This window comes from Novosphingobium sp. CF614, assembly GCF_900113255.1.
Taxonomy (GTDB): domain Bacteria; phylum Pseudomonadota; class Alphaproteobacteria; order Sphingomonadales; family Sphingomonadaceae; genus Novosphingobium.
In genome coordinates, this window is record NZ_FOOR01000004.1 from 112765 (window position 1) to 169364 (window position 56600).

At 66.1% G+C, this 56600-nt stretch carries 53 protein-coding genes (2 of these 53 only partly in view); 18 read left to right on the forward strand and 35 right to left on the reverse strand.

The genetic code is table 11. From position 1 onward, the window contains the following. From tssC to BM052_RS06650, 3 genes are all read right to left on the reverse strand, one after another. On the reverse strand, positions 1–940 hold the 5' portion of the coding sequence (gene tssC / locus BM052_RS06640) for a type VI secretion system contractile sheath large subunit (RefSeq protein WP_091144732.1). 557 nt of this gene lie to the left of the window's left edge; 940 of the gene's 1497 nt are visible here — the first part of the coding sequence; the start codon lies at positions 938–940; its stop codon lies off the left edge, out of view. A 6-nt stretch (positions 941–946) separates the two neighbouring features. Beyond that, positions 947–1456, reverse strand: a complete 510-nt coding sequence (gene tssB, locus BM052_RS06645; RefSeq protein ID WP_091144734.1) for a type VI secretion system contractile sheath small subunit — start codon at positions 1454–1456, stop codon at positions 947–949. A 141-nt stretch (positions 1457–1597) separates the two neighbouring features. Next, positions 1598–2749, reverse strand: a complete 1152-nt coding sequence (locus BM052_RS06650) for a type VI secretion system protein TssA (RefSeq protein ID WP_177198360.1) — start codon at positions 2747–2749, stop codon at positions 1598–1600. 173 nt (positions 2750–2922) lie between these two features. Between BM052_RS06650 and BM052_RS06655 the strand changes: the two genes are divergently transcribed. Continuing rightward, positions 2923–3186, forward strand: a complete 264-nt coding sequence (locus BM052_RS06655) for a PAAR domain-containing protein (protein WP_218151525.1) — start codon at positions 2923–2925, stop codon at positions 3184–3186. Between the two features lie 199 nt (positions 3187–3385). Here BM052_RS06655 and BM052_RS06660 read toward each other — a convergent pair whose 3' ends face one another. Both BM052_RS06660 and BM052_RS06665 read right to left on the reverse strand, forming a co-directional pair. Further along, positions 3386–3778 carry a type II toxin-antitoxin system death-on-curing family toxin gene (locus BM052_RS06660; RefSeq protein WP_091144738.1) on the reverse strand — a complete coding sequence of 131 codons (393 nt, stop codon included), beginning with the start codon at positions 3776–3778 and terminating at the stop codon, positions 3386–3388. Continuing rightward, a complete protein-coding gene (locus BM052_RS06665; protein WP_091144740.1) occupies positions 3775–4005 on the reverse strand; it encodes a hypothetical protein in 231 nt (76 codons plus the stop codon). The genes BM052_RS06660 and BM052_RS06665 overlap by 4 nt, the downstream gene beginning before the upstream one ends. 208 nt (positions 4006–4213) lie before the next feature. Here BM052_RS06665 and rpiB point away from each other — a divergent pair, with 208 nt between their 5' ends. The 8 genes from rpiB (at position 4214) to BM052_RS06705 (ending at position 9719) form a co-directional block, all read left to right on the forward strand. After that, positions 4214–4651 (forward strand): ribose 5-phosphate isomerase B, encoded by a 438-nt coding sequence (gene rpiB / locus BM052_RS06670; RefSeq protein ID WP_091144742.1) that lies wholly within the window; start codon positions 4214–4216, stop codon positions 4649–4651. 22 nt (positions 4652–4673) lie between these two features. Next, a complete protein-coding gene (glyA, locus tag BM052_RS06675) occupies positions 4674–5972 on the forward strand; it encodes a serine hydroxymethyltransferase (protein WP_091144743.1) in 1299 nt (432 codons plus the stop codon). A 3-nt stretch (positions 5973–5975) separates the two neighbouring features. Then, positions 5976–6218: a hypothetical protein gene (locus BM052_RS06680; protein ID WP_091144745.1), complete on the forward strand. Its 243-nt coding sequence runs from the start codon at positions 5976–5978 to the stop codon at positions 6216–6218. Positions 6219–6232: 14 nt separating this feature from the next. Further along, positions 6233–6709: a transcriptional regulator NrdR gene (gene nrdR, locus BM052_RS06685; protein WP_091144746.1), complete on the forward strand. Its 477-nt coding sequence runs from the start codon at positions 6233–6235 to the stop codon at positions 6707–6709. Between the two features lie 53 nt (positions 6710–6762). Continuing rightward, positions 6763–7905, forward strand: coding sequence for a TrmJ/YjtD family RNA methyltransferase (locus BM052_RS06690; RefSeq protein WP_091144748.1), 1143 nt, complete (start codon positions 6763–6765; stop codon positions 7903–7905). A gap of 231 nt (positions 7906–8136) precedes the next feature. Beyond that, positions 8137–8751, forward strand: a complete 615-nt coding sequence (rpsD, locus tag BM052_RS06695) for a 30S ribosomal protein S4 (protein ID WP_091144749.1) — start codon at positions 8137–8139, stop codon at positions 8749–8751. 123 nt (positions 8752–8874) lie between these two features. After that, a complete protein-coding gene (locus BM052_RS06700; protein WP_091145030.1) occupies positions 8875–9423 on the forward strand; it encodes a TlpA family protein disulfide reductase in 549 nt (182 codons plus the stop codon). Between the two features lie 98 nt (positions 9424–9521). Continuing rightward, positions 9522–9719, forward strand: a complete 198-nt coding sequence (locus tag BM052_RS06705; protein WP_091144751.1) for a hypothetical protein — start codon at positions 9522–9524, stop codon at positions 9717–9719. 41 nt (positions 9720–9760) lie between these two features. Here the strand turns inward: BM052_RS06705 and BM052_RS06710 are convergent, their stop codons facing one another. From BM052_RS06710 to BM052_RS06760, 11 genes are all read right to left on the reverse strand, one after another. Beyond that, positions 9761–10396, reverse strand: coding sequence for a ParA family protein (locus tag BM052_RS06710; RefSeq protein ID WP_091145032.1), 636 nt, complete (start codon positions 10394–10396; stop codon positions 9761–9763). Positions 10397–10529: 133 nt separating this feature from the next. Beyond that, positions 10530–11642 carry an adenosine deaminase gene (add, locus tag BM052_RS06715; protein WP_255406000.1) on the reverse strand — a complete coding sequence of 371 codons (1113 nt, stop codon included), beginning with the start codon at positions 11640–11642 and terminating at the stop codon, positions 10530–10532. A gap of 147 nt (positions 11643–11789) precedes the next feature. Then, the gene (tgt, locus tag BM052_RS06720; protein WP_091144752.1) at positions 11790–12917 is read right to left on the reverse strand and encodes a tRNA guanosine(34) transglycosylase Tgt; all 1128 of its coding nucleotides are present in this window, start codon (positions 12915–12917) and stop codon (positions 11790–11792) included. Positions 12918–12936: 19 nt separating this feature from the next. Then, positions 12937–13875, reverse strand: coding sequence for a DUF481 domain-containing protein (locus BM052_RS06725; RefSeq protein ID WP_255406001.1), 939 nt, complete (start codon positions 13873–13875; stop codon positions 12937–12939). A 101-nt stretch (positions 13876–13976) separates the two neighbouring features. Then, positions 13977–14750: an ABC transporter permease gene (locus BM052_RS06730; protein WP_091144755.1), complete on the reverse strand. Its 774-nt coding sequence runs from the start codon at positions 14748–14750 to the stop codon at positions 13977–13979. Continuing rightward, on the reverse strand, positions 14747–15688 hold the full coding sequence (locus BM052_RS06735; protein WP_091144757.1) for an ABC transporter ATP-binding protein: 942 nt from the start codon (positions 15686–15688) through the stop codon (positions 14747–14749). Before BM052_RS06735 ends, BM052_RS06730 begins: the two co-directional genes overlap by 4 nt. A 124-nt stretch (positions 15689–15812) precedes the next feature. Beyond that, positions 15813–16841, reverse strand: a complete 1029-nt coding sequence (gene queA / locus BM052_RS06740; protein ID WP_091144758.1) for a tRNA preQ1(34) S-adenosylmethionine ribosyltransferase-isomerase QueA — start codon at positions 16839–16841, stop codon at positions 15813–15815. A gap of 129 nt (positions 16842–16970) precedes the next feature. Further along, the gene (locus BM052_RS06745; RefSeq protein ID WP_091144760.1) at positions 16971–17645 is read right to left on the reverse strand and encodes a peptidylprolyl isomerase; all 675 of its coding nucleotides are present in this window, start codon (positions 17643–17645) and stop codon (positions 16971–16973) included. Positions 17646–17772: 127 nt separating this feature from the next. Beyond that, complete coding sequence (gene coaD, locus BM052_RS06750; protein ID WP_091144761.1) at positions 17773–18291, reverse strand: pantetheine-phosphate adenylyltransferase; 519 nt, start codon at positions 18289–18291, stop codon at positions 17773–17775. Next, positions 18291–19199 carry a polyprenyl synthetase family protein gene (locus BM052_RS06755; protein WP_091144763.1) on the reverse strand — a complete coding sequence of 303 codons (909 nt, stop codon included), beginning with the start codon at positions 19197–19199 and terminating at the stop codon, positions 18291–18293. Before BM052_RS06755 ends, coaD begins: the two co-directional genes overlap by 1 nt. A 3-nt stretch (positions 19200–19202) precedes the next feature. Then, positions 19203–19457: an exodeoxyribonuclease VII small subunit gene (locus tag BM052_RS06760; RefSeq protein ID WP_091144764.1), complete on the reverse strand. Its 255-nt coding sequence runs from the start codon at positions 19455–19457 to the stop codon at positions 19203–19205. A 122-nt stretch (positions 19458–19579) separates the two neighbouring features. Between BM052_RS06760 and purL the strand changes: the two genes are divergently transcribed. Beyond that, the gene (purL, locus tag BM052_RS06765; protein WP_091144766.1) at positions 19580–21754 is read left to right on the forward strand and encodes a phosphoribosylformylglycinamidine synthase subunit PurL; all 2175 of its coding nucleotides are present in this window, start codon (positions 19580–19582) and stop codon (positions 21752–21754) included. A gap of 127 nt (positions 21755–21881) precedes the next feature. Here purL and BM052_RS06770 read toward each other — a convergent pair whose 3' ends face one another. Beyond that, positions 21882–22232, reverse strand: coding sequence for an endonuclease domain-containing protein (locus BM052_RS06770; protein ID WP_091144768.1), 351 nt, complete (start codon positions 22230–22232; stop codon positions 21882–21884). Positions 22233–22519: 287 nt separating this feature from the next. Here BM052_RS06770 and BM052_RS06775 point away from each other — a divergent pair, with 287 nt between their 5' ends. Beyond that, the gene (locus BM052_RS06775) at positions 22520–22924 is read left to right on the forward strand and encodes a DUF3052 family protein (RefSeq protein WP_218151526.1); all 405 of its coding nucleotides are present in this window, start codon (positions 22520–22522) and stop codon (positions 22922–22924) included. Positions 22925–23087: 163 nt separating this feature from the next. On the opposite strand, the gene BM052_RS06780 is transcribed toward BM052_RS06775, so the two are convergent. The 7 genes from BM052_RS06780 to BM052_RS06810 form a co-directional block, all read right to left on the reverse strand. Continuing rightward, positions 23088–24914 (reverse strand): M2 family metallopeptidase, encoded by a 1827-nt coding sequence (locus BM052_RS06780; RefSeq protein WP_091144772.1) that lies wholly within the window; start codon positions 24912–24914, stop codon positions 23088–23090. A gap of 104 nt (positions 24915–25018) precedes the next feature. After that, positions 25019–25774 (reverse strand): alpha/beta fold hydrolase, encoded by a 756-nt coding sequence (locus tag BM052_RS06785; RefSeq protein ID WP_091144773.1) that lies wholly within the window; start codon positions 25772–25774, stop codon positions 25019–25021. Continuing rightward, on the reverse strand, positions 25771–26217 hold the full coding sequence (locus BM052_RS06790; RefSeq protein ID WP_091144775.1) for a GFA family protein: 447 nt from the start codon (positions 26215–26217) through the stop codon (positions 25771–25773). Before BM052_RS06790 ends, BM052_RS06785 begins: the two co-directional genes overlap by 4 nt. Before the next feature lie 57 nt (positions 26218–26274). After that, positions 26275–26844, reverse strand: coding sequence for a hypothetical protein (locus BM052_RS06795; protein ID WP_143084761.1), 570 nt, complete (start codon positions 26842–26844; stop codon positions 26275–26277). Positions 26845–27068: 224 nt separating this feature from the next. Beyond that, positions 27069–28094 (reverse strand): aspartate-semialdehyde dehydrogenase, encoded by a 1026-nt coding sequence (locus BM052_RS06800; RefSeq protein WP_091144778.1) that lies wholly within the window; start codon positions 28092–28094, stop codon positions 27069–27071. A 197-nt stretch (positions 28095–28291) separates the two neighbouring features. Beyond that, entirely contained in the window at positions 28292–30700 is a 2409-nt protein-coding gene (lon, locus tag BM052_RS06805; protein WP_091144780.1) for an endopeptidase La, read from the reverse strand. 271 nt (positions 30701–30971) lie between these two features. Then, a complete protein-coding gene (locus tag BM052_RS06810) occupies positions 30972–33248 on the reverse strand; it encodes a ComEC/Rec2 family competence protein (RefSeq protein ID WP_091145036.1) in 2277 nt (758 codons plus the stop codon). Between the two features lie 29 nt (positions 33249–33277). On the opposite strand from BM052_RS06810, the gene gltX reads away from it, so the two are divergent. Both gltX and BM052_RS06820 read left to right on the forward strand, forming a co-directional pair. Further along, positions 33278–34735 (forward strand): glutamate--tRNA ligase, encoded by a 1458-nt coding sequence (gene gltX, locus BM052_RS06815; protein ID WP_091144781.1) that lies wholly within the window; start codon positions 33278–33280, stop codon positions 34733–34735. Between the two features lie 13 nt (positions 34736–34748). Next, positions 34749–36032, forward strand: coding sequence for a citrate synthase (locus BM052_RS06820; RefSeq protein WP_091144783.1), 1284 nt, complete (start codon positions 34749–34751; stop codon positions 36030–36032). An 89-nt stretch (positions 36033–36121) separates the two neighbouring features. Here BM052_RS06820 and glgX read toward each other — a convergent pair whose 3' ends face one another. The 7 genes from glgX to BM052_RS06855 all read right to left on the reverse strand — a co-directional run bounded on the left by glgX (position 36122) and on the right by BM052_RS06855 (position 46823). After that, entirely contained in the window at positions 36122–37966 is a 1845-nt protein-coding gene (glgX, locus tag BM052_RS06825; RefSeq protein WP_091144785.1) for a glycogen debranching protein GlgX, read from the reverse strand. After that, a complete protein-coding gene (glgA, locus tag BM052_RS06830) occupies positions 37963–39438 on the reverse strand; it encodes a glycogen synthase GlgA (protein WP_091145039.1) in 1476 nt (491 codons plus the stop codon). The genes glgX and glgA overlap by 4 nt, the downstream gene beginning before the upstream one ends. Before the next feature lie 49 nt (positions 39439–39487). After that, positions 39488–40747: a glucose-1-phosphate adenylyltransferase gene (gene glgC / locus BM052_RS06835; RefSeq protein WP_091144788.1), complete on the reverse strand. Its 1260-nt coding sequence runs from the start codon at positions 40745–40747 to the stop codon at positions 39488–39490. 135 nt (positions 40748–40882) lie between these two features. Continuing rightward, entirely contained in the window at positions 40883–43063 is a 2181-nt protein-coding gene (gene glgB, locus BM052_RS06840) for a 1,4-alpha-glucan branching protein GlgB (RefSeq protein WP_091144789.1), read from the reverse strand. Beyond that, positions 43060–45489 (reverse strand): glycogen/starch/alpha-glucan phosphorylase, encoded by a 2430-nt coding sequence (locus BM052_RS06845; protein ID WP_091144792.1) that lies wholly within the window; start codon positions 45487–45489, stop codon positions 43060–43062. Before BM052_RS06845 ends, glgB begins: the two co-directional genes overlap by 4 nt. 223 nt (positions 45490–45712) lie before the next feature. Continuing rightward, positions 45713–46342 (reverse strand): cation efflux transmembrane domain-containing protein, encoded by a 630-nt coding sequence (locus BM052_RS06850; RefSeq protein WP_091144795.1) that lies wholly within the window; start codon positions 46340–46342, stop codon positions 45713–45715. A gap of 61 nt (positions 46343–46403) precedes the next feature. Continuing rightward, a complete protein-coding gene (locus tag BM052_RS06855) occupies positions 46404–46823 on the reverse strand; it encodes a GlcG/HbpS family heme-binding protein (RefSeq protein ID WP_091144798.1) in 420 nt (139 codons plus the stop codon). Positions 46824–47039: 216 nt separating this feature from the next. Here BM052_RS06855 and BM052_RS06860 point away from each other — a divergent pair, with 216 nt between their 5' ends. Continuing rightward, the gene (locus BM052_RS06860) at positions 47040–48326 is read left to right on the forward strand and encodes an HD-GYP domain-containing protein (protein ID WP_091144799.1); all 1287 of its coding nucleotides are present in this window, start codon (positions 47040–47042) and stop codon (positions 48324–48326) included. A gap of 22 nt (positions 48327–48348) precedes the next feature. Here BM052_RS06860 and BM052_RS06865 read toward each other — a convergent pair whose 3' ends face one another. After that, a complete protein-coding gene (locus BM052_RS06865; RefSeq protein ID WP_091144802.1) occupies positions 48349–49914 on the reverse strand; it encodes a carbon-nitrogen hydrolase family protein in 1566 nt (521 codons plus the stop codon). A 188-nt stretch (positions 49915–50102) separates the two neighbouring features. Here BM052_RS06865 and BM052_RS06870 point away from each other — a divergent pair, with 188 nt between their 5' ends. After that, on the forward strand, positions 50103–50375 hold the full coding sequence (locus BM052_RS06870; protein ID WP_091144804.1) for a hypothetical protein: 273 nt from the start codon (positions 50103–50105) through the stop codon (positions 50373–50375). A 4-nt stretch (positions 50376–50379) separates the two neighbouring features. On the opposite strand, the gene queF is transcribed toward BM052_RS06870, so the two are convergent. After that, positions 50380–50841 carry a preQ(1) synthase gene (gene queF, locus BM052_RS06875; protein ID WP_091145041.1) on the reverse strand — a complete coding sequence of 154 codons (462 nt, stop codon included), beginning with the start codon at positions 50839–50841 and terminating at the stop codon, positions 50380–50382. A 116-nt stretch (positions 50842–50957) separates the two neighbouring features. Here queF and BM052_RS06880 point away from each other — a divergent pair, with 116 nt between their 5' ends. The 3 genes from BM052_RS06880 (at position 50958) to BM052_RS06890 (ending at position 54609) form a co-directional block, all read left to right on the forward strand. After that, on the forward strand, positions 50958–52271 hold the full coding sequence (locus BM052_RS06880) for a hypothetical protein (RefSeq protein WP_143084762.1): 1314 nt from the start codon (positions 50958–50960) through the stop codon (positions 52269–52271). A 65-nt stretch (positions 52272–52336) separates the two neighbouring features. Further along, on the forward strand, positions 52337–53557 hold the full coding sequence (gene metC, locus BM052_RS06885; RefSeq protein ID WP_369821503.1) for a cystathionine beta-lyase: 1221 nt from the start codon (positions 52337–52339) through the stop codon (positions 53555–53557). Next, the gene (locus BM052_RS06890) at positions 53554–54609 is read left to right on the forward strand and encodes a mechanosensitive ion channel family protein (protein ID WP_091144810.1); all 1056 of its coding nucleotides are present in this window, start codon (positions 53554–53556) and stop codon (positions 54607–54609) included. Before metC ends, BM052_RS06890 begins: the two co-directional genes overlap by 4 nt. Before the next feature lie 230 nt (positions 54610–54839). Here the strand turns inward: BM052_RS06890 and BM052_RS06895 are convergent, their stop codons facing one another. Both BM052_RS06895 and BM052_RS06900 read right to left on the reverse strand, forming a co-directional pair. Then, complete coding sequence (locus tag BM052_RS06895) at positions 54840–55736, reverse strand: GGDEF domain-containing protein (protein WP_255406004.1); 897 nt, start codon at positions 55734–55736, stop codon at positions 54840–54842. 480 nt (positions 55737–56216) lie between these two features. Further along, positions 56217–56600 carry the 3' portion of a helix-turn-helix domain-containing protein gene (locus tag BM052_RS06900; protein ID WP_091144813.1) on the reverse strand. 297 nt of this gene lie beyond the right edge of the window, so the window shows 384 of its 681 coding nt (coding positions 298–681); its start codon lies beyond the right edge, outside the window; it ends in the stop codon at positions 56217–56219.

Here is a 56600-nt window from a genome sequence, read left to right on the forward strand (position 1 = left end):
TGCCACCGCCCTCGGCCCCCCGGATCGCGGTGCACCAGCCGTATTGCGCGAAAGCATCGGTCATGCGCGCGGCGAGCGCATAGGCCGCGTTCATCCAGCAATAGTCGTCATGCTCCATCGACTTGGGCGCGCCGTTCGCGTCGAACGGCGCTTCCTCGTAGGCGAAAGCCTCGACCGGCTTGGTTTCCTTGCCATAGGGCAGGCGGGCCAGCACGCGCGGCATCGTCAGCGTGACGAAGCGCGAATCCTCGGACTGCCGGAACGAATTCCACTTGGTGTAGTCGGCGGTCTCGAACAGCTGCTTGAGGTCCATCGGCTTGGACAGTTCCTTGTAGGAGTCCATGCCGAAGACGTTGGAATCGGCGGCCGAAAGGAACGGAGTGAACCCCGCCGCCGCCACGCTCGAGATATTGGTCAGCAGTTCGACGTCGTCGGGATGCTTGGTGAAGTAGTAGTCCCCCACCAGGGCGCCGAACGGCTTGCCGCCGGCGGTGCCGAACTGCTCCTCGTAGACCTTCTTGTAGAGCGTCGACTGGTCGAAGTCGGTCGCCTTGGCGAGGTCGTTGGCGATTTCCTTCTTGGTCGCGTTGAACATCTGGATCTTCAGCGTGGTGCTGACCTCGCTGTTCTTCACCAGGTAGTGCAGGCCGCGCCAGGTGCCTTCGAGCTTCCTGAACTTTTCGGCGTGCATGATCGCCGCGAGCTGTTCGGAAATCTGCTCGTCAAGCCGGGCGATCGCCTTGCGCAGGGTGACCGTCATGTTCTTGTCGAACTGCACGGTCCCGCTGGTCGCCTCCTGGGCGAGCGTGCGCATCAGTTCCTCGACGCGGCTGGGTTCGGTCTGCTTGGTGACGCTGATCGCCGCGTCGAGCAGGCTGAGCGGAGCGTCTACGGTTTCGGTCTGGACCGCGCCGGCGCCCTGGGTTTCGGTATCTGCCATTGTCTCTTACTCCGAGGGTTCGCCGCTGCCGAGCTGCGCGGAAAGCTGGTTCAGCTTCTCCTGGTCGCCCAGGATCTGCTCGAGCAGGCTTTCGAGCTCTTCCGAGCTGTCGGCCTTGGCCATCAGGTCGCGCAGGCGGTTGCGGGTCTCCATCAGCTTGCGAAGCGGCTCCACCTGCTCGACGATCTTTTCGGGTTCGAAATCGTCCATCGAGGAGAACTTGAGGTTCACCTCGAACTCCTTGCCGTTCTTCTCGAGGGTGTTTTCGACCTTCATCTTCACCGCCGGCTCGACGCGGGCCATGACCTGGTCGAACTTGTCCTTCTTCAGGTCGATGAACTTGCGTTCCTTGAGGCTCTTCTTGGGAACCGCCGAATCGCCCGAGAAATCACCCATCACGCCGACGACGAAGGGCAGTTCCTTGATTTCCTGCGCCCCTTCCGTCTCGACGTCGTAAGTGATGTGGACGCGCGGCTTGCGCACCCTCTTCAGCTTGTCGTGTACCGAGTCCGCCATTTCGTTCTCCCTCGATTGCGCCCCTTGACGGCAAGCTTGGCGAAACGCCCGATCATGCCTGACTTACAAGGGCCTCGATTTCCTCGATTGCAAAGGACCCGGCCTGTCCGGGATCCCCCCGTGGTCCCCGAAGGGGCCGTGTTAATAACCGCCGTTGTTGTTATCGTCTTCCGCGGGCGGCTTGATACCCGAACGCCAGTAGAAGTCCCGACGAGCCGAATCGTCTGGAATAAGCTCGCTAAGCAAATCATGAAGACTCATTCGCGCCCTGCGGTCAACCTCGCGCAGCGTTACACCAAGCGGCGAGAGCGGTTCATTGAGCTGAAAATAATCGGCCGCGGCGCCAATTGCCTTGAGCGCGTCCTCGCGCCGCGTGATCTTGCCCGCCACGAAGCCGCCGCCGGCCGCCGCCGGCGCGGCGGCACCCGGCTCGCCCGGCGATGCCAGCTCGTCCCCGGGGGCCTCGGCGGCAGCCGCGACGGTCGGCGCCATTCCTTCGAGCCACTCGCGCATCGCGCGCAGCTCGTCGGTCAGGCGCGAGGCGCCGGGGAACTGCGGCTTGGTCCGTTCGGAAATGAAGCCGATCGCCCGGCGCCAGCCTTGTTCGGCCGCGCCGGCCAGCGCCGCGGCCCGGGTCAGCACTTCGCCCGGGAGGTGCCGCGCATGCGCCTCGATCTCGCGGTAGAGTTCGCTCGCTTCCTCGATCCGGGCGGATTTCTGATCGCCCGACAGCCCCTGGGAGGCGGTCATCGCGGCATCGGCGCGGATCTTGTCGAGGTGCCGAAGATCGCCCCCGCCGGTCCGCGCGATCACCAGCTTGCGCACCGGCTGGATCAGCGCGCCGTCCTTGTCGGTGCTGCCGCCGCTCAGGCCCGAGAGCGGCTGGAACCGGGTCTCGACGCCGTCCTCGTCCTCGGCCGGATAGAGCCCCTGGTCCCAGTACGCCTCGACCAGGTCGGCCAGCAGCGCCATCGCGGCGGCCAGATCGCCCAGCCCGTCATGGCGCGCGGCAGCCTCGATCAGGACCGTCATCGGCTCAAGGTCCTTGCCGTGATCCGAAAGGTACTCGATCGAATTCTCGGCCAGCGCTTCCCAGTCCCAGGCGCCGTCGGGCAGCACCAGGTCGTCGTCGGTCATCGCCGCGGTCTGCTCCAGCCGGACGATCGCCTTGCGCTGCGAACGGATCTCGCGCAGCAGGTTACCGGCCGCGCCTTCATCCTCGCGCCCGTCTATTCCGACCGAATTGTCAATCGGCGCAAGGATTGCCTGCCGTCGTTCTTCGTCTATCAGCACGCCACGCTTCGCCCCATCATCCCCTCTTAACCAAGTTGAATTTACAGCTTTCCCGCGCCCACTCCACTTTTTTTTTGCGCGACTTGGCCGCGCGCCGTAAGTTACCTCGGCAGATCGATCCAAAGCTAATTCAGAAGGCAACTCTATTGCCCCCCGCATCACGACTTACCGACATGCATACATGCCCGATGGTGACGGGCGTGGTGCCGCATGTCGGCGGGCCGATCCTGGCCCCGGGCGCGCCGACGGTGCTGATCGGTGCGCTCCCGGCGGCGCGGGTTTCCGACCAATGCGTCTGCGTCGGGCCGCCGGACGTGATCGTCAAGGGCAGCGCGACGGTCCTTACCCAGAACATGCCCCAGGCCCGCATCGGCGACATGACCGCCCACGGCGGCGTGATCGTGCTCGGCCTGCCGACGGTGATCGTGGGCGGATAGGGCAAGGCGCTTCCGGTGTTCGCGGGGACGGTGTTCGCAGGGACGGTGTTCGCAGGGACGAGGGGCACGGAACTGATTGCACACTTTTGCCTTGACAAGATTAACCTATTAGGTTATATACCCCATCAGGTTCGGAGCCGTGGCGAAAGGCTTCGCGAATGATAGCTGGGTGAACGACGGCTGGCAGTCTTGAGGCGCCTTATTGTTGGTTGCGCGGTGGAATGAAGGCGGTGTTGTCGCGCAGCCAGGCCGCCAAATGGGTGAATTCAAAGTTTCCGGTTTCGTGGAGACCGATGATGAAGGCATGTGTTTCCTCAGCGCCGGCCGTGACATGCGCGCCGTTGATGGCGAGAAAAGTGTAGGTCACGGCAAAGGCCGTGCGTTTGTTGCCATCGATGAACGGGTGATTTTGCGCCATGCTTTCCCAAAGCGCCGCCGCTTCTTCGATCAGATCGGCGTAATATCCAGTCTGGGGGCGAAACAGGGCGGCCTCCAGCAGACCGGGATCACGCATCCCGTCGGAACCGCCGTAACGACCGATCTGATCCGCGTGAATGGCAAGGACCTCGATCGTCGTCAGATAGTCCGTCACTCAGCAAGCTTCTTGTATAGCCCGCCGAATTTTTCGAGGCTGCCCTGATAGGCCTCCATCACATGCGCACGCGGCTGGCTGCGCCTGCGCTTCTCGATCAGATCGCTCAGCGCTTCGTCGATCAACGCCTGAATCTGCCGCCCCTCGCTCTGGGCAAGGCCGCGAACGGCGGAGAGGATCTTTGCATCGACCTGGGTTGCGAACTTTTCACGAGCCTTGGACGCCATAATGCACCTCCATTCCGTTCCCCGCTTATCATGAAATATCATGAAACTTCAAGAAATCCGGATATCCACTGGCATGCCGTGCTCCCAAAACCGGCGTTTTGACGATTGCGGGCACCTGCGATCGCCCGCGGCACTGGCAATGCGGCGAACTGAAGACTAAGGGGGCGCGTAACGACTCCCCCCGCGAGAAGGACAGGCCCCCTCTCCCATGCGCATCGCGATTGCCTCGGACCATGCCGCCGTCGACCTCAAGGCCGAACTGCGCGAATACCTCATCGGCCTCGGTCACGAAGTCGCCGACCTTGGCCCGGAGACCGCCGACCGGGTCGATTATCCCGACTACGGCTACAAGCTCGCCGCGGTCGTCGCCGACGGCACCGCCGACTACGGCGTGGCGCTGTGCGGATCGGGCATCGGCATCTCGATCGCGGTCAACCGCCATCCGGCGCTGCGCTGCGCGCTGGTGTCAGAGCCGCTTTCGGCGGCGCTCGCCCGCGAGCACAACAACGCGAACTGCATCGCCATGGGCGCGCGCCTGACCGGGGTCGACATGGCCAAGGCCTGTCTCGACGCCTTCCTGGCGACCGCGTTCGGAGGCGGCCGCCATGCCGGCCGCGTCGAAAAGCTTTCCAATCCTTCCTGCTGATCCGCAAAAGGCCCAACGCATCATGACCGTCGAAACCGCCATCCGTTCTCCCGGCTTCTTCACTGAAAGCATCGCGGCCAGCGACCCCGCCGTCGCCCGGGCGATCGGCCAGGAACTCAAGCGCGAGCGCAAGCAGATCGAGCTGATCGCTTCGGAAAACATCGTCTCCAAGGCGGTGCTGGAGGCGCAAGGCTCGGTGCTTACCAACAAGTACGCCGAAGGCTACCCCGGCAAGCGCTACTACCAGGGCTGCGAACCATCGGACGCGGTCGAGACGCTGGCGATCGAACGCGCCAGGCAGCTGTTCGGCTGCCAGTTCGCCAATGTCCAGCCCCACTCGGGCGCGCAGGCGAACGGCGCGGTCCTGCTGGCCACGGTCAAGCCGGGCGATACCGTGATGGGCATGAGCCTGGATGCCGGCGGCCATCTCACGCACGGGGCCAAGGCGGCGATGAGCGGCAAATGGTTCAACGCGGTGCAGTACGGCGTCACCCGGGACACCCACCTGATCGACTACGACCAGGTGGAGGCGCTGGCCAGGGAGCATCAGCCCAAGCTCATCATCGCCGGCGGCTCCGCCTATCCGCGCGTGATCGACTTCGCCCGCATGCGCGCGATCGCCGATAGCGTGGGCGCGCTGTTCCAGGTCGACATGGCCCACTTCGCCGGACTGGTGGCGGCGGGCGTTCACCCCTCGCCCTTCCCACACGCGCACATCGCCACCACCACCACGCACAAGACCCTGCGCGGCCCGCGCGGCGGCATGATCCTCACCAATGACGAGGCGCTGGCCAAGAAGATCAACTCGGCGGTGTTTCCCGGACTCCAGGGCGGCCCGCTGATGCACGTCATCGCCGCCAAGGCGGTGGCCTTCGGCGAAGCGCTGCGCCCCGAGTTCAAGGACTACTGCCGCAAGGTGGTGGAAAACGCCAAGGTCCTTGCCGAGACGCTCAAGTCGCGCGGGGCGGAGATCGTCTCGGGCGGCACCGACACGCACCTGGCGCTCGTCGACCTCTCGCCGCTGGGCGTGACCGGCAAGGACGCCGACGAGGCTCTGGAACGCGCCGGCATCACCTGCAACAAGAACGGCATCCCGTTCGACCCGCTGCCGCCGATGAAGACCAGCGGCATCCGCGTGGGGTCCCCGGCGGGCACCACGCGCGGCTTCGGCGCCGAGGAGTTCCGCGAGATCGGCAATATGATCGCCGACGTGCTCGACGGGCTTGCCAAGTGCGGCGAACAGGGTGACGCCCAGGTGGAGCAGAAAGTGCGCGCGCGCGTCGAAGCCTTGTGCGATCGCTTCCCCATCTACGAGGACTGACCGATGACCGATCCCCGCCGCCCGCACGATCCCGGCACTTTCGTCCGCGACGCGCGCCACGAACTCGCCGGAATGCTGCAGGATGGGCTGGACCATCCTTCGACCAAGCCGGTGCTGGTCTGGGGCGCGATCGGGGCGGTGGCCGGTGCCATGCTGCCGTTCGTTTCGATCGGCCTGGGCCTGGCCGCCGGGGCCGGCTACAAGTTCTACAAGCGGGTCCGTCCTGACCAGGGCGCCCGGGATTGAAAGCCAACGCCTGAATGCGCTGTCCATTCTGCGCCCACGACGATTCCCAGGTCAAGGACAGCCGCCCGACCGAGGACAACACGGCCATCCGCCGCCGCCGCCAGTGCTCGAGCTGCGGCGCGCGCTTCACCACGTTCGAACGCGTCCAGCTGCGCGAGATCACCGTGGTCAAGAGCAACGACAAGGCCGGCGAACCGCGCCGTGAACCGTTCGACCGCTCGAAGATCGAGCAATCGGCCACCCTGGCCTGCCGCAAGCGCGGGATCGAGCGCGAGAAGATCGACCAGCTCGTCTCCGGCGTGCAGCGCCAGGTCGAAACCTCGGGGGAGGCGGAGGTATCCTCGCGCATGATCGGGGAACTGGTGATGGAAGGACTGCGCCAGCTCGACTCGGTCGCCTACATCCGCTTCGCCTCGGTCTACCGCGCCTTCAACGAAGCCAGGGACTTCGAGGAATTCGCGGGCGCCGTGCGCGAAATCAGCAAGGGGTAGTTCTCCACCCCCCGTTCGTCCCGAACGAAGCCGAGGCAAGTTGAGACGCGACAATGGCATTCTGGACATACATCCTCCGCTGCGCCGATGGCAGTTACTACACCGGCCACACGGACGACCTTGAACGCCGCGTTGCGCAGCATCATGACGGCACGTTCGCCGGATACGCACACGGTCGGCGGCCCGTGGAATTGGCCTGGGCGGACGAGTTCCCATCGCGCGTCGAAGCGTTGGAAGCGGAACGCCGGATCAAGGGCTGGTCACGAGCGAAGAAGGAGGCCTTGATCCAGCGGGACTGGGAAGCGGTGCAGCGGCTGGCACGCCGGCGCGGGTCCTTCGAGACGGCCCCTCGGCCTGCGGCTTCGGTCCCTCCTCATGACGAACGAAGTGGGGAAACACGGAGTCCCGCTTCCGTTCGCCCCGAGGAGGGACCGAGTCTTGGCGAAGGCCCGTCTCGAAGGGCCGCGCGCCGCCCGCCCCTTCCCCCCGTCATCGTCCTCGTCCGCCCGCAGCTGGGCGAGAACATCGGCAAGGCCGCGCGCGCGATGCTCAATTTCGGGCTGACCGAGATGCGGCTCGTCACCCCCCGCGACGGCTGGCCCAATCCTTCGGCCGGCCCCGCCGCGGCCGGCGCCGACGTGGTGCTGGAAGGCGCGCGGGTGTTCGAAAACCTGGCCGAGGCGGTGGCCGACTGCGCGAACGTCTATGCCACCACCGTGCGCAAGCGCGGCGTCACCAAGCCGGTCGTCACGCCCGAGCAAGCCGCACGCGAGGTTCACGCGGCGGCGGGGCGCTCCGCCTATGTCTTCGGTCCCGAGCGCTCGGGGCTGGAGACAGAGGACGTCGCGCTCGCCCGCGCGATCCTGACAGTGCCGATCAATCCCGCGTTCGCCTCGCTCAACCTGGCCCAGGCGGTGATCCTGTGCGCCTATGAGTGGTCGAGGAACGCGGGCCTCGAACAGCCCACGGTGGAGGAGCTGCTGCCCCCCGCCCCGCAGGACGAGCTCGAAGGGCTGATCGGCCATTTCGAGCGGCTGCTGGAAGAGAAGAACTACTTCTGGCCAGAGACTCGCGCCGCCGCCAACCGGCTGACCTTGCGCAACCTGCTGACCAAGCCAGGCTGGAACCACCTGGAAGTACGCACCATGCGCGGCGTTCTTTCCAGCCTCGAAAAGCCGCGCCGGCCGCGCGGCTGAGGTTTTGCCGGCGACTGTCCTGCTTTCAGCTTGCGCTTGACTTTCCGGCCCCAGCCCGTAAGGGCCACGCCTTCACATGGCACCTGCCCGTTTCCGGCAGTTCGCCCATTCGGCCCCGCAACCCGGTGAAGCGGCGGCCGCATCCCGCGCAATAGGCGGTGATGGTGCGCCCCGGGGAACGACGGATCGCAGGCCGCGGTGGCCATGCGACAAGCAGAACGGAGACGACTTATGTCGAAGCGCAAGAGCGCCAAGTACAAACTCGACCGCCGCATGGGCGAGAACATCTGGGGCCGCCCCAAGAGCTCGGTCAACCGCCGCAGCTATGGCCCCGGCCAGCACGGCCAGCGCCGCAAGGGCAAGCTCTCGGACTACGGCATCCAGCTGCGCGCCAAGCAGAAGCTCAAGGGCTACTACGGCGACGTGACCGAGAAGCAGTTCAAGGCGACCTACCAGGAAGCCAGCCGCATGAAGGGCGACACCGGCCAGAACCTGATCGGCCTGCTCGAACAGCGCCTGGACATGGTGGTGTACCGCGCCAAGTTTGCGCCGACCATCTTCGCCGCCCGCCAGATCGTTTCGCACGGCCACATCCGCGTGAACGGCGTGAAGTGCAACATCGCCTCGCGCCGCGTCAAGGTGGGTGACATCATCAGCCTGGGCAACAAGGCCAAGGAAATGGCGCTCATCATCGAAGCGCAGAACCTGCCCGAGCGCGATATCCCGGACTACGTCGCGGTCGACGGCACCGACAAGATCACCTTCGTGCGCGTCCCCACGCTCGACGAAGTGCCTTATCCGGTGAAGATGGAACCGAACCTGGTCGTTGAGTTCTACTCGCGCTGATCCGGCTCCATTTGGAACCAAAAAAAGGCGGTGGCGCTGGCCATCGCCTTTTTTCTTGTCCGCCGGCCAAACATCCACGATGCATGGCCACCTGACGGAACGAACGGGATGCTTGCTGTGAACATGTCCAGGCGGATGGCCCCTGCCCTTGCGCTGGCCTTTGCGATGGCCTTTGCGATGACGCTGGGCATGGCGACGCCGCTGCGGGCCAAGGCGCCCCAGATCGGTGAGATCGCCCCCGAGGCGACGCTGAACCTGGTGAACGGTGAAACGGTGAAGCTCTCGGAGCTGCACGGACAGGTGGTGGTGCTCAATTTCTGGGCGACATGGTGCGGGCCCTGCCGCACGGAGCTGCCGACGCTCGATACCTACTACCGTATCCAACGCAAGTTCGGGCTGCGGATATTTTCGGCGACGACCGAGAGTTCGGTCCCGGAACGCTCGCTCCGCAAGCTGTTCGACGTGCTGACGATCGAACCGGTGCGCCGGCTGCGCGGCCCCTATCGGCCCATCGAAGGGGCAGTGCCCACCAACTACATCATCGATCGCGCGGGCCGGATCCGCTATGCCAAGGCCGGCGCCTTCGATCTCGACGACCTGAACCGGGAACTCGTACCGCTGCTTCGTGAACCCGCCCCGGGCAGCGACGCCAGGCGTGCCGGCACGAAATGATTCAACCCGTCTCATTTTATCCGGCGATCGACGAAAACGACGCGATTCGCGATGCTTGTCAGGGAACTGACGCAGTATTCGGGCATTGGGCCAGCATCATGTCACGATATCGCTTCGTCACGCCCCATCGCACCGGAAAATGGTATCCCGACCTCGAAACGGCAAAGCGATTTGCCAGCGAGATCGGCGCGGGATTCATGGACACGCGGACGGGCCGCTTCATCGCCTATGTCGGCACCAAGCTGGAGATCGCTTCCGCGAACGTCGAGCCCGAGACGGCCATCGCCGCCCTGTGACGCCCCAGGCTGATGGTGCCGGCACTCCGCAAACCCGCCGTTCAGGCCGAATCCGCCATCCCGAGCTGTTCGCGGCCCCACCGCCACAGCGCCTCGACCTCACCCGCGGCCTTGCCTTCCGGATCGACTTCCGACGCCACTTCGCCCGCCTTGGAGGATCGATGGAACGCGGCCCGCTCCCCGAACGTGACGGGACATACCTTGAGCCCCAGGCCTTCGACGAAGGCCGCGGTTTCGGCGACAAGGCGCGAGGCCCGTGGCGGAACCCCGTTCAGCAGCACGAACGCCGGCTTGCGCGCATAGGCGACCAGTTCGGCGGTGGCCTCCAGGGCGTGAAGGTCGAAGGCGCGGGCCCGCGTCGGGATCAGCACCAGGTCCGCCGCGCGCACCGCCTCGCGCGAGGCGGTGTCCCCATGGGGCGGCGTGTCGATGACGAGAAGCTCGGCCCCTTCCCTGACCGCCTTCTGGATGGTGCCGAACAGCCGCACCGGCGGGCACGTCAGAACCTTGGGCAGGAAATCCCCGCGCCAGTCCCCCCAGACGGCGGCCGTGGCCTGCGGATCCAGGTCGATGACGCAGGCCTGCTTGCCGGCATAGGCCGCGCAGGTCGCCAGGTGCAGCGCCAGCGTGGTCTTTCCGGAGCCGCCCTTCTGGCTGACAATCGCGACAGTCGGCATTGCTTCGCGCTCCTCGCTTGCCGGCGGCATGCCCCCTTGACGCCCTCGGCATCACGGAAAGTCGATTTTGACATGACTGGCCGCGGGGGGGAATGGCAAACTTGCCCGGGCGGCGGATATTGAAGGCCGGCCCCTAAGCCGCCGAGCGCAGATAGCTCTCCAGCCGCGCGATCAGGGCGGACTTGTCCGCTTCCGGCAGCCACGCCGCCTCGAACCCGTTGCGCGCGATCATCGTCAGTTCGTCGCGGGTCAGGTTGCTCCGATCGACCGCCCGGATCAGGACATCGTTGAGATATTCGCTGCCCATATACGCGGGATCATCAGAAGAGATGGTAACCTTCAACCCCGCATCCAGCATGGCGCGCACGACGTCGACCGGCTCTTTCAACCCGGCGCGCAAGGTGCCTGAAAAGGTGGGGCAGACGGTGAAATAGATGCTGCGCTGACGGGCGATGGCGACCAGTTCCGGCGATTGCACGATGTTGCCGCCGTGATCGATGCGATCCGCCTTCAGGTCCAGCAGCACGGTGCGGATATGGCCCAGGCTATCGACCTGATCCACGTCGCAATGCGCCGTCACATGCAGGCCGTTCACGCGTGCCTTGGCGAAATGAGCGCGGAACTTTTCGGGCGGGTTGTCCTTCTCGTCGGAATCCAGCCCCACGCCGACCAGATCGGCCTTGAACGGCAGAGCCGCATCCAGCGCAGCCATCGCGCTTTCCGCCGAAAGATCGCGCACGAAGCACAGGATCAGTTGCGATCGGATACCCAGCTTGGCCTGTGCATCCCGGCGGGCCCGCGTGATTCCCCCGATTACGGCCGCCATGGGCACGCCGCGCTTCAGGTGTTCCTGAGGATCGAAGAACATTTCGGCGTAGATGACGTTCTGCGAGGCTGCCTTGACCAGATAGGCATAGGCAAGGTCATAGAAATCCTGTTCCTTGAGAAGAACCTTCATGCCGTCGTAGTAGATCTTCAGAAAACTCGGCAGGTCGTGGAAATCATAACTGGCCTTCATCGCCGCCACATCGGCAAAAGGCAATTTCAGGCCATTGCGCCGCGCCAGCGCGAACTTCATGTCGGCTTCCAGCGTGCCCTCAAGGTGCACATGGTATTCGGCCTTGGGCATGCCGGCGATGAATCGTGCCAGTTCGGGATCGGTGATCGGCGCGACGGCACCTGCCTGGCGTGGCACCGCGACAAGAGCGGCCATGCCCGCAATGAAACCCCGCCGATGGATGAGCATTGACATATCCCCTTGCCTGATCGCCGGGCAGGTTGTCGGCGATGCATATGGCGGCGTCAAACGCACTTTCCAGAACAGGGCATTGGCATTTTTAGGTCGGGTGGCGCTGCCGGTATCGGCGAGCCGACCGCCGGCGGGGTGAAGCGCCTAGCCTTTCAGGTAATCGCGCCGGAAGTCGTTCGCGAAAGCCGCGAACCGGCCCGCCGCGATCGCATCGCGCATGGCCTGCATCAGTTGCTGGTAGAACCATAAGTTGTGCTCGGTCAGCAGCATGGCGCCGAGCATCTCGCCCGAACGGATCAGGTGGTGCAGGTAGGCGCGGCCGTAAGTCGCGCAGACCGGGCAGGCGCAGCGCGCGTCGATCGGGTCGGTATCTTCCGCGTGGCGGGCGTTGCGCATGTTGAGCGGGCCGTTCCAGGTGAAGGCCTGGCCGTTGCGGCCCGAGCGCGTCGGCAGCACGCAGTCGAACATGTCGACCCCGCGCTCGACCGCGCCGACCAGATCGTCGGGCTTGCCCACGCCCATCAGGTAGCGCGGGCGATCGGCGGGAAGCTGGCCGGGCGCGAAATCCAGCGTGGCGAACATCGCCTCCTGCCCCTCGCCCACGGCAAGGCCGCCGATGGCATAGCCATCGAAGCCGATGTCGGCCAGGGCATCGGCCGAAGTCTTGCGCAAGGCCTGGTCGAGGGCGCCCTGCTGGATGCCGAACAGCGCCGAGCTTTCCGCATGTTCGCCGCCGGCGTCGAACGCCGCCCGGCTGCGCCGCGCCCAGCGCATCGACATCTCCATGGAACGCGCGATCACTTCGCGCGGCTGGTCGATCCTGGGGCATTCGTCGAAGCACATGACGATGTCCGATCCGAGCAGGCGCTGGATCTCCATCGAGCGTTCGGGCGTGAGCAGGTGGCGCGAACCGTCGAGGTGACTGGCGAAAGTCACGCCGTCCTCGGTGATCTTGCGCAGTTCCGAAAGGCTCATCACCTGATAGCCGCCACTGTCGGTCAGGATCGGGCGATCCCAGTTCATGAACGCGTGCAGGCCGCCCAGCCGCGCCATGCGCTCGGCCCCGGGGCGCAGCATCAGGTGATAGGTATTGCCCAGGATGATGTCGGCGCCGGCGGCACGCACGTCCTGCGGCTTCATCGCCTTCACCGTGGCGGCCGTGCCCACCGGCATGAAGGCCGGCGTGCGTATCTCGCCGCGCCGCATGCTGATGACGCCGGTGCGCGCCTTGCCGTCGGCCGCGTGGACCTTGAATTCGAAGCGGGGTTTCATGCCCCGCCCGTTAGAGAACTCAGAAGCCGTAGACCAGCGAGAAGCGCGAGATCGTGTCCGTCTTGAGCGCGCCTTCGGGAGGCGCGGTCTCATGCTCGATCGAATAGGACAGCCTTGCCTTCACCCCCCGGGCCATGCCCGCCTCGATGCCGGTCTGCGACGTGAAACTGCTGTTTTCGGATTCGACATAGCCGGTCGCATCCTGCGTCAGCTTGACGGCCGGATTGATCTTCCAGTCGAAGTCGAACGAAGTCAGCATCGACCAGGCGGTCTCGGACGGCTCGGTGATGAAGTGCGTGCGGCGCACGGCCGGTCCCACTTCCACCGAGAGCGTCAGGTTGTTCCGCTTGAGCAGGCGATAGCCGAGGCCGCCCGAAAGCGAATAGCGATCGCGGAAACCCTGGATCCTGTCCCTTTCATATTGCAGGCGGCTATAAGTGAAGAGGTCTTCGTTCAGCGTGTACCGGGGCTGGTAGCTGGCGCCGTACTGCTCGCGGGTGATGGTGCCCGAATCCTGCTGGTAATCGGCGCTGACCTGGACGGTGTGCTGCCAGTCGATGCCCTTGCGGTCTAGCTTGAGCGCGCCGGTGAAGCCGAAGTTGCTGGTATTGCCGGTCGATCGGAAGGCACCAAGCTCGATCTGGCCCTTCCACAAGTCGAGCACGCCCGAATTGCGGATGCGCTCCGTCTCTTCCCTGGTCCTGGCCGCCATGGTCATGGCCTTGCGATCGAGGTAGGCGCGTTGCATGGCGCGGATCTCCTCGGCATCATAGGGCCGGGTCGCCATCGCGACTTTCACCACCGCCGCCACGGCCGCCGAATCGTCGCTGCGGATCGCCTCCTCGATCATGGCCTTGACCGCATCGGGCAGGCGCGGCGGCCCGGCGGCGATGAAAGGCACCGGATCGACGAAAGGCGGCACTTCCACGCGCAGGGGCCCGGCGGGCAGGACCGTCATCGGCTCATCCGCCGGTTGTGCATGCGCCGGCGTGGTAAACGGCAGAAGGGAAAGGATGGCGAAAACGGGGGGACGCGTCGTCATCGCGCCCGATTAGCGGGTCATGTCCGCAAACGCCACCCGGTATGGAATATCCACGCGATGAACGCCGTGCAAATCGCGAGGAATGCCAGCGTCAGGCCGAGCGACAACAGGATCGGGAAATCCGAATGCCCATAGAAGGTCCAGCGCAGGCCGTTGACGAGATAGACCACCGGATTGACCATCGCCACCGAACGCCAGGGTTCGGGCAAGGACTGGATCGAATAGAACGTGCCGCCCAGGAACGTCAGCGGCATCAGGATCAGCATCGGCACCACCGCGAGTTTCTCGAAACTGTCGGCCCAGATGCCCAGGATGAAGCCGAACAGCGAAAAGCTCGCCGAAACCAGCAGGATATAGCCGAAGGCATAGACCGGATGGGCGATCGAATAATCCACGAAGAAACTCGCGGTCACCAGGATGATCGCGGCGAGAATCAGCGATTTGGTCGCCGCCGCGCCGACGAAGCCGACCAGCGTCTCGGCCACGCCCAGCGGGGCGGACAGCAGTTCGTAGATGGCGCCGGTGAAGCGCGGCATGTAGATGCCGAAGCTGGCATTGGAGGTGCTCTCGCCCAGCAATGTCAGCAGCAGCAGGCCAGGCACGATGAAGGCGCCGTAGTTCACCCCGCCCATGCCGCCCTGCATCTGCCCGTCGATCGCCGCGCCGAAGACCACGAAGTACAGCGTCGTCGTCAGCACCGGGGAAAGGATCGACTGCATCGCCGTGCGGAAGGCACGCATAAGTTCGTGCTTGTAGATGGTCCAGGCGCCGCGCGCGTTGAACAGGTTCATGCCGCATCCGCTTCAAGCAGGGTCACGAAGATATCCTCCAGGCTCGATTCGTGGATGTCGATGGCGGTGTAGTCGATCCCGGCGCGCGTCAGCGCCTTGGTCAGTTCGGCGACTTCGGTGGTCCCCGCCGCACCTCCCTCGCCGCCGCCGCCGCGATAGCACAGCACATCGCCCTGTCCCGTCAGCGATACCGGGAAGGCGGCCAGCACCTCGGGCACCGCGCCGAGCGGCCGCGCGAGCGTGATGAGCGCCTCGGTGCGGCCCAGGCGTTCCATCATCGCCTGCTTGTGATCGACCATCAGGATCTCGCCCTTGTTGATGATCCCGACGCGATCCGCCATTTCCTCGGCCTCCTCGATGTAGTGGGTGGTGAGGATCACGGTGGTGCCGCGCTCGCGCAGCAGCGCGATCTGCCTCCACATGTCGCGCCGCAGCTCAACGTCGACGCCGGCGGTCGGCTCGTCCAGGAACAGCAGTTCGGGCTCGTGCGCCAGGGCCTTGGCGATCAGGACGCGGCGCTTCATCCCGCCCGAAAGCGTGCGTACCTGGGCATCGCGCTTGTCCCAGAGGCTCAGCGCGCGCAGGATCTCCTCGATCCTGGCAGGGGCAGGCGGCAGCCCGAACAACCCGCGCGACTGGCTGACCGAGCGCAGCACCGGCTCGAACATGTCGGTCGCAAGCTCCTGCGGAACCAGGCCGATGCGCGCGCGCAGGCGCCGCCAGTGCGAGCCCATGTCCTCGCCGAACGCCAGGATCGTGCCCGAAGTAGGCCGCACGAGCCCGCAGACGGCGCCGATCAGGGTAGTCTTGCCCGCCCCGTTGGGCCCGAGCAGCGCGAAGATCTCCCCCTTTTCAATCGTAAGATCGACGTTCTTGAGCGCGGTGAGCCCGCCCGGATACGTCTTGGTCAGGCCGCTGATTTCGAGAATGGATGGCATGAGGCCATGATGGCCATTGATCGGCCCGGTTCCTAGAGCAAAAAGCCCGAAACGCGAATCAAGGCCCGCTCGCCCTGAGTTTGTCGAAGGACGTGGAGCGGATTTCAAGCGCGATGCCCTGGCGCTACGGCAGGAGCAGCGACGAATCCCCGTAGGAATAGAACCGATACTCCCCGGCTATGGCATGGTCATAGACAGCCCGCATCCGCTCCAGCCCCATCAGTGCCGAGACCAGCATGAACAATGTCGACCTGGGCAGGTGGAAATTGGTCATCAGCCCGTCGATCGCCTTGAAGCGATATCCCGGCGTGATGAAGATCGCGGTATCTCCCTCGAACGGGCGGACCAGGCCGTCGTCGCCCGCCGCGCTTTCGAGCAGGCGCAGGGAGGTGGTGCCGACCGCGATCAGGCGGCCGCCGGCGGCGCGCGCGGCGTTGAGGCGCGTGGCGGTCGCGGCGTCGATGCGGCCCCATTCGGCGTGCATGCGGTGATCTGCGGTATCCTCGGCCTTGACCGGCAGGAAAGTGCCGGCGCCGACGTGCAAGGTCAGCGTCTCCCGGGCGATCCCCGCCGCATCGAGCCGCTCCACCAGGCCGGGCGTGAAATGGAGCGCCGCCGTGGGCGCGGCGACGGCGCCCTTCGCGCGCGCGAACATGGTCTGGTAGTCGCTGGCATCGGCGGCATCGGTCTCGCGCTTGCCGGCGATATAGGGGGGCAGCGGCATGCGCCCGGCGCGCTCGAGCAGGACTTCGACCGGCTCGTCCCCCTCGAACCGCAGGGTCCAGCTGCCGTCGTCGTGGCGCTGCTCCGCCAGCGCGGCGACATCGGCCGGGAATTCCACGCGGTCGCCGGGCCTGAGGCGCTTGGCGTTGCGCACGAAGGCCTGCCAGCGCCGCAGGTCGATGCGCTTGTGCAGTGTCGCGCCGATCCGCGCCGCGCCGCGCCATCCCTCCAGCTGGGCGGGGATGACCCGCGTGTCGTTGAACACCAGCACGTCGCCTGCCCGCAGCAGTTCCGGCAGGTCGCGCACATGGCGGTCGGCGAAGGGGGCGTCTTCCTGGACAACCAGCATGCGCGCCGCGTCGCGCGGGCGGGCCGGGCGCAGGGCGATACGCTCTGGCGGCAGGTCGAAGTCGAAAAGGTCAACGCGCATGGCGCGCCGGCTAGCGGAGTGCGTCGTTTCGAACAAGCGGGGCTGGGAAAAGCGGAGCGCGTTCCAGCCGCGGAAATTTGCTCCCGCCCATCCCGCCAACGCCGAACTGACGGTAATTTGCGAACCCGGTCAGTCCGACGGCGAATTGCTCAGTTGATCGGCGGTAATGGGTCCCGCGGGCGGCGCGGCCGCCGCCGGGGGCGCCTTGTTCTGCGAAGCGAGCGAGGCCTGGAGGACTTTCGTCGGGTTCTGGGGTGGTTCGCCGCGCTGGATCTTGTCGACATAGTCCATGCCCGAGATCACGCGGCCGAACACCGTGTATTTGCGATCGAGCGCGAAGCGCGGGTAGAAGACGATGAAGAACTGGCTGTTGGCACTGTCCGGATCGTTGGTGCGCGCCATCGAAACGGTGCCGCGCAAATGCGGCATCGCGTTGAATTCCGCCTTGAGGTCCGGCAATTTCGAGCCGCCCTCGCCCGTGCCGGTCGGATCGCCGGTCTGCGCCATGAAGCCATCGATCACGCGGTGGAAGATCACGCCGTCGTAAAAGCCCTGCTGGACCAGCGTCTTGATCCGCTCGACATGGAGGGGTGCCCACTGCGGCATCAGCCGGATGGCAACCCGGCCACCGCCGGACAGATCGAGGAACACCACGTTGTCGGGATCATGGGTCGCATCGGGATCGACGAAAGTCGGCAGCGCCACCGGAGCCGGCGTGACGGGCTCCTTCTTCCTGGCGAGCGCAGGGACCGCCAGGAGCGCAACGCCCATCATTAACACGGTAAGAGGCAAGCGGAACTTCATTGAATACTCACAAGCTCGGGCTGATGCACAGGATGGCGCGATAGAGCGCCACCCCTGTCGACACAATGAACGACTAACAGATCGGCGAACGATTGACGGGATCGGCGAACGATTGACGATCGGCTCTTCAGTAGTCTCCCAGAAGCCCGGTCAGGGCGATGCGCGCCATCACGTCCTCCCGCACCGCCGGGCTGACGAACTTCGCGACATCGCCGCCGAACATCGCGATCTCCTTGACCAGCTTGGAGGCGATCGGTTGCAGGCTGACATCCGCCATCAGGAACACCGTCTCGATCTTGGGGTTCAACTGCTGGTTCATGCCGGCCATCTGGTATTCGTATTCGAAGTCCGCCACCGCGCGCAGGCCCCGCACGATCACGCTGGCCCCCTGCTTCTGCGCGAACTTCATCAGCAAGGCATTGAAGCCGACCACCGAGACATTCTCGATCCCCAGCGCCGCCGCTTCGCGCTCGACCATCGCAATGCGTTCCTCGGGCGTGAACAGCGGGTTCTTCGAGGGATTGGTGGTGACGCCGATGATAAGCTGGTCGACCAGCTTGGCGCCGCGCCGGATGATGTCGGCATGGCCCAGCGTGATCGGATCGAACGTGCCAGGATAGACCCCGATTCTTACCCCCTGCGTCATCAATGATCTCTTTCGATGATATAGCGCGCCACCGCGCGCAACAGGTCGGCTTCCCTGCCGTGCTGCGCGAGATGCGAAATGGCCTGGTCTACCAGCGCCCTGGCCTGCGCGCGGGCGCGATCGGGCCCGAGCAGCGAAACGAAGGTCTGCTTGCCCGCCCCGGCATCCTTGCCGACCGCCTTGCCGGCGATCTCCGCATCGCCTTCGTGGTCGATAAGGTCGTCGGCAATCTGGAAGGCGAGCCCGATGTCGCGGGCATAGCCGCGCAAGTGCGCGCGGCCTTCGGGGGCCACGCGGCCAAGGATCGCCCCCATCTCCACCGCCGCGCCAAGCAGCGCGCCGGTCTTGAGTTGCTGGAGGCGCGTGACGGTCTGGAGATCGAACTCGGTCGTCTCGGCAACCAGATCCATCATCTGCCCGCCCGCCATGCCCTGCCCGCCGCTGGCATGGCCAAGCGTCTGGACGAGTTCGATGCGCGTGAAGGGATCAGCGCTCGTGGCCGGATCGGCCAGCACCTCGAAAGCGAAGGCGTGGAGCGAATCGCCGGCCAGCACCGCCGTCGCCTCGTCGAAAGCGAGATGCAGGGTCGGCTTGCCATGGCGCACCGCATCGTCATCCATGCAGGGAAGATCGTCGTGGATCAGCGAATAGACATGGATCGCCTCGATCGCGATCGCGGCCCGCACCGCCGCCTCGCGCTGGACGCCATAGATCTCCGCGACCGCGGTAAGCAGCAGCGGGCGCAGCCGCTTGCCGCCGCCGATCGCGGCATAGCGCATCGCCTCCACCAGGCGCGCGCGCGGATCGGCGGGCATTGGCAGCAGGGCATCGAAGGCGCTGTCGATCTCTCCGGCGATGCGGGCGAGCCCTTCGACCAGCAGCGCATCGCTCACGCCCACGGCGTCCACGGCTCAGCGATCCGGTGCATCGAATGGCTGGACGCCCGCGGGGGCCCCGTCCGGTCCGGCAACGATCTTCTCGATCCGCGCCTGCGCGGCATCGAGGCGCTTCTGGCAATGCTGGCGCAGACGCTCGCCTTTCTCGTAGAGCGAGATCGAGTCCTCCAGCGGCACATCCCCGGTTTCGAGCTGGCGCACGATGGTCTCCAGAGCGCGCAGCGCGTCCTCGAAACTCAGGTTTTCGATCTCTTCGGTCTCTCCGGCCATGGTGCAGCAATGGCGGGCTCGCCGGGCACGGTCAAGGTGGAAGCCGGAGAATTCCCGGATCAGTGCGCATCTGCGCCCGACCGGACTAGCCTGCGCGCGGCGACATGGCTAAGGCGCGTCGCATGAGCGGAATCACCCCTGACGTCGTAGAGGCGCATGGCCTCAACCCCGAGGAATACGAGCGCGTGCTGCACGCGCTGGGCCGGGAGCCCAACCTGGTCGAGCTGGGTATCTTCTCGGTCATGTGGTCGGAGCACTGCTCCTACAAGTCGAGCCGCTTCCACCTCAAGAAGCTGCCCACCCAGGCGCCCTGGGTGATCTGCGGCCCGGGTGAGAACGCCGGGGTGATCGACATCGGCGATGGACCCGATGGCAGGAAGCAGGCGGCGATCTTCAAGATGGAGAGCCACAACCACCCCAGCTACATCGAACCCTACCAGGGCGCGGCGACCGGCGTGGGCGGCATCCTGCGCGACGTGTTCACCATGGGCGCGCGTCCCGTGGCCAACATGAACGCACTGCGCTTCGGCCGGCCCGACCATCCCAAGATGAAGCACCTCGTCCAGGGCGTGGTCGCGGGCATCGGCGGCTACGGCAACTGCGTGGGCGTGCCGACTGTGGGGGGAGAGACCAACTTCCACAAGGCCTACGACGGCAACATCCTGGTCAACGCGATGACGGTGGGCGTCGCCGATACCGACAAGATCTTCTACTCGGCCGCGACCGGGCTGGGCAATCCGATCGTCTACGTCGGCTCCAAGACCGGGCGCGACGGCATCCACGGCGCCACCATGGCCAGCGCCGACTTCGACGAGAATTCGGACGAGAAGCGCCCGACCGTGCAAGTGGGCGATCCCTTCACCGAAAAGCTGCTGATCGAGGCCTGCCTCGAACTCATGGCGACCGACGCCATCGTCGCGATCCAGGACATGGGCGCGGCCGGCCTCACCTCCTCCTCGGTGGAAATGGCGAGCAAGGGCGGCGCCGGCATCCGGCTCGACATGAACAAGGTGCCCTGCCGCGAAGAGGGCATGACGCCTTACGAGATGATGCTGTCCGAATCCCAGGAACGCATGCTGATGGTCCTGAAGCCGGGCAAGGAACCCATGGCCGAGGCGATCTTCCGCAAGTGGGAGCTGGACTTCGCGGTGATCGGCGAAGTCACCGATACCGGGCATATGGTGCTGGAATGGGGCGGCGAAGTGGTCTGCGACATCCCGCTCGGGCCGCTGGCGGACGACGCGCCGGAGTACGAGCGCCCCTACGTCTCGCCCGAGGAATACAAGGCCTGGGCCAAAGTGCCGGAACTGGGCGAAGTGCCCGAAAGCACCGACATCGGCGCGGACCTGCTCAAGCTGATGGCCTGCCCCGACCTCGCCTCGCGCCGCTGGATCTGGGAACAGTACGACAGCCAGGTCGGCGCCGATACCTTGCAGAAATCGGGCGGCGACGCGGCGGTCGTGCGCATCCACGGCACCCGCAAGGCACTGGCTATCACCACCGACTGCACCCCGCGCTACTGCTATGCCGACCCTTACGAAGGCGGCAAGCAGGCGGTGGCCGAAACCTACCGCAACCTCAGCGCGGTGGGCGCGAACCCGCTCGCCATCACCAACTGCCTCAACTTCGCCAATCCCCAGCGGCCCGAGATCATGGCGCAGATCGTCGGCTGCCTGAACGGCATGGGCGATGCCTGCCGCGCGCTCGACTATCCGATCGTGAGCGGCAACGTCTCGCTGTATAACGAAAGCAAGGCGACCGGGGGCGGGAGCGCGATCCTGCCCACCCCGGCGATCGGCGGCGTCGGCCTGCTGGCGGACCATGAGAAGATGGCGACGATCGGTTTCAAGGCCGAAGGGGACGCGATCTGGCTGCTGGGGGGCGAAGGATCGCATCTTGGTCAATCGCTGTGGCTGCGCGAGTTGCATGGCCGCGAGGCAGGCGATGCGCCGCCGGTCGATCTTGCCAAGGAGCGCGTGAACGGCGAACTGGTGCGCCGATTCGTCGAGATGGGCAAAGTCAACGCCGTGCACGACATCAGCGACGGCGGCCTGCTTGTCGCCCTGGCCGAAATGGCCCTTGCCGGAAATGCCGGTTGCGATCTTACGATCGAACTCGACGCCGCCAAGGCTTTCGGCGAGAATCAGGGCCGCTACCTGCTTGCCGCACCGGCGGGCGAGTTCCTTGAGAACGCCGTGCGAATTGGCACCGTCGGCGGAACACGAGTGGCCGGTGTGGGCCTATCCACCCTGCGCGAAGCCAATGAGGCGTTCTTCCGCGACTGGATGGATGCCTGACCCCTCCACCATCCTGCGGATGGTCCCCCTCCCCATTGCTCCGCAACGGGGAGGACCAGGTTCCTCCCTGTTTTGCGCCAGCAAAATGGGGAGGTGGCATTCGCGCAGCGAATGACGGAGGGGCCTTTCAGAGGCCCGCGCAAGCTCGGACGACAGCGCCCACCACGTCTTCGACCGAGCGAAGAACGTCCCTGGCCGGAATGCGGATCACGGTTATCCCTTTCGTCCGCAGCCATTCGTCACGCGCCCGATCCCGCACCGGATTGTCGCCCATGTCATGCGCGATGCCGTCGATCTCGATCGCCGTCCTTGCGGAAGGGCAATAGAAGTCGAGCACGAATGGCCCGATCGGATGCTGACGGCGGAACTTGACGCTCCCCGAAGATCGCCGCAGCCGCTGCCAGATCAGCACTTCCGGCAAGGTCATCGCGCGGCGCAGGCGGCGGGCTTTGCGGATGGTTTCCAACGGTGGCGGCATCTTCCCCCCTCCACCATCCTGCGGATGGTTCCCCTTCCCATTGCTCCGCAACGGGAAGGATTGGGAAGTTAAATTGCTCTCACGCCTTCAACGGCGCGGGCAAGTTCGCCGCCAGTATCGCGAAGCCGGCGAATCCTTTTTCCCGGACTGGATGGAGGGGTGGAATTTTGCATCCCGCTTCGTCATGCTTGCGCTTGCCTGGCCGCGCTGGCCGCGGTCCGACAGCCATAGTACGGCAACGCGGCGACATGGGCCCTGAACCGGGCTCCGCAACGGGAGGACGCAAAGTGCCCGCAGGTTATTCAGGCAAGCCGCTGGCGGCCAAGCTCGGTTACAAGGCGGGGCAGCGCGCTTGGTTCCACGAGATGCCGGCCGGCGTGCGCGACGAGATCGGCGAGACCGGACTTGTCTTTCAGGACAGCGGCGACGCCGCGCAGGCGGTGCACATCTTCGTCACCGCCAAGGACGAGATGGCGCGCCTGCTCACCGATCTGCGCACCGCGATCGACCCAGCCGGAATGGTCTGGGTGAGCTGGCCGAAGAAGGCCTCCAAGGTCCCCACCGACGTCACCGAAGACACGATCCGCGATGTCTGCCTGCCGATGGGCTGGGTCGACGTGAAAGTCTGCGCGGTGGACGCGGTGTGGTCCGGCCTCAAGCTGATGATCCGCAAGGAACTGCGCCAGATGTAAGCGGGATGCGCGAAGCCGCCGAAGCAATCCAGGGCGACACCGAATTGCCCCTGGATTGCCGCGGCGGCTCGCGATGACGAAGGCGAGGGAACGCAAGAGTTCCGATCATTGACACGGGATATGAGCCTGCTTCCGATCCGATCGGACGGGATCGACCGGCGCCTCACCAGCCCTGCTTCTGTCCCTTGTTCTGCGCGTCCAGCCACTTCCTGAGCGGCGCGAAGTATTCGAGCATCGGCTTGGCGCTCATCTGGCTCGAACCGGTGAAAGCCTTGAGCGCCTCGGGCCAGGGCTTGGACTGGCCCATCTCCAGCATCTTGTTCAGGTTCTCACCCACTTTCTTGTCGCCATAGAAGCTGCAGCGATGCAGCGGCCCCTTCCAGCCCGCCTGCTTGCACGCCGCCTGGTAGAACTGGAACTGCAGGATTCGGGCAAGGAAGTAGCGGGTATAGGGGGTGTTGCCCGGGATATGATACTTCGCGCCCGGATCGAAAGCGTCCGCCGGGCGCTCGGCCGGCGGGGTGATGCCCTGGTAGTCGAGGCGCATCCGCGTCCAAGCCGCATTGTAGTCCGCCGGCTTGATCGAACCGTCGAAGACGCCCCAGCGCCAGCGGTCGATCAGCAGGCCGAAGGGCAGAAAGGCGACCTTGTCCATCGCCTGGCGCAGCAGCAGGCCGATGTCCTTGTCGGTGCTGGGCACCTTGCCCTTGTCCAGCAGGCCGATGTCGACAAGGTACTGCGGCGTGATCGACAGTGCGATGAAATCGCCGATCGCCTCGTGGAAGCCGTCGTTGGCGCCGTTGAGATAGAGGTAGGACTGCTTGTTGTAGGCGCGCTGGTAGTAGTTGTGGCCCAGTTCGTGGTGGATCGTGACGAAATCGTCCGAATTCACCTTGGTGCACATCTTGATGCGGATATCGTCCAGGTTGTCGATGTCCCAGGCCGAGGCATGGCAGATCACCTCGCGGTCGGCCGGCTTGGTAATCATCGATCGCTGCCAGAACGTCGCCGGCAGCGGCGCGAAGCCGAGCGAGGAATAGAAGCCCTCGCCGGTCTTCACCATGTCCAGCGGGGTCTTGCCCTTGGCGGTCAGCAGATCGCCGATGTCATAGCCGAGATCGCCGGAACCGGCCGGGGCGACCAGCGGATAGATATTGCCCCATTCCTGCGCCCACATGTTGCCCAGCAGGTCGGCCCGGATCGGGCCGCTATCGGGCTGCACGGCATCGCCGTACTTGGCGTTCAGCTTGTGGCGCACGTAAGTGTGCAGCGCCAGGTAGAGCGGTTTCACTTCCTGCCACAGCCGCTCGGTTTCGGCGGAGAACTGCTCGGGCGACATGTCGTAGCCCGAACGCCACATCGCCCCGACATCGGCATAGCCAAGTTCCTTGGCACCCTGGTTGGCGATCGAGACCATCTTGGCGTAATCGTCCTTCATCGGCTTGCCGACATTGTCGTGCCAGCTCGTCCACATCTCGGCGTATTCGGCCGGCGTGTGGTTGACGTTGCCCATCTCGGCCTCGATGTCGGAACCGTTGATCGGCTTGCCGTCGAGCGTGCCCTTGCCCTTGCCGTAAGCGGAGGACAGGCGCGTGGTGATCTCGCTGAGTTCGGCGGAGGCGCCTTCGGCGGTGGGGGCCGGCAGGACGATGTTCTGGCGCAGCAGGCCAAGCTTGCGCGAAACGTCGGGATCGAGCCCCTTGAGGTCGGCGAACTTCGCCGCCTCGACCGCGTGCCGGACCTGCTTTTCGGTGAACGACGCGTTGGACTGCGCGACAAGCGCGTCGGTGTCGTCGGTGATGTAGGTGTAGTTCACCCAGTTGATGCGATTGTTGTCGATGGAGGCATTCAGCAGGTCCTTCTCGGCCGCCGCCACGAAGTCGGCGGCGCCGCCGGTGGTCAACGGATAGCCGGGCGCGGCGTCCTGCGCGAACGCGGGAGCGGCAAGGCCGACTGCGAGCGCGGCCAGCGCGGTGCTTGCAAGTTTCATGGGGGTTACGCCTCTTGGTACTTCTGGATGGGCGCAAGACTAACCGCCCCCCGTGCGAGATCAACCGCCGAAACGAATCGCCGCGAATCCCGCCACACGGAAGCTCAATCCACGAGGAATTCCGCCATTCTGCGGCCCATCTCCTTGAAGGTCACGGACGACATATGGTTGCCGGGAACCTCGGCATAGTGGCCTTGGGGCAACGCCGCGGCGAGTTCCCGCGCCGAACCGTTGTCGGCATCGTCCTTCCCGCAGACACACAGCGTCGGCATGGAGACGCGGGCAATCGCTTCGGGCGGCGTATCATCGACCGAGCCGAGCAGCAGGCGCGCGGCTACCCGGTCGATCTTCATCGTCTTCATGAAAGCCTGGGCGACGAAGGCCGGATCGCCGCGCTCGATGGTTCCGAAACGGTCGATGGCGTCCACGAAATGGGCGCTGCGCCGGGCCCAGCCGGACAGGCCCGAAAGCCCCATGCCGCCAAGGACCAGCTTGCGCGGTGCCAGCCCCGCCAGCACGCCGCGCACCGCCGTGCGCGCGCCGAGCGAGAAGCCGCCGAGGTCATAGTCGCCAAGGTCCAGCGCGGCGACGAGCAGCTTGAGATCCTCGACCAGCACGTCCTCGGGGTAAGCGCCCGGGTCATGCGGTGCCTCGCTTTCGCCGTGGGCACGCAGATCCGGCATGATGACCCGCAAGCCCGCGTCGGCAAGAACCTGGGCGTTGCCGTACTTGATCCAGTTCACTTGCGCGCTGGAGAACAGCCCGTGGAGCAGCAGCAGCGGACGCCCTGCCCCCAAGGCATGGACCGCCAGCCGCGTGCCGCCGAAACCCTCGATGTAATCCTTGCGCGCTTCGCTCACTCGGGAACCTCCAGGCCCGCCGCCTTCCAGCGCGAGGCGACGCTTTCGGTCGTCGCGCTGAAATGGCGTGGCAGGTCCCTGGTGTCGAGCCAGGCTTCGTGCAGGCTCTCGCAGCCCGCATGCGCCGCCGGACGGAAGAATCCGGGCTCGTCGAAGCTGCCGAGCGTCAGGTCCATGTTGCCGCTGCTGTCGATGAAGTCGAAGCCGAGCGGCGTGCCGCAACACGAGCAGAACGGCCGCCGCGCGATCGGCGAACTGACGTACCAGTCCGGCTCGCTGCCCCAGGCGATCGCCGCCTTGGGCACCTGCACGAAGGCCGCCGCGAAACCGCCGGTGGCCTTCTGGCACATGCGGCAATGGCACAAGTACGCTTCGTTGCTTTCCAGCCGCACCGCGTAGCGGATGCGGCCGCACTGACAGCCGCCGGTAAGCGTGGTCGTCATTCGCAAACCCCCTTGTCCTTCTTGCGCAAAGTCCATGGACCGGAACGGCAAGTCTTTTCAGAGGATCACGCAAGTCGGCCTGGAGCGCCGGCGGGTGAGCCCCTGGTCGAGCACGCCCGTCGTTTCACCGTCGCCGCCGTAATACCAGATGCCCGCCTCGATCTGGCGACCGCCCGAATTCATGGTGGTGCGCACGGTCGTGGATATCTCCCGGTCGTCCTCACCACCCATCTCCTTCGAGTTGAGCACCGGTTGCTGGTTCTTCCAATACAATTGCGCCGAATTACCCGGCTCCGCGCGCGTGACCGTGGCCCCTCCCAGCTTCTTGAGGAAGTCCGTCACCTTCTCGATATCGAACCTGTTGCTGCCCGAACCGTTGTAGCCGCCGTCGCTTGCGGGGGTTACCACCACGAGATCGGGCGCGACGTCGTTATACATCTGCCGGATCGTGTCCGCGACATTGGCATTGCCGATCGCGTCCGCCGGATAATGATACAATCCGCCGCGCAGGCCGCGCGTATTGATGAAGGCGATCCCCATGCAGGTGTAGATCTGGGTGGTGCTCATCGCGACCTGAGAGCCGCCGACAATGCCTTCGCCCATGTTGAGGCTACCATAGTACCACAAGGCTCGTCTCCCGCCTGCTTGTCCAGGGAACAATTCCTATAGGCTGTTCGCATCGGGCGAAAGGCGGTAGGATCGTTTGCATACAGGGAAGATCGGTACAATCAGCCCTGTCGCGAAGCGATGGGAAGGCAGCATTCGCGCCTTGCCCCGTCCTATACGAAAGAGGGGCCCGCGACGCGCCGCGAGCCCTTTCACGGTTCGTCAAACCGGGGGGAGAGGGTCCCTCACCCCTTCTTCAGATGCCGCCGCCCCAGCAGTTCGGCGATCTGCACCGCGTTGAGCGCCGCGCCCTTGCGCAAGTTGTCCGAAACGCACCACAGCGCCAGGCCGTTCTCGATCGTCGGATCCTCGCGCACGCGGCTGACGTAAGTGGCGCCGTCGCCCACGCATTCGATCGGGGTGACGTATCCGCCGTCCTCGCGCTTGTCGACCAGCATCACGCCGGGCGCCTCGCGCAGGATATCCTGCGCTTCCTCGGCGGAGATCTCGTTCTCGAACTCGATATTGAGCGATTCCGAGTGGCCGACGAACACCGGCACGCGCACGCAGGTCGCCTGCACCTTGATCTTGGGATCGAGGATCTTCTTGGTTTCGACCACCATCTTCCATTCTTCCTTGGTGGAACCATCGTCAAGGAAGACGTCGATGTGCGGGATCACGTTGAAGGCGATCTGCTTGGTGAACTTGCGCGGTTCGGTCTGGTCGCCGACGAAGATCGCGCGGCTCTGCTCGAACAGCTCGTCCATGCCCGCCTTGCCCGCGCCGGAAACCGACTGGTAGGTCGAAACCACGACGCGCTTGATCTTCGCCCGGTCATGCAGCGGCTTGAGCGCCACGACCATCTGCGCGGTCGAGCAGTTGGGATTGGCGATGATGTTGCGCGCCTTGTAGCCGTCGATCGCCTCCGGGTTCACCTCGGGCACGATCAGCGGGATATCGGGATCCATGCGATAGAGCGACGAATTGTCGATCACCACGCAGCCCTGCGCGGCGGCCTTGGGGGCGTAGATCTTGGTCGGGCCCGATCCGGCGGCGAACAGCGCGATGTCCCAGCCGGTGAAATCGAAATGCTCGATGTTCTTGACCTTGAGTTTCCTTCCGGTCTCGCCGAACTCAATCTCCATGCCGGTGGAGCGCGACGAAGCAACCGCCGCGATCTCGTCGCACGGAAACTCGCGCTCGGCGAGGATGTTGAGCATTTCGCGGCCGACATTTCCGGTCGCGCCGACGACGGCAACCCGGTAACCCATTTCAAGATCCTTCTGAACAAGTGCCCACCCGCGCAGGAGGCGCGCGTGAAGGCGGGGCGTTAGCGACAGAGCGCGTGGAGAGCAAGCGGTAGAGCGCGGCTTTCGCGCCGCGCCCTCGTCACCCCCGCGCGAGTGGACCCCAGGTCAGACGCGCGCGTCCCATGGGCCCACCCGCGTGGGAACGTGGCGGAACGAGGTCAATGCGCCGTGGCGCTGCTCGCCGGCGAATGCGGCGGGGGGGCGGTCGCAAGCTCGTCGGCGTCGGTCCACTCGATCGCCTTCACCGGCTCGGTAAGCGCCCGGGCGAGCACCTCGTCGACGTGGGCAACCGGGATGATCTCCAGCCCCTGCTTCACGTTGTCCGGTATCTCGGCCAGGTCCTTGCGGTTCTCTTCCGGGATCAGCACCGTGGTTATCCCGCCGCGGAGCGCCGCCAGCAGCTTTTCCTTGAGCCCGCCGATCGGCAGCACCCGGCCGCGCAGCGTGACTTCGCCGGTCATCGCGACATCCTTGCGCACCGGATTGCCGGTCAGCGTCGAGACGATCGAAGTGACCATGCCGATGCCCGCCGATGGACCATCCTTCGGCACCGCGCCTTCGGGCAGGTGGATGTGGATGTCCTTCTTCTGGAATATGCTGGGCTTGATCCCATAGGCGGGCGAGCGCGCTCGCACAAAGCTGAACGCGGTCTGGATCGATTCGTTCATCACCTCGCCCAGTTTCCCGGTCGCCTTGATCGCGCCCTTGCCCGGCACGGTGACACTCTCGATGGTGAGCAGCTCGCCGCCGACCTCGGTCCAGGCCAGGCCGGTAACCGCGCCGACCTGATGCTCTTCCTCGCCGATGCCGTGGCGGAACTTGCGCACGCCGGCGAAGTCGGCGAGGTTTTCCGGCGTGATGGTGACTTCGGCCGCCTTGCCTTCCAGGATCTGGCGCAGCGACTTCCTTGCCAGGCGCGCGATCTCGCGCTCCAGCGTGCGCACGCCGGCCTCGCGGGTGTAATAGCGGATCAAGTCGCGCAGGCCCGTTTCGGACAGCGTGAATTCACCCTTCTTGAGGCCGTGCGCCTCGACCTGCTTGGCGATCAGGTGGCGCTGGGCGATCTCGACCTTCTCGTCCTCGGTATAGCCTTCGAGGCGGATGATCTCCATGCGGTCCAGCAGCGGCTGCGGCAGGTTGAGGCTGTTCGCGGTGCACACGAACATCACGTCCGACAGGTCGATGTCGAGCTCCAGGTAATGGTCCTGGAACTTGGCGTTCTGCTCCGGATCGAGCACTTCGAGCAGCGCCGAGGCGGGATCTCCACGGAAATCCTGGCCCAGCTTGTCGATCTCGTCGAGCAGGAACAGCGGGTTCGACTTGCCGGCCTTGCGCAAGTTGGTGACGATCTTGCCCGGCAGCGAGCCGATGTAGGTGCGACGATGGCCGCGAATCTCGGCCTCGTCCCGCACGCCGCCCAGCGACTGGCGGACGAACTCGCGCCCGGTCGCCTTGGCGATCGACTTGCCCAGCGAGGTCTTGCCCACGCCCGGGGGGCCGACGAGGCACAGGATCGGCCCCTTCAGCTTGTTCGTGCGCGCCTGGACCGCCAGGTACTCGATGATGCGGTCCTTGACCTTGTCGAGCGCGTAGTGATCGGCGTCGAGGATCTCCTGCGCCGTCGAAATATCGCGCTTGAGCTTGCTCTTCTTGCCCCAGGGCAGGCCGAGCAGGACATCCAGGTAATTGCGGATGACAGTCGCCTCGGCGCTCATCGGCTGCATCGACTTGAGCTTCTTCAGCTCGGTATTGGCCTTTTCGCGCGCTTCCTTGGACAGGCGCGTGCTTTCGATCTTCTCCTGCAGCTCCTGGATCTCGTTGGCTTCCTCGCCGTCGCCGCCGCCAAGCTCCGACTGGATCGCCTTGAGCTGCTCGTTGAGGTAGTATTCGCGCTGGGTCTTCTCCATCTGCCGCTTCACGCGGCCGCGAATCTTGCGCTCGACCTGCAGGACGCCGAGTTCCCCTTCCATGAAGGAATAGACCATCTCCAGGCGCTTGAGCGGATCGGCCTCGGAAAGCACGGCCTGCTTGTCGGAGACTTTGGCCGAAAGCTGCGCGGCGACGGTGTCGGCCAGCTTGGCGGCATCCTCGATATCGCCAAGCTGCTCGCCGGCATCCTGCGAAAGCTTCTTGTTGAGCTTGGCGTATTCGCCGAACTGTTCGACGACCGAGCGCATCATCGCCGCCACTTCCGTGCCTTCGGCTCCGGCGGATTCGATCATCTCGACCTCGGCCACCAGCATCTCGCCTTCCTCCGACTGCTCGGCATGCAGCGATTCGAGCCGGGCGCGGTCCTGGCCTTCCACCAGCACGCGCACGGTGCCGTCCGGCAGCTTGAGCAATTGCAGGACGCTGGCGATCACGCCGGTGTCGTAAAGATCGTCGCGATCCGGATCGTCACAGCCCGGATCGAGCTGCGCCAGCAGGAAAATGTCCTTCTGGCCGGCCATGGCCGCTTCGAGCGCAGCCACGGACTTCTCGCGGCCGACGAACAAGGGCACGACCATGCCGGGAAAAACGACGATATCGCGCAGGGGAAGTAGCGGTAAGAAGTTCACGGGATACATCCATTTCATCGCGCACGGGACGTCTGCAAAAGCCCCGGCTTTCGGGGACGATATGGGGTGTGCGGGCCGCCGTGCAATGCATTAGCCGCGAAAGCCTGTGGAAGCACTTGCCGCACCCCCTGCAACTTCCCCTTAGGTCGGGAGCGATCAATTCCGATATGTTCCCGGTTGGCTGGAAAGCCGCGCGGCCCGACAAAGCCCGCCTTCCCGCCCGCACCGGCTTCGACACGGCCTTGCGGGACGGACAGAAATTCATGAAAATATTGGTGTTTCACGGCGAAGTGCCCGAAATCCCATCAAGCCCCGCTCGTCCCGAACTCGTCGGGAGAGCAGGTTCCGGGCGCGATGCTCCAGGGTTTGGCGGCAACGCCCCGCGCGGATGCCACCAGCCATGTTCGCCCTGCCCGGCGGCGACGGTCGTGATCCTGCGCCGCGCCAGGTCGATCGCCAGGCCGCCGCTCCGCTCCAGCATCGCGCGGTCCGCCTTGAGCCATCGCGGCCGGCAACTGCGCGGCAGCCAGCGGTCGGCGATCACGATGTCGGCCCTGTCGCAAGCCGCCGCGAGCGCCCGCTCCGGCACCGCGTCCCGCCCCCGGGCGATGAGGAGGTTCCAGGCCCGGCCCGCGCGCCGTACCGGCACCGCGCAGAAATCGCGATTGCAGCGGGCGCCCGGCCATCGCTCCAGGCCGACCGGCTCGCCTTCCATGCCCGCCAGTTCCATGAGATTGTCGCGGACGTAGTCGCTCCGGCTGTCGCGCAGGACGAAAAGCCGCGTGCCGCCTTCATCGAGAATGCCGACGTGCCGCCCGTCTCCGGTAACCAGCACGTCCGGCGGCGGCATCGTCGCCAGCATGAAGGTGCCGGCGGCGGCGGGGGCAAGGCCGAGCAGGCGCGCGCGCCCGCTCCACAACCCCAGCCACAGCGCCCCCGCGACGAACAGCAGGAACGCCCCGGTGCCCGAGGCCGGCAGCATCGTGACCGCGCCCGGCCGCGAGGCTATCCAGTGCGCCAGGCCGATCAGCAGCGAGATCGCCTTGCCCGCCAGCCACCACGCGGGACCGCCCGCGCCCAGCAGGTCGAGCGCCAGGGCGGCGGCGACCAGCGGCATGACCACGAATGTCGTCAGCGGAATCGCGATCAGGTTGGCCAGCGATCCGTAAACCCCGGCGCGATGGAAATGATGGAGCCCGATCGGCATGAGCGCGAATTCGACCATCAAGCCGGTCAGCAGCAGCATCGCCAGGTGGCGCAGGAACCGCACCGCGGCAGCTTCGTCCCGGGGTGCCATGAATCGCCGGAAGGGCCCGGCCGAACTCAGCGCGATGATCGCCAGCACCGCCCCGAAGCTCATCTGGAAGCTGGGCCCGACCACCGCCTCCGGCCAGAACAGCAGGACGCAAAAGGCCGCTGCCGCCAGCATGCGCAGCGACAGCGCCTCGCGCCCCAGCACCAGCGCCGCCAGCACCAGCAAGGCGCCGATGCACGAGCGCACGGTGGGAACCTCCGAGCCCGTCAGCAAGGTATAGGCGATCCCCGCCAGCGCGCCGCCGCCCGCCGCCGCCACCGGCAGGCGCACCCGCAGCGCGAGCCAGGGCGAGAGCGCCAGCACCCGCAGCGCCAGCAGATAGACCGCCCCGATCACCGCGCTCACGTGCAGGCCGCTGATCGACAGCAAGTGCGCCAGGCCCGCGTCGCGCATGGCCTGGGCGTCATCCTCGGCGATGCCGCCGCGATCACCGGTCGCCAGCGCCGCGGCGATTCCGGCCGCATCCGCATCGAGTCGCGACCGCACATGGTGCGACAGATCCGCGCGCAACGCCGCCAGGCTGCCCGTTCCCGGCCCCGGTTCGAGCGTCTCGAGCGGACCAAGCGCCGTCCCCGTCGCGGCGATCCCGGAAAACCACGCCGTCCGCGCGAAATCGTAGGCGCCCGGCAGCATCGGCGGAGCCGGCGGCATGAGCCGCGCCTTGAACCGGATCACCGCGCCGATGCCCGGCCGCTGCGCCGCGCCGGCATCGGGCACGTTCACCCGCACCTTGATCGCCCGCATGCTCCCCGGCTCGCGCATAGCGAGCAGGAGCCGGTCACGCGCCAGTGCCGGCTGTTCCTCGCGTTCCAGCACCCGGGCCGTGAAAGTTCCGGCGAGCGGGCCGGCAATGGGCGCCTCGCCGACGATCGCGGAACGCGCCCAGATCGTCAGGCAGCCCGCGAGCAGCAGCAGCGGCACGACGAGAACCGCTTGCCGAACATGGGGATAGGTTTCACGCCGCGGCCAGCGGCAGATTCCGATTCCGGCAAGGCCAAGGCACGCGCCGCACCATGCCGTCCAATGAAGCGGCGAGGCGAGCGCGAACCACGCGGCGACCCCGGCCCCGAACGCCACCGCCAGCCACGGCCCCCGGTCGAAACCGGCGCTCGAAAGAAATCGTTCCGACCCGGCCAAACCCCTCGACAAGAGACGCTTGCTGTTCCATGGCCGATGTTGCAGTGCAGCGCTTCGGGCATCGTCCGGAAGCAGATTTGCAGAGGTCGCGGCCGGGCTCGCCATGGCGCGCATAGGACAGGAAGGTACGGTTAATGGCAAGCGGCAGTGCGTTGGGCGGATCGGCGGGTGCAAAGGCCGTCGTTACGCGCTTTGCGCCCTCGCCCACCGGCTACCTGCACATCGGTGGCGCCCGCACCGCGCTGTTCAACTGGCTCTATGCCCGTCACCACGGCGGCAAGTACCTGCTGCGCATCGAAGATACCGACCGCGTCCGCTCGACCGAATCCGCCATCGACGCGATCTTCGACGGGCTGTCCTGGCTTGGGCTGGAGGGAGACGAGGCGCCGGTCTTCCAGTTCGCGCGCTCTCCCCGCCACGCCGAAGTCGCCGCCGAGCTCCTTGCCGGCGGGCATGCCTATCGCTGCTACCTGACGCCGGAAGAACTGGCTGCCCGCCGCCAAAAGGCCCAGGAAGAGCGCCGCCCTTTCCGCATCGAGAGCGAATGGCGCGATGCCGATCCGTCCACCTGGCCGGAAGGGCAGCCCTACGTCGTGCGCATCAAGGCCCCGCGTGAGGGCGAATCGGCGATCGACGATCTCGTCCAGGGCCGGGTGACCGTGCAGAACAGCGAGATCGACGATTTCGTCATCCTGCGCAGCGACGGCACGCCGACTTACATGCTGGCGGTCGTCGTCGATGACAACGACATGGGCGTGACGCACGTCCTGCGCGGCGACGACCATCTCAACAACGCGTTCCGCCAGCTCGTCGTCATCCACGCGATGGGCTGGAGCGTGCCGGTCTACGGGCACGTCCCGCTGATCCACGGCGCCGACGGCGCGAAGCTTTCGAAGCGCCACGGGGCGCTGGGCGTCGATGCCTACCGCGACGAACTGGGCGTGCTGCCCGAGGCCCTGTTCAACTACCTGCTGCGCCTGGGCTGGGGGCACGGCGACGACGAGATCATCGACCGCGCGCAGGCGGTGGAATGGTTCGACATGGCCGATGTCGGCAAGTCGCCCTCGCGCTTCGATCTCGCGAAGCTGCAGAATCTCAACGGACATTACTTGCGCGAGGCCGACGACGCCCGACTCGCGGCGCTGGTCCTGCCGCGCCTGGCCGGCGCCGGCGACCTTGCGCTGCTGACGCGCGCGATGCCGGTACTCAAGGTCCGCGCCAAGGACCTCAACGAACTTGCAGAAGGCGCCGCCTTCCTGTTCGCCAAGCGCCCCCTCGCCATGGACGAGAAGGCGCAAGGGCTCCTGACCGACGAGGCACGCGAACGCCTCGCCGCGATTCACGAGCGCCTGTCCGGACAATCCGGCTCGATTCCGGTCGACTGGACGCTGGACGGTCTGGAAGCCAGCCTGAAAGCAATGGCCGGGGAACTGGGACTGGGCCTCGGCAAGCTCGCGCAACCCTTGCGGGCAGCCCTGACGGGTCAGACGACTTCGCCGGGAATTTTCGACGTATTGGTTTTGCTCGGCCGGGAAGAGAGCCTCGCGCGCATCGGTGCGCAGGCAGAGGTTCCCGCTGGGTCGCAGGCATAAGGAGTAAGAACTGGTGGGTGATCAGGTCAAACTGAACGCTGGCGGCGCGGAATACGATTATCCTGTCCTTAAAGGCAGCGTGGGACCGGATGTCATCGATATCCGCAAGCTTTATGGGCAGACAGGGATGTTCACCTTCGATCCGGGCTTTACCTCGACGGCAAGCTGCGAATCCGCGCTGACCTATATCGACGGCGACGAGGGCGTGCTGCTGCATCGCGGCTATCCGATCGGCCAGCTGGCCGAGAATTCGTCGTTCATGGAAGTCAGCTACCTGCTGCTCAATGGTGAATTGCCGAGCAAGGATGAGCTCGAGAAGTTCCAGCTCACGATCAGCCGCCACACCATGCTGCACGAACAGCTGGCGACGTTCTACCGCGGGTTCCGCCGCGACGCCCACCCGATGGCGATCATGTGCGGCGTGGTCGGCGCGCTCTCGGCGTTCTATCACGATTCGACCGACATTTCGGACCCGGAGCATCGCAAGATCAGTTCGCACCGCCTGATCGCCAAGATGCCGACGATCGCGGCCATGGCCTTCAAGTACGCGGTCGGCCAGCCCTTCATCTATCCGGACAACAAGCTGTCCTACACCGGCAACTTCCTGCGCATGACCTTCGGCGTCCCTGCCGAGGAATACGAAGTGATCCCGGCGGTGGAGAAGGCGATGGACCGCATCTTCATCCTCCACGCCGACCATGAACAGAACGCCTCCACCTCGACCGTGCGCCTCGCCGGTTCCTCGGGCGCCAATCCTTTCGCCTGCATCGCGGCCGGCATCGCCTGCCTGTGGGGCCCGGCGCACGGCGGCGCCAACGAAGCGGCGCTGAACATGCTTAAGGAAATCGGCACGCCGGACAAGATCCCGCACTACATCGAACGTGCGAAGGACAAGAACGACCCGTTCCGCCTGATGGGCTTCGGCCACCGCGTCTACAAGAACTACGACCCGCGCGCGACGGTCATGCAGAAGACCGTGCGCGAGGTGTTCGAGGCGATGAAAGTCACCGACCCGCTGTTCGAAACCGCGCTGCGCCTTGAGGAAATCGCGCTGTCGGACCCTTACTTCGTCGAGAAGAAGCTGTTCCCCAACGTGGACTTCTATTCGGGCATCATCCTTTCGGCGATCGGCTTCCCGACCACGATGTTCACTGTGCTCTTCGCGCTCGCCCGCACGGTGGGCTGGGTAGCGCAGTGGAACGAGATGATCTCCGACCCCGGCCAGAAGATCGGCCGCCCCCGCCAGCTCTACACCGGCCCGACGCACCGCGATTACCTGCCGCTCGAGCAGCGCTGAACGACGCCATGCCATGCCCCGCCGCCCGGCCTCTCGATGATGACGAGAGTCCGGTGGCGGGCGTGAGAAGCGGGTGATTGACCTTCCGGTCAGCCGCGCCGATTGGCGCGCCGCCAGGCCGTGAAGTCTATCCGCACCAGGCGGCGCGCGCGGCAGATTTCCACGCAGAGTTCGCCCTCTCCCGTCCCTTCTTCGGCTTCGGCGTCGTAGATGAAGGACTGGCCCTGCGGGTGCTCCCAATCCTCGATCGTCATCAGCCGGCCCTCGCTGGTCAGCCAGCGCACATCGACCGGGAAACGCGCGAAGGACCGGAGCCGGCCGTGCCGCCGGGCGGACAGTTCGGCGACGTAGCCTTCCAGTTCGGCGTCGCGGCTCTCCCAGTCGACCCAGCCGATCGCGTTGTCCTGGCAATAGGCGTTGTTGTTGCCCTGCTGGCTGCGCCCGAACTCGTCGCCGGCCGTGAGCATGATCGTGCCGGTCGCCGCGAACAGCGTGCCCAGCAGGGCCTTGAGATCCGCCTGGCGCGCGGCGCGCACCGCGGGATCGTCGCTGGGGCCTTCCACCCCATTGTTCCAGGTGAAGTTTTCGCCGTGCCCGTCACGGTTGCCTTCGCCGTTCGCCTGGTTGTGGCGCTGCTCGTAGGCGACCACGTCGGCCAGCGTGAAGCCGTCGTGGGCGGCAAGGAAATTCACCGCGCGACAATCCGAATGCGGCCGGTGCGGGCCGAACACGTCGGACGAGCCCGCCAGCCGCGTCGCCAGCGTGCCGATGTCTTCCTCGCCTTTCCAGAAGCGGCGCGCATCGTCGCGGAAACGGTCGTTCCATTCCAGCCAGTGCGCCGGGAAGTTGCCGAGTTGATAGCCGGCCGGTCCGACATCCCACGGTTCGGCGATCAGCACGCGGTCAGCCAGCAACGGATCGTCCCCGATCTCGGCGAAGATCGGCGCGGCCGGATCGAAACCGGGGCCGCGCGCCATCACCGGGGCGAGATCGAAGCGAAAGCCGTCGATGCCGCAATGGGCGACGAAATGACGCATGGTGTCGAGCGCGAGCCGGCGCACCGCCGGGTTGGCGAAGTCCAGGGTGTTGCCGCAGCCGGTATCGTTTATCAGCGTGCCGTCCGGCGCATGGGCATAGGCCGCGTTGTCCAGGCCGCGGAGCGATAGCACGCCGCCGTGCACGTCGCTTTCCCCGGAATGGTTGAAGACGATATCGAGCAGCACCCCGATCCCTTCGGCATGGAGCGCGGACACCGTATCGCGCAGTTCCGCGACGCCGCCGGGGCACAGGCCGGGATCGAGCGCCATCATCGCCACCGGATTGTATCCCCAGGCGTTGACGAGGCCGAGCGGACGCAAGTGGCGTTCGTCGATCCAGGCGACGACCGGCATCAGTTCGACGGCGGCGACGCTCAGCTTCTTCAGGTGGGCGATGACCGCCGGGTGCGCCAACGCGGCGACGGTGCCGCGCAAGGGCCCGGGCACGTCGGGATGGCGCATGGTAAAGCCGCGAACGTTGAGTTCGTAGACCAGCCCGCCGCGCGCGAAGCGGGGCGGCTCGTGCGGCAGCGGTGCGGCCGGCGCCGGCACGATCGCGCGCGGCACGATCGGGGCGGTATCCTTCCCGAGAGCGGCAAGGCGCGGGTCCTGCACGAAGCGCCGGTCCAGCTCGGTCGCATAGGGATCGACCAGCAGCTTGGCGGGATCGAACCAGTGCCCGCGCGCCGGCGCCCATTCGCCGGCCGCGCGGTAACCGTAACGGGCACCGGAGAGGTCTCCCGGCAGCTCGATCGTCCAGTCGGGCCCGCTGCGCGCCATCGGGTGGCGCGTTTCCCCGCCATCGGCGAAAAGGCACAGCCATACCATGTCGGCATGGGGCGAACGCACCGCGAAACGCGTCGTTTCCGCGCCGACGACAGCACCCAGTGCGTTCATGCCATCAGCGAGCGGTAGAGATCGGCATAGGCCTTGCCGCTGGCCTTCCAGGAGAAGTCGCACTTCATCGCATTCCTTTGGATACGTTCCCAGGTCTCACGCTGGTGGTAGAGGGCTACCGTGCGCGTAAGCGCGGCGGCGAGACCATCGTAATTGACCCCGTCGAACTGCACGCCGGTGGCGCAGCCGGCGGCGAGGGCGGCGGGATTGGCGTCGATCACGGTGTCCGCCAGCCCGCCGGTGCGCGACACCACGGGCAGGCAGCCATAGGCGAGGCCGTAGAGCTGGGTCAGGCCGCAAGGCTCGAAGCGCGAGGGGACGAGGATCGCGTCGCCCCCGCCCATCATGCGGTGGGAGAGATCTTCGTCATAGCCGATGCGCACGGCGATACGCCCCGGATGGCGCGCGGCGGCGGCGTGCAGGCCCTGCTCGATCTGCGCATCCCCCGATCCGAGCAGCGCCATGCGCCCGCCGATGCCGACGAGATGGTCGAGCACTTCCAGCAGGACGTCCATGCCCTTCTGCCAGGTCAGCCGGGTGACGACGATGAGCAGCGGCCCGCCGCGACCCTCCTCGTCCCCGGCGAGACCGAACTCGGCCGCCAGCGCGCGCTTGTTGGCGGCGCGCTTGTCCAGCGTGCGGAAACCATAGCGGGCCGCCAGCGCCGGATCGCCGGCCGGGTTCCACAAGCCGGTGTCGATGCCGTTGAGGATGCCGTGCACGGCGTTGCCCCGCGCGGCGATCAGCCCTTCCAGGCCCATGCCGAACACTTCCGAGCGGATCTCCCGCGCGTAAGTGGGGCTGACCGTGGTGACCGCGTCCGCGCTGGCGAGCCCGGCCTTGAGCATGCCCACGCCGCGGTGATATTCGACCCCGTCCAGCGACCAGGCCGAGGGCGGCAGACCCAGCTGCGAAAACACTTCCTGCCCGAACCAGCCCTGGAACGCCATGTTGTGGATCGTCACCACCGAGGGCGCTCGCCTGCCCTCGCCGAACGGGGCGAAACGAAGGTAGGCGGCCGCCATCGCGGCCTGCCAGTCATGGGCATGGACCAGGTCGAAGCCTTGCGGCTTGCCGCGCTTGACGATCGCCCCGCCGGCAATGTCGGCCGCCGCGCGGCCGAGCGCCGCGAAGCGCCGCCAGTTGTCGCTCCAGTCGCGCCCGGCCGCGTCGGTATAGAGCCCGCCGTCCCGGGCATAGAGGCTGGGCGCGTCCAGGATCAGGAGCGGATGGCCATCATCCAGACTGGCCGAAACCAGCCGAGCCGGGGTGCCGAGCAGCGAATCCCAGGAATGGATCGCCCGCGCCCGCCCAAACGCCTGCATGACCGCCGGATAGCCCGGCAGCAGCGTGGTCATTTCCACGCCGTGCGGCGAGAGCGCGCCAGGCAGGGCCCCGGCGACATCGGCAAGCCCGCCGGTCTTGACCAGCGGCACCGCCTCCGAGACGACGGACAGGACCTTCAGGGACACGCCGCGATCCCCGGACGGGGCGAGGAACGCGATGCGTTCGGACATGGCGTCATGTCAGCCGGTCGATCATCGGCTTGGTGATGAGGCATACGCCGTTGTCGGTGCGGCGGAAGCGCCGGGCATCGAGTTCCGGATCCTCGCCCACCACCAGGCCTTCGGGAATGCGCACGCCGGAATCGATGATGACCCGGCTCAGGCGCACGTGGCGGCCGATGTTGCAGTAAGGCAGGATCACGGCTTCATCGACGCTGGAATAGCTGCCCATCTTCACGCCCGTGAAAAGCAGCGAACGGCGCGCCATGGAGCCCGATACGATACAATCCTGGCTGATGAGCGAGGAGATCGCCTGCCCGCGCCGGCCTTCCTCGTCATGGACGAACTTCGCGGGCGCGGCGATCACCTGGTCGGTCCAGATCGGCCATTCGCGATCGTACATGTCGAGCTTGGGCACGGTGTCGGTCAGGTCCAGGTTGGCCTCGAAATAGGCATCGAGCGTGCCCACGTCGCGCCAGTATTCCTCGATCTCCTCGGCCGCGCGGATGCACGAATTGGTGAAGCGATGCGCCACCGCTTTCCCGTGCTTGACGATATGCGGAATGATGTCCCCGCCGAAATCGCGCTTCGAATCCGGATCGGCGGCGTCGCGGCGCAGTTCCTCGAACAGGAACCTGGTATCGAACACATAGATGCCCATGGAGGCGAGCGCATGATCGGGATCGCCGGGGATAGCGGGCGGATCCTTGGGCTTTTCGATGAAGGCGGTGATATTGTCCTGCTCGTCGACATGCATGACGCCGAAGCCGACCGCGTCCATGCGCGGCACGACCAGGCAGCCCACGGTAACGTCGGCGCCCGAATTGACGTGCTGCTGCAGCATCAACTCGTAGTCCATCTTGTAGATGTGGTCGCCCGCCAGGATCACCATGTATTTCGGGCTGTGCGCTTCTATGATGTCGATGTTCTGATAGACCGCGTCGGCCGTCCCCTCGTACCACAGCATCTCGGAAATGCGCTGGCTGGCGGGCAGGATATCGAAGCTTTCGTTGCGCTCGGGCCGCATGAAGTTCCAGGCACGGTTCATGTGCCGGATCAGGCTATGCGCCTTGTACTGCGTGGCGACGCCGATGCGGCGGATGCCCGAATTGATCGCGTTCGACAACGCGAAGTCGATGATCCGGCTCATGCCGCCGAAATAGACGGCAGGCTTGGCGCGGTTGTCCGTCAATTCCTTCAGCCGGCTGCCCCGCCCCCCGGCAAGGACATAAGCCATGGCATCACGCGCCAGTGGCTGTCCGATCGGCACCCTCATCCCTACACTCCATGTCTGTCCAATCCCTACCTCGACCTGGGCCCCGACCCAGGCCCGTCTTTGCCCATCCCGGGCCGCCTCTATCCCCCCTTTGTCCCCTCCTTATCCCCCCCTGGTCCCCCCGTTGTCCCCGCCTCAGCCCGCGTATTCCAGCATGACCGTCGCCAGGGGCGGCAACGTGACCAGGGCATGGCCGTCGGCCGCCTTGACCTGTCCGAGGTTGCCCTTCCCCGATCCCCCGTAATGCAGCGAATCGCTGTTCAGGATCTCGTTCCATTTACCCGCCAGCGGCAGCGGCAGGCGATAGTTGGTGCGCAGGGCCGGCGTCATGTTCGATACGACCGCGATCGGATTGACGCCAGCCGTCTTGCGCAGCCAGGCGAAGACGGAGTTCTCTGCATCGTCGACCACCAGCCACGCGAATCCGTCCGCCTCGCAATCGCCGGCGTGCAGCGCCCGCTTGTTGCGGTAGATGCGATTGAGATCCCTGACGAGGTTGCGCACGCCTTCATGCGCGGGCGCCTCGCGCAGTTCCCAGTCGAGCGGACGCTCCTCGCTCCACTCGCGGCGCTGGGCGAATTCCTGCCCCATGAACAACAGCTTCTTGCCCGGATATCCCCACATCAAGGCGTAATAGGCGCGCAGGTTCGCGAACTTCTGCCAGTCGTCGCCGCTCATCTTGCCGAGCAGCGAGCCTTTGCCATGGACCACTTCATCGTGGCTGAGCGGCAGCACGAAGTTTTCTGAAAACGCGTATACCAGGCCGAACGTCAGATCGTTGTGATGATAGCGCCGGTGCACTGAATCGCGGTTCATGTAGCGCAGCGTATCGTTCATGAAACCCATGTTCCACTTGAACCCGAAGCCCAGCGAAGTGGGCCGCGCCGCGCCCTCGCCCCCACCTTCGTAGGCCGGCTGGGTGACGCCGGGCCACGACGTCGATTCCTCGGCGATGGTCATGAAGCCGGGGTGCTGCCCGTAGAGCGCCCGGTTGGTGCCGCGCAGGAAATCCACCGCTTCCCAATTCTCGCGCCCGCCCGCCTCGTTGGCGATCCATTCGCCTTCCTGGCGCGAATAGTCGCGGTAGAGCATCGAGGCGACCGCATCGACGCGCAGCCCGTCCACGTGATAGCGCTCGGCCCAGAACAGCGCGTTGTTGACAAGGAAGCTTTGCACCTCGCGCCGGCCGAAGTTGTAGATCAGCGTGTTCCAGTCGGGATGGAAGCCGAGCTTGGGATCCTCGTGCTCGTAGAGCGCGGTCCCGTCGAACCGGATCAGGCCGTGCTCGTCGGTCGGGAAATGGGCGGGCACCCAGTCCAGGATCACGCCGATCCCGGCGCGGTGGGCGCCATCGACGAAGCGCGCGAAGCCGGCCGGCTCGCCGAAGCGCGACGACGGGGCATAGAGCCCGGTGGTCTGATAGCCCCAGGAAGGATCGTAGGGATGCTCGCTGATCGGCATGAACTCGATATGGGTAAAGCCCATGTCGACCACGTAGGGGATCAGCTGCTCGGCCAGGTCGTCCCAGCTCAGGAACCAGTTCCAGCGGTCGCGCTGCCAGGAGCCGGCGTGAACCTCGTAGATGGAGATCGGCACCTTGCGCGGATCGACCGACGCCCAGTGCGCCCGGTGCGCCTCATCGCCCCAGTCGAGCTTCGCCGGAACCGTCGTCATCGAGGCGTTGTTGGGGCGAATCTCCGACATGAAGGCGAAGGGATCCGCCTTGAGCGGCTGCACCGCTCCGTCGGCGCCGACCACGTGGTACTTGTAGGCCCGGTAATCGCCGATGTCGGGGATGAAGATTTCCCACACGCCGATGTCCTTGCGGCTGCGCATGACATGGCGCTTCGGGTCCCAGTCGTTGAAATCGCCGACAAGGCTGACCAGCCGGGCATTGGGCGCCCATACCGCGAAGTGGACGCCCTTCGCGCCCTGGTGCTCGACAAGGTGGGCGCCCAGCTTGTCGAACAGACGGAAGTGCGTTCCCTGCGCGATCAGCAGGTCGTCGACCGGCCCCAGCACCGGCCCGAACGTATAGGGATCGGTGACCAGCCAATCATGCCCACGCGCCGTGCAGCGATAGCGGATCGGCTGGGGCTTCACCGGCAGGCGGCCCTCGAACAGGAAGCGCTCGTCCCCCTTTGACAGCTTGCCCAGGCGGTGCCCATCGAGACTGAACGCCTCGGCTTCGTCCGCCCCGGGCAGGATGGCCCGAAGGAATGTGCCGTCAGGTCCGGAATGCGCGCCGAGTAGCGAGAAAGGATCCGCGTGAGTACCTTGAAGCAGGGATTCGATGGCGCTTTCCGATGGCTTCACAGGACCTTCCAGATTTCCCTGGCATATTCCGCGATCGTGCGGTCGGACGAGAACCAGCCGACATTCGCGATATTGCGGATCGCCGAGGCACGCCATCTCACGGGATCTTCCCAGCGCGCATCGACCGAACGCTGCGCGGCGGTGTAGCTGTCGAAATCGGCCGCGCACATGAACCAGTCCCCGGCATGGATACCGCCCATCAGCCCGGCGTAGCGCTCCGGATCGTCGGGAGAGAACACGCCGGACGCGATGGCCGAGAGTGCCTGGCTCAGTTCCCGCGATTCCTCGATCACCTCGCGCGGGTCATACCCATCGGCACGCTTCTGGGCGACTTCATCGGCGGTGAGGCCGAAGATGAAGATATTGTCATCCCCCACCCGCTCCTTGATCTCCACATTGGCGCCGTCGAGCGTGCCGATGGTGAGCGCGCCGTTGAGCGCGAATTTCATGTTGCCGGTGCCTGAGGCCTCCATGCCCGCGGTGGAGATCTGTTCGGACAAGTCGGCGGCCGGGATGATCCGTTCGGCCAGGCTGACATTGTAGTTCGGCACGAACACGACCTTGAGCAAGCCGCCCACCGAAGGGTCCGAATTCACGCGGCGGGCGATATCGTTGGCCAGTTTGATGACAAGCTTGGCGTTGTGGTAGCTGGGCGCCGCCTTGCCGCCGAAGATCTTCACCCGCGGCACCCAGTCACGCTCGGGATGGCTGCGGATCTGGTCGTAGAGCGCGACCGTCTCGATCAGGTTCAGCAGTTGGCGCTTGTATTCGTGGATGCGCTTGATCTGCACGTCGAACAGCGCGTCCGGATCGAGCCGGATGCCCATCGTCTTCTTAATGTAGTCCGCCAGCGCCACCTTGTTGGAACGCTTGACCTCGGCAACCCGTTCCCCCAGCTGCACGTCGTCGGCCAGGGCATTGAGATCGATCAGCTTCTCCGCATCGTCCAGGAAGCCATCGCCGATCGCGTCGCGGATGACCCTGGTCAGGCCGGGATTGCACTGCTGCAGCCAGCGGCGCGGGGTGACGCCGTTGGTCTTGTTGTTGATGCGGGTGGGATAGAGCCGGTGGAGATCGGCGAAGACCGTCTCCTTCATCAGCTCGGTGTGCAGCGCGGCGACGCCGTTCACCGAATGGGCGCCGCAGAAGGCGAGATTGGCCATGCGCACGCGCCGTTCGCCGCTCTCGTCGATCAGCGAGATGGCGGCGATCTGCGCATCGTCGCAGCCGGCGCGGCGCGCCTCGCGCAGGACGCGGCTGTTGATCGCGTAGATGATCTGCATGTGGCGCGGCAGCAGCCGCTCGAACAGCGGCAGCGGCCACGATTCAAGCGCCTCGGGCAGCAGCGTGTGATTGGTGTAGGAAATCGTGCGCTTGCAGATCTCCCACGCCTCGTTGAACTCGAGGCCATGGGCGTCCACCATCAGGCGCATCAGTTCGGCGACCGCCACCGAGGGGTGGGTATCGTTGAGCTGGATCGCGGCCTTTTCCGGCAGGGTGCGGATATCGCCGTCATACTGGACGTGCCGGCGCACGATGTCCTGGATCGAGGCGGCGGTGAAGAAATACTCCTGGCGCAGGCGCAGCTCCTGGCCGGCCGGGCTCGAATCCGCCGGATAGAGCACGCGCACCAGGCTGTCGGCGCGGACCTGTTCGGCCAGCGCGCCGAAGTGGTCGCCCGCGTTGAAGGCATCGAGCTTGATCGGGTCGAGCGGGCTGGCGGTCCATAGCCTGAGGGTATTGACCCGCTTGCCGCGCCAGCCGACCACCGGGGTATCGATCGCGGTCGCCTCGACATGTTCGGCGGGGTTCCAGATCACGCCGTCGCCCTCGGCCACGACCTCGCCGCCGAAGCCGATGCGATAGGAGCTTTCGAGCCGCTCGAATTCCCAGGGATTGCCATGGGCGAGCCAGGTCTCCGGCAGTTCCACCTGCCAGCCATCGTCGATACGCTGGCGGAACATGCCGTTCACGTAACGGATGCCGTAGCCGTAGGCCGGGATGTCGAGCGTGGCGAGACTTTCCATGAAGCAGGCGGCAAGGCGCCCGAGGCCGCCGTTGCCCAGCGCCGCGTCAGGCTCCATCTCCTCGATCGCGGCAAGGTCCAGCCCATGCGCGGCAAGCGCCTTTTCCATCTCGCAGGTCATGCCGATGTTGGAAAGCGCATCGCGCAGCAACCGCCCGATCAGGAATTCCATCGAGAGGTAGTAGACCCGCTTGCCGCCGGCATCGTGCGTGCGCCGGGTCGATTCGAACCAGCCGTCGATGATCTGGTCACGCAGGGCCAGGATCGAAGCGGTGTACCAGTCATGCAGCTTGGCCGCGCGCTCATCCTTGCCGACGCGGTGGCGCAGCACCTTCACGATGTGCTGGTCGAATTCCGAAGGGACGGCGGGCTTGAGGACGGAGACGGAATCGGTAGCCACGATAGCACTCCTTGACTGACCGGCGCGAGCACCTGTCGCAGGCCCTCGAGCGCGGCACCGGGTATCGCCTTGTGCGGGGGCGAGCCCCCCATTCTCTTCCCATCCTTCCGAACCATGGCTAGCACAGGCCGGGATTGCGGCAAGTGCCATTGTGCGGTGCCGCATGAATTTCGTCGTCGCCGTTCCGGGCGTGCCGCCACCGGGCGGCACCGCGATTGCGGGCTCAGGCCCGCGCGGAACGGATTTGCGCAATGGCAGCGCGCAGGACCCGAACCGCCGACCGCAGCACGATCAACGCCATCACGCTGCCGATCAGGATGTCGGGCCAGGAGGACCCCGTAACGCCGACCGCCGCCGCCGCCAGCAGCACGCCGCAGTTCGATACCACGTCGTTGCGCGAACATTCGAAAGTGCTGGCCATGTTCACGTCATGGCTCCGGAAACGCCAGAGCAGCGCCAGGCAGGCAAGGTTCGCCGCCAGCGCGGCGGCGCCGAACATCAGCATGAGCGACGAGGACGGCGCTACGCCGCTGCCGATCTTGATCGCGACGTTGACGACTATGCTCACGCCCAGCAGCAGGATGAAGACGCCCTTGAAGGCCGCCGCGCCCGCCTTCCAGCGCTCGCTTCGGGTGATCGCATAGAGGCTGACCGCGTAGACCAGCGCATCCCCCAGGTTGTCGAGCGCGTCGGCCATCAGCGCGGTGGAGCCGGCGACCAGTCCGCCGCCGAACTCGGCGACGAACATCACCGCGTTGATGAGCAGTACCGCAACCAGAACGCGGCGCTGGCCGGCCTCTTGCGCCAGCCGTTCGAGTTCCAGCCCCTTGGAAGCGCAACAATCATCGGACATGCCCGCCAGGATGCCCCTTCCCGCCGATGCTGGCAAGATCGCGGCCTCCCGGGCGGGTGTTTCAGCCCGCCGTCAGGCCCGCGGCGGCAACGCCGGCCAGCGCCGCTTCCTCATCCTTGTCCGAAAGATCGCCGCTGACGCCGACGGCGCCGAGCAGGGTGCCGGCCGCGTCCTTCATCAGGACCCCGCCCGCCGCCGGGATCAGCTTGCCGTTCCACGCCGCCGAAAGCGCCGCCATGAACTGCGGGCGATCCACCGCCATGTCTCCCAGCTTGCGACTGGAAATGCCCATGGCCAGCGCCCCCGCCGCCTTGCCCCCGGCGATGTCCGGGCGGCCATAGCCGGAGCCGTCCTCACGCTCCATGGCGACAAGGTGCCCCCCGGCGTCGAGCACCACGACGGTAAGCGGGTTGAGCCCCATCTCGCGCCCCTTGGCGCGAGTGGCGGCGATCACGGTACGGGCCTGATCGAGGCTAATCATGGCATGGTCCTTTGCAAGGAAGAGATTGGCTATCGGCCCGCCGCCTAGCCGCTGCCACCCGCCGCAGGCAAGCCTCGATCGGCTGAATCCGCCTGTCCGGCGGCGCCCGGCGACGGAATCGCCAAGGCCGTTAACGAGTCGTTTTCCAAAGGCTTACCCACTCCGTTCAGCACCGCCGGCCTAACATCGATCGCCTGACAACGAATCGGCAATCGCATGACACTGAAGCAGATATCCACGTCCCAGGTCGAACTGGGCATGTTCATCCACGGCTTCCAGGGCAGCTGGCTGAGCCATCCGTTCTGGCGCGCGCGCTTCCTGGTCACCGACGAAGAAAAGCTGCAGGCGCTGCGCGACAGCGCGCTCGATGCCATCGTGATCGACACCGAGCGCGGGATCGACGTGGTGACTCGCGGCGAAGCACCGCCGCCGCGCGGACCCGCCGCCCCTCCGGAAACCAGGGCGCGCATCCAGCGTCGCGAACCGGCCGCCGCGGCGCGGCCCGCCCCCCTCGCCGCCCCGTTCCCGGCCCAGCGCCCGGGCTCCGTCGCGATAGTGCGCGAGTTCGGCAATGCGCGGCATGCCGCGGGGCAGGCGCGCAAGGTCATTTCCAGGATCTTCCTCGAAGCGCGGCTGGGCAAGGCGCCGCGCGTTACCGAAGTCGCGCCGGTGGTAGAGGACATCCACGCCTCCATAGAGCGCAATCCCCACGCCTTTTCCGGGCTGATGCGTTGCAAGACGGAGATCGAGGCGATCTACCAGCACATGCTTTCGGTCAGCGCGCTGATGGTCTCGCTGGCGCGGCAGATGAAACTGTCGCCCCAGGAAGTCCGGCTTGCCGGCATGGCCGGGCTGTTGCTGGACATCGGCGTCAGCCGCCTGGAACTCGACGCGGCGAAGCTGGCCCGCAGGCTGGATGCGATCGAGCCGGAACTGTGGCACCGCCATTGCTACGTCGGCCGCGAGATGCTGGCCGCCGCCGACGGCATGCCCGACGAAGTGCTCCACGCGGTCGCGCGGCACCACGAACTGATGAACGGCAGCGGCTTTCCCCAGAAACTGGCCGGGCGGGAAATCGACATATACTCGCGCATGGCGGCGATATGCGACCAGTTCGACCTGATCGTGTGCGGCGCGATGACCGGCAGGACGGTCGACCCGGCGGAGGCGCTGCGCATGATGATGCGGATGGAGGGTGCGTTCGACGACGCCATCCTGGCCGGTTTCCGCGAAGCGCTGGGCGTCTATCCGGTCGGTTCGTTCGTGATGCTGCGTTCCGGGCGGATTGCCATGGTCGTGGACCAGGACCCGTCCGACCCGGCGCTGCCCACGGTGCGCGCGTTCTATTCGGCCGCCACCGGCAAGCACGTGGCGGCGAAGACGATCGTGCTGGCGCATTGCTACGGCGAGGATGCGATCGCCGGCGTGGCCGACATGGCCGGACTGGACCTGCCGGCACCCGAGGACCTGCGCGAGCGCCTGTTCGCGGCGGCGGCGAAGTGATCCGGACGATGCGCGGCCCGCCTTATCCCTGCGCCTGGGTCCATTCCACCCGGTAGAGATCGAAGCGCCGGTCCTTGAGGTTCTGCACCGCGCCCGATTGGCGCGCGGTCAGCAGCGCATCCAGGCTGAGGTCGGCGATGGCGATGGTTTCGGTATTCGGCGCGGCATCGGCGGCGACGCCGTCGCGCGAGAAGGGAAAGTCCGAAGGCGTCAGGATCGCGCTTTCGGCGTAGTGGACGTCCATGTTCTCGACATTGGGCAAGTTGCCGACCACGCCCGAGGTGACGACGTAGCACTGGTTCTCCACCGCGCGGGCCTGGCAGCAATAGTGCACGCGCAGGAATGCCCGCCGCTCGTCGGTGCAGAACGGCACGAACAGCAGCAGCGCGCCCTGGTTCACCAGGTGGCGGGCAAGTTCGGGAAACTCGCTGTCATAGCAGACCATCACCCCGATCGGCCCGCAGTCGGTCGGGATCACGTTGGCGCCGTAACCGCCCCGGATGTTCCACCATTTGCGCTCGGACGGCGTGGGGTGCAGCTTCTGCGTCTCGTGCACCGCCCCGTCGCGCAGGAAGGTATAGGCGATGTTGCGGATCTCGCCCTTGCCGGCGCCCAGCTTGACCCGCGTGGGATGCGAACCGCCGATGATGTTGATATTGTAGCTGACCGCCATCTTCTGCATGAATTCCACGAAGCGATCGGTGTAGGTCGCGATCTTCTCGACCGCCTTGACCGGCTCCAGCCTGGCCTCCTCGATCGTGAGCAGTTCGAGCGTGAACAGTTCGGGAAACACCACGAAGTCGCTCTCGTAGTCGGCGGCGACGTCGACCCAGTATTCGACCTGCTCCTCGAACTGGTCGATGGTCTCGATCTTGCGCATCATGAACTGCACGGTGGCGACGCGCACGCTGGAGGGCACGCGCTCCTTCAGGCCGGGCACGGCCTTGCCGGTGTCGCGCGGGGCGAGCGGGTTGGTCCAGTACATCAGCACCGCGTTGCCGCCGCTTTCCTTGTCGCCCGGGATATAGTCCGGCAGGATGCCGCGCGGCTCGTAACCCTCGTTCATCTGGAAGTTGATGACCTGGTCGCGAAGTTTCTTGTCCCTGACCGCCTGCAGGTAGTCCGAAGGGTTGGGATAATGGCGCTTGCGCCGGTAATAGCCCGGCATGCGGCCGGCGAAGGCGATGCCCTTGAGCTCGAAATGCTGGCACAGTTCCTTGCGCTTGCGGTAGAGCCGCTGGCCGATGCGCAGGCGCCGGTATTCGGGATCGACGCTGACCTCGAAGCCGTAAAGCACGTCGCCGTCCTCGGCCGGCGGACGGCCATAGCCGCCATTGCTGATCTCTTCCCAGGTATGCGGCTTGAAGGCGAGATCGGCGGTAAGGATCATCGTCGCGCAGTGGCCGACGATCCTTCCCTCGTACTCGGCGACGAACTGGCCTTCCGGAAAATTGATGACCTGGCCGCGGATCTCCGCGCGGGTAAAGGCATCGACCTTGCCGTAGACCTTGACGGAAAGCCGGGCAATGGCGGGGGCGTCGGCAACGGTGGCCTGGCGGATGATGAGCTTGGCTTTGGTCTGGTCCATGGGACACGTATTACCCGCAAGGCTTCGCGCGGCCAGCCCGGATTGCAACTGCATCGCGGTGGGATCGTGGCGCTGCGTCGCGAAGAACGAGGCCCGGCGCGCGAAGTTTGACCGGGCGCATGGTTTCACCCCCGTTTCCCGGATAGATTTTCGTTTTCACCCGTTCTTCCCGGCAAGGAAGGAGCACCATGAGCGCTACGCTGTTCGCCCTCGCCCTGTTCGCCTGTTCGGAAGACGCCACCGCCTGCCAGCGCCTCGACGTGCCTGCCCAGACTTACGGCAGCCGCGCGCAATGCACCGCGCGGCTCGGCGAAGCGCTGGATACCGAGGCCGCGCGCAAGGCGGATGCGCCCACCGTCTACGCCCAGTGCCTGGCCACCCGCCAGATGGCGAGGCTCGGCAAGGGCATGCTGGACCTGACGAAAGTGAACGGCGCGCGGTTCGGCGCGGCGGAGTATTGAGGCGCTAGCCCCGCCCGCGATAGCCCTGCACGCCCTGGTCGGGCACCCACAGGCCGGCGGGGGCAGCCCCCGATTGCCAGAACACGTCGATCGGAATTCCGCCGCGCGGATACCAGTAGCCGCCGATGCGCAGCCAGCGCGGCTTCATCTCGTCGCACAGGCGCTGGCCGATGCCCACGGTCACGTCCTCATGAAAGCCGCAGTGATTGCGGAACGAACCCAGGAACAGCTTGAGGCTCTTCGATTCGACGATGGTCTCGCCCGGCGCGTAATCGATCACCAGGTGCGCGAAATCGGGCTGACCGGTCACCGGGCATAGCGAGGTGAACTCCGGCGCGGCGAAGCGCACCAGGTAAAGCGTGCCGGCGCGCGGGTTGGGCACGTAATCAAGCACGGCCTCTCCCGGCGAGGCGGGAAGCGCGCTGTGCCGGCCCAGGTGAAGGGGGGCGGATGGAGTTTCGCTCATCGCGCGGCCATGCCGTGAACCGCCCGCGATGACAAGCGCCTGGCGCGCCCGTTCGGCGGCACCGCGCCACGACCGGTCGCGGGCGCCAAGGCGCATTCACGCGCGGTTCAGCGCGGATGCGGCGTGCTCGCACCATCATGTGGGGCGGAGGCAGGACCATTTCGCGCGGGGCGCTGATCGTTGCGTTTGCCGCAGTGCTTGCGGTGGTGCCGGCCCATGCCCAGTCGCAATCCCCGTCACCACCACCATCGCTCAAGGACTGGAGCCTGCCCCCGCCCACGCCGAGCCGCACCGCCCCGGCGGCGCAGGGGCCGGTCGACGCGCGGGATCCGGTAGTCCGTTCGGCCGGGGCCGAGGTCCGGAATCCGCCCGCGCCAAGCCCCCTCCCCACGCCCGGCCCCCCGCCCGTCTCCATGATCGACGCGCCGCCGCCGGCCCCGGCCGCCGCACCCAGGAGCGATGCCGCCGGCCCGCGCCCGGTAGCCTCGGCGGCGAGCCGGCCGGCGCCAGCCGCGCCAACCAGTGCTTCTCCCACGCCGCCGGAGCCGCGCCCCTCCCCGGTTTCACCCGCCGTGGCCGCATCGGAAACGTCCGCGCCGACGATTTCGCCGCCGCCGGCCGAGAGCGCGAATGCGCGGTGGCCGGCCTGGTGGTGGGCCATTCCCGCCGGACTCGCGGCCATGGTACTGGGATTCCTGCTGATGCGGCGGCGCCGCGCCCCGGCGATCGAGGATGAAGCGGAAACCGATCGGTTCGAGGCGCCGGTCGGGACCGTCGAGGAACCGCTCCCCGCGCCGCCCACGCTGACGCCCGTTCTGATGCCCGTTCTGGCGCCCGTACTGGCCCCGGCCACGATCCCCGCGCCCTCGTTCGCGCCGGCGCTTCCCGCCGAACCTGCGCGCGCCAGTGGCCAGATGGACTTCGAACCGATCGCCATGCGCGTTTCGCTGGTCTACGCCACGCTCCAGTTTCGCCTCGTGCTGACCGCGCGGACCGCGTTTCCGGCGGGGCGGCTGCTGGGGGACATGATTTCGGCCCATGGTTCGCTGTCGCGCGACGAGCAGCTGGCGCCGCCGCCGCAAGCGCTCGCGATAATACAGGCGATCCCGCGACTGGCGCCGGGACAAGTGCTGGACGTGAAAGGCGAGCTGCGGCTGCCGCTGGCGGCGATCCGTCCGCTGCGGCAGGGCGCCGCCACATTCATGGTGCCACTGGTCCGGCTGGCATTGCTGGGAGACGGCCAGCCTGGCCTGCCTCGTCTCGAACTCGGCTGCGTCTTCACCATCGGCATTCCCGGCGCCGGCCCGGCGCTGGCGCCCTTGCGGCTCGACACCGGTCCGCGCGATTTCCCCGGCCTTTCCGCACGCGAGATCGAGGCCGCTCGCCGCACCGTGCTGTTGCCCCTCGACCCTGCCCGCGCGGCGGGCTAGATCACCCGCGGACAAGGGAAAGCGGCCCGAATTGAATGCCATGGGTGTGGCGTTTCGCCGCGGAGATCGAATTGAGCGATAACGAAGAACTGGACAGCGCCGGCCCCGGAACCCGCATCGTCGGTGCCGGAAGGCGCAAGGAATGGACCGGCGCGGTGGTCAATCCCCCGGTCTGGCGCGCCAGCACCCATCTCTACGAAAACACCGCCGCGCTGGCCGAAGGGCCGCGCCGCAACGAGGACGGGCGCTTCTTCTACGGCCGCCGGGGCGCGCCGACGCAATGGGCGCTGAGCGAGGCCTTGACCCGGCTCGAACCGGGAGCGGCTGGCACCGTGCTCTATCCTTCGGGCGTCGCCGCCATCGCCAGCGCGATGCTGACCGTACTGCGGCCGGGCGATGTGGTGCTGATAACCGACAATGCCTATGACCCCAGCCGCGCCATGGGCAAGGGCCTGCTCGCCGACATGGGCATCGAGCCGCGCTTCTTCGATCCCCTGGACCTGGCCGGCTACGAGGCGCTGTTCTGCGAGCGCACCCGCGCGGTCCTGCTGGAAGCGCCGGGAAGCCTGTCCATGGAAATGTGCGACCTGCCCGCGCTGGCCCGGATCGCGCGCGAAAAGGGCGCGGTTTCGCTGCTGGACAACACCTGGGCCAGCCCGCTGGGCTTTCAGGCGCTGGAACGGGGGATCGATATCACGCTGATGGCACTGACCAAGCATGTCGGCGGCCATTCCGACCTGATGATGGGCAGCGCCAGCGCCGGGCCGCGCTTCCACGCGAAGCTGCGCCAGCGCGCCCAGCAGCTGGGCATCGTGGTCTCCCCCGACGATGCCGCGCTCGCGCTGCGGGGGCTCAGGACCCTGCACGTGCGGCTGCGGCAGGAGACGGAGAGCGCGCTCGCCATCGCCCAGTGGCTTTCGCGGCGTGGGGAAGTGGCGCGCGTGCTCTGCCCGATGCTGCCCGGGGCGCCCGGCCACGCGCTGTGGAAGCGGGACTTCACCGGCGGCTGCGGCCTGTTCAGCTTCGTCTTCAAGGGCGGCGACGCGGCGGCGCGCGACCGCTTCGTGGATGCGCTGGAACTGTTCGGCATCGGCTATTCCTGGGGCGGGTTCGAGAGCCTGGCGCTGCCGATCGAGCCGGCGAACTATCGCAGCCGCATGGCCTGGCCGCCCGAGCCGGTGGACGCGGCCGACTGCTTCGGCGTGCGGCTTTCCATCGGCCTCGAAGACCCGCGCGATCTGATCGCCGACATCGAACGCGCCCTGAAGGCCTGGGCGCAAGGATGACCGCCGCCGCGGCCTCCACCCCCGCCACGGCTACCGCCGCCCCCATGGCCGGCGCGGCGCCCAGCACGGTGCCCCAGGTCGTGGTGGAACAGCCGGTGACCGGCGCCGAGGGCCTGAAGAACGCCGTCGCTTCCCGCAGCAACACCGTCGGCGACGTGGTCGACACGCTGGACAGCCTCGCCTTGCAGGTGGGGGATACCCGCATCTCGGTCTGGGACATGGCGGTTATCACGCTGGTGCTGGTGCTGGTGGTCACGGCCGCCTGGGCCGCCAGCAAGCTGGCGCACCGCCTGCTGGCGGGAGCGACCCGGCTGGACCTGACGCAGCGTCTGCTGATCGAGAAGATGTCCAGCCTGGTAATCTGGGGAATCGCGATCCTTGTCGGCATCGACGTGCTCGGCATCGACCTGACCGCGCTGACGGTGTTCTCGGGCGCCTTCGGCCTCGCCATCGGCTTCGGCCTGCAGAAGACTTTCGGCAACCTGATCGCCGGCATCATCCTGCTGATGGACAAGTCGATCAAGCCGGGCGACGTCATCGCCATCACCGACCAGGCGGGCAATTCCACTTTCGGCCAGATCCGCCGCATCGGCATCCGCGCCGTCTCGCTGACCACGCGCGACCAGAAGGAATACCTGATCCCCAACGAGAACCTGATGATAAATCAGGTGGAGAACTGGTCCTACTCCAGCAAGAACGTGCGCATCCAGGTGCCGGTGGGAATCGCCTATTCGTCGGACATCGTGCAGGCCGAGGAACTGATGCTGGAGGCGGCCCGCAAGGTGAAGCGCGTGCTCGCCGCCCCGCCGCCGACCGCCTGGCTCGATTCCTACGGCGAAAGCAGCGTGCGCTTCATCATCCACTGCTGGATCACCGACCCGGAGGAAGGCACCGGCAACGTCCGGTCCGAAGTGCTCAAGAACCTCTGGCACCTGTTCCGCGAGCACGGGATCGAGATCCCCTTCCCCCAGCGCGACCTCAACTTGCGCGACGGCGAGGCCTTTCGCGAGCTGGTGGCTGCGGTACGGGGGAAGCGCGAGGCGGATCGGTAGAGGCTTTGGGCATCAACCCGAACTCCTGCGAATATCCCGTGATATCAAGTCTCTTGAAGCGAGACTCATCTCCCCCTCGTCATTGCGTGGCGGTGAAGCCGCCGAAGCAATCCAGGGCGGCGTCAAACGCCCTGGATTGCCGCACCGCCTGCGGCGGCTCGCAATGACGAAAGGAAGGGAAGATGGACAAAAGAAAAATTTTCAATCGGGTGGTATGACGCCGTGCGCGCTCAATGCCCCAGGCAGCGCTCCGCCTTTTCCATCTCCAGCCGGTTCCTGCCCTTGGCCTTGGCGACGAACAGCGCCATCTCGGCGCGCTCGAGGGTGGAATCGAGGCTGACGGCGATGCGCGCCACGCTGGCGCTGGCGGTGATCGCGAAGCGGCTTTCGCCCGCTTTCCGGCGCAAATCCGCGAGCGTCTTCACCACGCGGCTGCAGATCGCCTCGGCCTGTTCGGGCGTGGCGCGCGGCAGCAGCACCGCGAAGCGTTCCGAACCGATGCGCGAGATGATATCCTCGGCGCGCAGCATCTCGCGCAGGAGGTCGGCGAAGACCACCAGCACCTCGTCGCCCACGCTCTGGCCGTGCTGCATGTTGATGGTACGGAAGAAATCGATGCTGAACAGCGCCAGGCACCCGTCCATCTGGCGGTCGAGCATGTGTTCGAGCATCGAGATGAAGGCCGCGCGGTTGGTCAGCCGGGTCAGTGGATCGGTATAGGTCGCGGCGAACAGCTGTTCCTTGAGATCGTGCCGCTCATCGATGCTGCGCATGATGCTGAGCGCGCCGTAAGGCTTGCCGCCCTCGTCCATCAGCGCGCGCGTCTGGATTTCGAACCAGTGCTCGCGGTCGTCGGCGGTCGCGGCGGGGAATTCCACCCAGCGCCCGTGCCCCACGCCCGCGAGCGCATCGGCATGGGCACGCTCGACCGCGTCCCTGGCGGCGGGCGCCACCAGGTCCAGCAGGTGCGGCCCCACCGGCATGCCGGGCAGGCGAAAACCGAACCGCTCGAGCGCCGGCGATGCGTGGACGATATATCCCGCGATGTCCGTCTTGAGGACGATGTCGGAAGTGCTTTCCGCCAACAGCCCGTACAGAGCGGAACTTTCCTGAATAGTGAAATCCATGTCCATTTCGGCGATGCCCCGAATTCCAGAAATCGACACGAAGCCAGTGCACCTCAGTCCGGAAAAACCCGTTCCCAGGAAATTATCTTACAGCCATGCAATAATTATGCATATAATGGATAATCTACACCAACCCCCAACACAACAAATCGAACAACTCTGTTAGGTTTGTTATATAACTTGATTTATACTGTTATCTTGTTATAGATATATTTACCATTGATTTCCGGAGTCGGGAAGTCGGAAATTCCCTGGTTCCGGCAACTGCCCCGAAATGACCATGCACCAAGGCGCACGGCGGCTGCGGGATTTGGCCGAGGTCGAAGTAGAATGGCCAGTCTCGAAAACTGGCATCGAAAACTGGCCTCGAAAACCGGCGGGGACGCGCGCTTTGCGCCACCCAGATCTGATGCCAAGCGGAATGGGGACCGTTCGCGGCCCGGCATGGGCCGGTTCCGGTCAGGCCTCAGGGTTCCGGCTTCAGAGTTCGACCATGATCCTGACTTTATCGGGCGAGGTCTCCACCGCCGCGGCGATCTGGTCGCGGCAGCGCGCGATCAGTTCGGGAAGTCCCGGCACCGTGCGGCTGGGACGCAGTTCCGCGCTCGTCACGCCGAGAATCGCGGCGATGGCTTCCAGCCTGTCTTCGATGGGGCGGGCGCGGCCCTGTTCCCAGGCCCAGACCGTCGGCTTGCTGACCCCCAGGCGCGCCGCCAGTTCGCCCTGCGTCAACCCGCGCAGCTTGCGCAGGCGATGCAGCCGCTCGCCAAGCGACTCGCCGCCGATCGCGGCGGGACCGGCCGGCGCCGGAGCCGGACCGATGCCGGCGTGGTTCTGGACGGCGCTGCGCAATTGCGCGGCGCT

Excerpts from the sequence above, each read along its gene's own strand:
- tssB (WP_091144734.1), bottom strand. The coding sequence starts at position 1,456 with ATGGCGGACTCGGTACACGACAAGCTGAAGAGGGTGCGCAAGCCGCGC.
- BM052_RS06655 (WP_218151525.1), top strand. The coding sequence starts at position 2,923 with ATGCATACATGCCCGATGGTGACGGGCGTGGTGCCGCATGTCGGCGGG.
- BM052_RS06665 (WP_091144740.1), bottom strand. The coding sequence starts at position 4,005 with ATGGCGTCCAAGGCTCGTGAAAAGTTCGCAACCCAGGTCGATGCAAAG.
- rpiB (WP_091144742.1), top strand. The coding sequence starts at position 4,214 with ATGCGCATCGCGATTGCCTCGGACCATGCCGCCGTCGACCTCAAGGCC.
- glyA (WP_091144743.1), top strand. The coding sequence starts at position 4,674 with ATGACCGTCGAAACCGCCATCCGTTCTCCCGGCTTCTTCACTGAAAGC.
- BM052_RS06680 (WP_091144745.1), top strand. The coding sequence starts at position 5,976 with ATGACCGATCCCCGCCGCCCGCACGATCCCGGCACTTTCGTCCGCGAC.
- nrdR (WP_091144746.1), top strand. The coding sequence starts at position 6,233 with ATGCGCTGTCCATTCTGCGCCCACGACGATTCCCAGGTCAAGGACAGC.
- BM052_RS06690 (WP_091144748.1), top strand. The coding sequence starts at position 6,763 with ATGGCATTCTGGACATACATCCTCCGCTGCGCCGATGGCAGTTACTAC.
- rpsD (WP_091144749.1), top strand. The coding sequence starts at position 8,137 with ATGTCGAAGCGCAAGAGCGCCAAGTACAAACTCGACCGCCGCATGGGC.
- BM052_RS06700 (WP_091145030.1), top strand. The coding sequence starts at position 8,875 with ATGTCCAGGCGGATGGCCCCTGCCCTTGCGCTGGCCTTTGCGATGGCC.
- BM052_RS06705 (WP_091144751.1), top strand. The coding sequence starts at position 9,522 with ATGTCACGATATCGCTTCGTCACGCCCCATCGCACCGGAAAATGGTAT.
- BM052_RS06710 (WP_091145032.1), bottom strand. The coding sequence starts at position 10,396 with ATGCCGACTGTCGCGATTGTCAGCCAGAAGGGCGGCTCCGGAAAGACC.
- add (WP_255406000.1), bottom strand. The coding sequence starts at position 11,642 with ATGCTCATCCATCGGCGGGGTTTCATTGCGGGCATGGCCGCTCTTGTC.
- tgt (WP_091144752.1), bottom strand. The coding sequence starts at position 12,917 with ATGAAACCCCGCTTCGAATTCAAGGTCCACGCGGCCGACGGCAAGGCG.
- BM052_RS06725 (WP_255406001.1), bottom strand. The coding sequence starts at position 13,875 with ATGACGGTCCTGCCCGCCGGGCCCCTGCGCGTGGAAGTGCCGCCTTTC.
- BM052_RS06730 (WP_091144755.1), bottom strand. The coding sequence starts at position 14,750 with ATGAACCTGTTCAACGCGCGCGGCGCCTGGACCATCTACAAGCACGAA.
- BM052_RS06735 (WP_091144757.1), bottom strand. The coding sequence starts at position 15,688 with ATGCCATCCATTCTCGAAATCAGCGGCCTGACCAAGACGTATCCGGGC.
- queA (WP_091144758.1), bottom strand. The coding sequence starts at position 16,841 with ATGCGCGTTGACCTTTTCGACTTCGACCTGCCGCCAGAGCGTATCGCC.
- BM052_RS06745 (WP_091144760.1), bottom strand. The coding sequence starts at position 17,645 with ATGAAGTTCCGCTTGCCTCTTACCGTGTTAATGATGGGCGTTGCGCTC.
- coaD (WP_091144761.1), bottom strand. The coding sequence starts at position 18,291 with ATGACGCAGGGGGTAAGAATCGGGGTCTATCCTGGCACGTTCGATCCG.
- BM052_RS06760 (WP_091144764.1), bottom strand. The coding sequence starts at position 19,457 with ATGGCCGGAGAGACCGAAGAGATCGAAAACCTGAGTTTCGAGGACGCG.
- purL (WP_091144766.1), top strand. The coding sequence starts at position 19,580 with ATGAGCGGAATCACCCCTGACGTCGTAGAGGCGCATGGCCTCAACCCC.
- BM052_RS06770 (WP_091144768.1), bottom strand. The coding sequence starts at position 22,232 with ATGCCGCCACCGTTGGAAACCATCCGCAAAGCCCGCCGCCTGCGCCGC.
- BM052_RS06780 (WP_091144772.1), bottom strand. The coding sequence starts at position 24,914 with ATGAAACTTGCAAGCACCGCGCTGGCCGCGCTCGCAGTCGGCCTTGCC.
- BM052_RS06790 (WP_091144775.1), bottom strand. The coding sequence starts at position 26,217 with ATGACGACCACGCTTACCGGCGGCTGTCAGTGCGGCCGCATCCGCTAC.
- BM052_RS06800 (WP_091144778.1), bottom strand. The coding sequence starts at position 28,094 with ATGGGTTACCGGGTTGCCGTCGTCGGCGCGACCGGAAATGTCGGCCGC.
- lon (WP_091144780.1), bottom strand. The coding sequence starts at position 30,700 with ATGTATCCCGTGAACTTCTTACCGCTACTTCCCCTGCGCGATATCGTC.
- BM052_RS06810 (WP_091145036.1), bottom strand. The coding sequence starts at position 33,248 with ATGGCGAGCCCGGCCGCGACCTCTGCAAATCTGCTTCCGGACGATGCC.
- gltX (WP_091144781.1), top strand. The coding sequence starts at position 33,278 with ATGGCAAGCGGCAGTGCGTTGGGCGGATCGGCGGGTGCAAAGGCCGTC.
- glgX (WP_091144785.1), bottom strand. The coding sequence starts at position 37,966 with ATGAACGCACTGGGTGCTGTCGTCGGCGCGGAAACGACGCGTTTCGCG.
- glgC (WP_091144788.1), bottom strand. The coding sequence starts at position 40,747 with ATGAGGGTGCCGATCGGACAGCCACTGGCGCGTGATGCCATGGCTTAT.
- BM052_RS06850 (WP_091144795.1), bottom strand. The coding sequence starts at position 46,342 with ATGTCCGATGATTGTTGCGCTTCCAAGGGGCTGGAACTCGAACGGCTG.
- BM052_RS06855 (WP_091144798.1), bottom strand. The coding sequence starts at position 46,823 with ATGATTAGCCTCGATCAGGCCCGTACCGTGATCGCCGCCACTCGCGCC.
- BM052_RS06860 (WP_091144799.1), top strand. The coding sequence starts at position 47,040 with ATGACACTGAAGCAGATATCCACGTCCCAGGTCGAACTGGGCATGTTC.
- BM052_RS06865 (WP_091144802.1), bottom strand. The coding sequence starts at position 49,914 with ATGGACCAGACCAAAGCCAAGCTCATCATCCGCCAGGCCACCGTTGCC.
- BM052_RS06870 (WP_091144804.1), top strand. The coding sequence starts at position 50,103 with ATGAGCGCTACGCTGTTCGCCCTCGCCCTGTTCGCCTGTTCGGAAGAC.
- queF (WP_091145041.1), bottom strand. The coding sequence starts at position 50,841 with ATGAGCGAAACTCCATCCGCCCCCCTTCACCTGGGCCGGCACAGCGCG.
- BM052_RS06880 (WP_143084762.1), top strand. The coding sequence starts at position 50,958 with ATGCGGCGTGCTCGCACCATCATGTGGGGCGGAGGCAGGACCATTTCG.
- BM052_RS06890 (WP_091144810.1), top strand. The coding sequence starts at position 53,554 with ATGACCGCCGCCGCGGCCTCCACCCCCGCCACGGCTACCGCCGCCCCC.
- BM052_RS06895 (WP_255406004.1), bottom strand. The coding sequence starts at position 55,736 with ATGGATTTCACTATTCAGGAAAGTTCCGCTCTGTACGGGCTGTTGGCG.